Origin of the sequence: Aurantimonas endophytica (assembly GCF_014196845.1) — a bacterium.
Lineage (GTDB): Bacteria > Pseudomonadota > Alphaproteobacteria > Rhizobiales > Rhizobiaceae > Aurantimonas > Aurantimonas endophytica.
The window spans coordinates 54,008-110,914 of record NZ_JACIEM010000001.1 but is presented as its reverse complement, the minus strand read 5'-3'; the positions used below and the strand labels follow the sequence as shown (position 1 = coordinate 110,914).

Sequence of the window (56,907 nt, the reverse complement as noted above, 5' to 3'; positions counted from 1 at the left end):
GTTCAGCGCGTTCTGGGCAAAGGCCGCGAGAGGAAGCAGCGCGGCACCGGCCGCTGCCGTCGCCAAGACGAAGTTCCGGCGCGTAAGCCGCTTCGCATTCGAGCCATCGTTCGCATTCGTCATGGTAACCCCTCGTCTCGCCGCCGCCCTGCATGGGATACGCCCGCAAGCGGCCCTCCAGGCTCACTCGCGGGCGCATGAGGCCGCACCTCGTTCCCCGCCTGTGTGACTAAAGGGTAAGGCACCGCAATATGGCCAAAGCGTGAAGCGATCCCCCTGATCTACAACGGTTACCGGCAGCAGGCATGTCGCGAACGCGCGAAGGCTCCGCCGGCCCTTGGAGGAGCCGCGGAGCCTTCACGCAGTCGTGACGGCCGGGAGATCAGAGCCGGTAGAGGATCTGATCGTTCCAGAAGCGGTCCAGCCGCTGCAGCGACCGGTTCATCTTCTGGAATTCCTGCTCGTCGAGGCCGCCGACCTTGTCGATCGAGCCGATGTGGCGGTCATAGAGCTCGGCGACGACGGCCGCGACTTCCATGCCGGCGTCGGTCAGCGAGACGCGCACCGCGCGGCGATCGACCCGCGACTTCTGGTGGTTGATGAAGCCGAGCTCGACCAGCTTCTTCAGATTGTAGGAGACGTTCGAGCCGAGATAGAAGCCGCGGGTGCGCAGCTCCCCGGCGGTCAGCACCGAGTCGCCGATATTGAAGAGCAGCAGCGCCTGGACGGCGTTGATGTCGGTGCGGCCACCGCGTTCGAACTCGTCCTTGATGACGTCGAGGAGGCGACGATGCAGACGCTCCACCAGCTGCAGCGTCTCGAGATAAAGCGACTTCAGCTCTGCCTTGGCCTCGGGCTGCGCTTCGTGGTCGTTCTTCGTCTGCGCGTTCATAGTATACTCCGCTGTTGATCTGATGGATGTTCTCTTTCGACCCCATCTTGAAAATCAACCTACGCGGCGCGTCTAAAATTCGACTTAAACCGCAGGCTTAATGCGACCTTACGAGCGACAGTTCAATTGTTTTGCTTAACGAAATCCAGCCGGCGGGTTTCAGCGGCGGCGAGCCCGGCGTTCCTCGCGCCAGCCGAAGAGGCGCAACGCCGCCAGCATGCCCAATCCCCATACGTGAAAGCCGAGCCAGACGAGGTCGCCGCCGAACAGCTCCGGGAATCCCAGGTGCATCACCGCCTCGATCAGCGCGATCAGGATCCAGATCACCGCACCCCAGCCCGCCGTCAGCCACAGACCGATTCCGGCCACCGGGTAGAGGACGGCGAGAGCCGGCGCCGCCATCTTCCACCAGAGCGGCATGAGGTCGAAGCGATCGAACGGGCCGTCCGATACGCCGACCAGGCGGATCCAGTAGCCGATCCCGAGAGTGAACAGGGCCAGCGCGGAGAGCCGGTAGAGCCACACGATCAGCCGCTGGTTGAGGCTTTCGGCCGGGGCGTCCCGCGGGGTGAGCTCGATAGTCAATGGCAACGGCCTTTCTCGCCAGCGTGGAATTTCATGCGGCGCAGGCTCGGCACCGCTTTCGACGCCGCCGGTCGCCCGGCTTCGACTGGCGTCCGAAGCTAGGGCCGCGCCGCGACCGCCGTCAATCTTGCGGTCGCCGCAGCGAAAGCCTACCCAAGGCGCCAACGGCGCTGCAGATCTCGCGCCTCGCGGCGGTCGGGCGAACCATTGCCCCAACCGGCCGCCGATAGCCATGCCGAGCGAAGGGACGGACATTCCCATGGACCACCGAAGCGATGCTCTTCCCCTGATCAGCGAACGGATCGACGCGGTCACCGGCGGGCTGCGCATGCGCCGCCTGCGCCAGGCGGACTGGACGCGCCGGCTGGTGCGCGAGACGACGCTCGGCGCCGACGATCTGATCTGGCCGATCTTCGTGCGGGAAGGCGATGGCGAAGCCGAACCGGTGCCGTCGATGCCAGGCGTCTTCCGGCTGTCGGTGGAGGGCTGCGTCGATGCAGCGCGCCAGGCGCGCGATCTCGGCATACCGGTGATCGCGCTGTTTCCCTACACGGACCCTACCAAGCGGGACGAGACCGGCTCGGAAGCGCTGAACGAGGGCAATCTCGTCTGCCGCGCCAGCCGGGCGATCAAGTCGGCCGTACGGGAAGTCGGAATCCTCTGCGACGTCGCGCTTGATCCCTATACCAGCCACGGCCATGACGGCGTGATGCAGGGCGATCGCATCCTCAACGACGAGAGCGTCGACATGCTGTGCCGCCAGGCTGTCGTCCAGGCGCAGTCGGGCTGCGACATCATCGGTCCTTCGGACATGATGGACGGTCGCGTCGCCTGCATCCGCGGCGCGCTCGACTCGGCTGGGCTGCGGGATACGCTGATCATGGCCTATTCGGCGAAATACGCCTCGGCCTTCTACGGCCCGTTCCGCGATGCGGTCGGCTCGGGGGCGATGCTGCGCGGCGACAAGCGCACCTACCAGATGGACTACGGCAATTCGGAAGAGGCGCTGCGCGAGGCGGCGCAGGACATAGCCGAAGGCGCCGACATGATCATGGTCAAGCCGGGAATGCCCTATCTCGACATCGTCAGCCGGCTGTCGCGCGAGCTTGGCGTGCCGACCTTCGCCTACCAGACCTCCGGCGAGTATTCGATGATCATGGCCGCTGCGCAGAACGGCTGGCTGGACGGCGAAAAGGCCATGCTGGAAAGCCTCGGCGGCTTCAAGCGGGCTGGCGCGGCCGGGATCCTCAGCTATTTCTCGCCGCGGGTCGCGGCGCACCTGAAGACACGCTGACACCGCCTTGCCGGCCTGTTGCGTCGCGGCATCGGGGTTCCCATTTCATGGGATGACCGCTTCCGACCGAGGATATTCGAGATGAGCTACCAGGCCGAGACCAGCTACGTGAACGCCGCCGCCGCGCGCGATCTGGACGAGCCGCGGCTGTATTCGGGGGTCCGCACGCGCCGGATCGTCGCCTTCCTGTTCGACTACGCGCTGGTCCTTATCCTCTCCATCCCGGCGGCGATCGTCGTGTTCGTCCTCGGCCTCGTCTCGCTCGGGCTCGCCTGGGGTCTTTACGCCGTACTCCTGCCGGTGATCGCCATCGTCTATGTCGGCTTCACCATGGGCAGCGCGGCGCAGGCGACGCCCGGCATGCGCCTGGCCGACCTTCGCGTCCGTCGGCTGGACGGTGCGCCGGTCGAGCCAGTGCTGGCGGTGCTGCACGGCGTCCTGTTCTGGGCCTCGGTCTCGGTGCTGACGCCGCTGGTGCTGCTCGTCGCGCTGTTCACCGGCCGCAAGCAGCTGCTCCACGATCTCCTCCTCGGCACGGTCATCGTCCGCGACAACTGACCAGGCCAGGACCGGCGCCAGCGTCGGCGAGCCGCCGCCGGCGTCGGCAGATGGCAGGCACGGCTTGCAACGCCCGCCACCGGAACCGATAAGCTGCCTCGTTCAACAAGACGCGGCGGTTCATGGATTCCTTTCACCTCTGGGCGACCTACCTGCTGATCCTCGGCAGCATCGTCGGTTACGCGCTCGATCGCTGGCCGATCGAGGCCGTGGCCGCCGCATCGCTTACCGCCTTCCTCATCCTGTTTGCCGCCCTGCCCTTCCGCGATCCCGCCGGCATCGAGGTCACGGCCGCCGACATGCTGTCGGGCTTCGCGAACCCCGCGCTGATCACGGTCATGGCGCTGCTGATGATCGGCCAGGGCCTCTTCGCCACCGACGCGATGGCGCTGCCGACGCGCTGGCTGGCGCGGCTCGGCGGCTCGGCGGGAACGGGTGCGGTCGCCATTGTGCTGCTGGCGGCGATGGCGCTCTCGGCCTTCCTCAACAACACCCCCGTCGTGGTGATCTTCATTCCGATACTGACCATGCTCGCCACCCAGCGAGGCGTTGCGCCATCGCGGGTGTTCATGCCGCTGTCCTTCCTGTCGATCCTCGGCGGCATGACGACCCTGCTCGGCTCCTCGACGAACCTCCTCGTCGCGGGCGTCGCCGAACGGTCGAACATCACGATCGGCTTCTTCGACATCACCGTGCCTGGCATCGCGATCGCGGCAGTCGGTGCATTCTACGTGATCAAGATCATGCCGAAGATCCTCAAGGTGCGCGATGGCTCGGGCGGGCGCCTGGTGGACCCGGGCGGCAAGCAGTTTCTCGGCGAGCTCGACATCATCGAGGGCCATGCCTTTGCCGGCATCACCGCGCGGGCCGGACTGTTCACCGGCCTCGGCGACCTGACGCCGCGGATGATCCTGCGCGGTGAGGAGACGATCCTGCCGCCCTTCGACGACATCACGCTGACGGAAGGCGACCGGCTGATCGTCACCGCGACGCGCCGCGCCTACGCCAAGGCGCTGTCGAGCGGCAACCTGACGATCAAGGCGCTCGATCCTTCCGGCCAGGGCGGCGACGAGCACACGAACAAGATCGGCCCGGACATGGTCATGGCCGAAGCGGTGGTGGCGCCGGGCTCGCGTTATGCCGGGCGCACGATGCAATATTCCGGCCTGCGGACGCAGTTCGGCATCACCCTGTTCGGCCTGCAGCGAAAGAGCCGGATGGCCCGCTCGGCCTTGTCGGAGATCCGGCTGGAGCCCGGCGACACGCTGCTCCTGTGCGGCCGCGAGGCCGCGATCGCCGCCTTGCGCGGCAATCACGATCTTTTGCTGCTGGAATATTCGGCCCGGCCGATCCCGCAGGGAGCGAAGGCCGCGCTCGCCAGCTCGATCTTCTTCGCCGTGGTGCTGATGTCGGCGGCCGGCGTGCTGCCGATCGTGGTGCTCGCCGTCCTCGGGGCGCTGCTGATGGTGGCGACCGGCTGCCTAACCATCGGCGAGGCGGCGCGCTCCTTCGACCGCTCGATCTTCATGCTGGTCGGCGCCTCGATCGCCGCCGCAACGGCACTGGAGCGCACCGGCGGCGCCGCGCTGATCGCCGACGGAACCGTATCGATGCTCACGGGAATGCCGCCCGCCATCATCCTCTCGGGCCTGTTCCTGGTCATCGCGGTCATGACGAACCTTCTGTCCAACAACGCCACGGCCGTGCTTTTCACCCCTCTTGCCCTCGACATGGCCCGGCGTCTCGGAGTCGCGCCGGAGCCATTCCTGGCTTGCGTCATCTTCGCCGCCAACGCATCTTTCGCCACACCGATCGGTTACCAGACCAATCTCCTGGTCATGGGGCCGGGGCGCTACCGCTTCGTGGACTTCCTCAAGGCGGGCATTCCACTGGTGATCCTCGTGTGGTTAACTTTTTCGCTCGTTGCACCGTGGTACTACGCGCTGTGAGGGAGGGTTTGCGTCCATGACCGTGCATCATCCGCAGACTCCGCAGTTCTTCCTCACTTCCCCGTCCGCCTGCCCCTATCTGCCCGGACAGGCCGAGCGGAAGGTGTTCACCCATCTCGTCGGTGATCGCGCGCCGGGGCTGCTGGACCTGCTCAGCCAGGGCGGCTTCCGCCGCAGCCAGAACATCGCCTATCGGCCGGCCTGCGAGCGCTGTCGCGCCTGCGTCTCGGTGCGGATCCTCGTCGACGAGTTCCGGCCAAGCCGATCGATGCGCCGGGTGCTCGCCCGCAACGCCGACCTCGTCGGACGGATGAGCGAGCCAAGCCCATCCAGCGAGCAATATTCGCTGTTCCGGCGCTATCTCGACGACCGCCACACGCATGGCGGCATGTCGGAGATGAGCGTTCTTGATTATGCGATGATGGTCGAGGACAGCCAGGTCGACACGCGGCTGATCCAGTATCGCGAGCGCGGCCCGGATTCGGCGTTCACTGCCGCCTCGGACGGCGATCTGGTCGCGGTGGCGCTCAGCGACGTCATGGGCGACGGCGTGTCGATGGTCTATTCGTTCTTCGAGCCGACGGAGACCGCACGCAGCCTAGGCACCTACATGATCCTCGATCATATCGAGCGGACGCGGCGTATGGGCCTGCCCTATCTCTATCTCGGCTACTGGGTGAACGGCTCGCGCAAGATGGACTACAAGATCCGCTTCCAGCCGCAGGAACACCTGATGGCCAAGGGCTGGGAACGCTACGAGGGCTGATCGCCGACGGGCCGGCGCCGCTTCACGGGGGCGGCCACCGGGACGGACCCGACGCGAAGGACCGGAACCCGGCTCAGCCGGCGAAGCGATTGCTCTTCGGGAAACCCTTGGGCACGAGCCGACCCGCCTGCGCCCGGTCGCCGCGCCACTCCAGCAGTTCGGCCTCGGAGCGCACGAAGGCGCGCCCGGCCGAATCCGACCAGGCGAGCCCGTCCGCCATGCGGAACACCCGGGTGTCGGCGACGCCGCCATCCTTGTAGCGCTGCAGCCGGACACCCTTGCCGCGGGCCATCTGCGGCACCTGAACCAGCGGGAAGACCAGCATTTTGCGGTTCTCGCCGACGATGGCGACGTGATCGCCCTCGCCCACCGGCACCGCCAGCGCCAGCCGCACGCCGGCCGTGACGTTCATCATCTGCTTGCCCTTGCGCGTTGCCGACAGCATGTCGGCCTCGGTCGCGACGAAGCCGTTACCGTCGGACGACACGAGCAGCCGCCGGCGCTCCGGATCGGCCACGAAGGCGACCGCGATGTCCTGCTCGTCGTCGAACTCGAAGGCGAGGCGGATCGGCTCGCCCTGGCCGCGGCCGCTCGGCAGCTTGTCGGCACCCAGCGTGAAGGCCCGGCCGCCGGTCGACAGGAACAGGAGCTTGTCGGTGGTCATCGCCGGGAAGGCGAGCTTCAGCCCGTCGCCTTCCTTGAAGGTGAGCCCGCTGTAGTCCGTCAGATGGCCGCGCATGCCGCGCAGGAAGCCCTTCTTCGACAGGACGACCGTCACCGCCTCCTTCTCGATCAGCGCGACCGTAATGTCGTCGAGCGCGTGGTTCGGCGCGTCGGCGAACAGGGTGCGGCGCCGCCCGAGCCTGGTCTTCTTGGAGAAAGTCTCGCGAACCTCGCGGACCTCGGCGGCGATCGCCGCCCATTGCTGCGTGTCGGAGGCCAGCAGCGCCTCCTTTCCGGCCTTCTCCTCGGTCAGCTGCTCGAACTCGCGGCGCAGCTCGAACTCCTCCAGCTTGCGCAGGGAGCGCAGCCGCATGTTGAGGATCGCCTCGGCCTGCACGTCGGTGAGCTCGAAGATGCGCATCAGCGTCGGCTTCGGCTCGTCCTCCTCGCGGATGATCCGGATCACCTCGTCGAGATTGAGGAAGGCGATCAGGTAGCCGCCCAGCACCTCCAGCCGCCGCTCGATCTGCGCCAACCGGAAGCGGGCACGCCGCACCAGCACCTCGCGCTGGTGCGCCAGCCATTCGGACAGGACGTCCTTGAGCGACATGACCCGCGGCACCTTGCCGCCGGAGAGGACGTTCATGTTGAGCGGGAAGCGGGTCTCGAAATCGGTCAGCCGGAACAGCGATTCCATCAGGATCTCGGCGTCCACCGTACGGCTCTTCGGCTCCAGCACGATCCGCACGTCCTCGGCCGATTCGTCGCGGATGTCGGCAAGCAGCGGCAGGCGCTTGGCCTGCAGCAGCTCGGCGATCTTCTCGATCAGCTTGGACTTCTGCACCTGGTAGGGGATCTCGGTGACGACGACGACGTAGCCGCCGCGCCCCAGCTCTTCCTTCTCCCAGCGCGCCCGCACCCGGAAGCCACCGCGCCCGGTATCATAGGCCTCGCGGATCACCGCCTGGCTGTCGATGACGACGCCGCCGGTCGGAAAATCCGGTCCCTGCACGAAGCGCAGCAGCATGTCGGTGGTGGCGTCGGGATTCTCGATCAGCTTCAGCGCCGCGTCGCAGAGCTCGGCGGCGTTGTGCGGCGGGATCGAGGTCGCCATGCCGACGGCGATGCCGGAGGACCCGTTGGCCAGGAGATTCGGGAAGGCGCCCGGCAGCACGACCGGCTCCTGGTCCTCCTCGTTGTAGGTGGCCCGGAAATCGACCGCGTCCTCGTCGATCCCGCGCAGCAGCAGCGTCGCGACCTCGGTCATCCGCGCTTCGGTGTAGCGCATCGCAGCGGCACTATCGCCGTCGATATTGCCGAAGTTGCCCTGCCCGTCGATCAGCGGATAGCGGATCGCGAAATCCTGGCTGAGCCGCACCAGCGCGTCGTAGATCGAGGCGTCGCCATGCGGATGGAACTTGCCCATCACGTCGCCGACGATGCGGGCGCATTTCTTGTAGCCCTGGCCGGGATCGAGCCGCAGCACGCGCATCGCATGGACGATGCGCCTGTGCACCGGCTTCATGCCGTCGCGCACGTCAGGCAGCGCTCGGCCCATGATCGTCGACAGCGCGTAGGCGAGGTAGCGCTCCTCGAGCGCCGCCTTCAGATCGATCGGTTCGATGTCCCCGGCGCCGGCCGGCGGATCGGTCAACTTGCCCATCCCGCCCCTCTAGGGCACCGCGCCAGCCGGAACAAGACCGGAACGCCGCTTATCCAGTGCTTTGTCTCGCACCGGACTGCGTGCCTCGGCGCCGCCGCCGCACGGCCATCACCGCGGCATCTTCGTCGCCGACACTCCCTTATCAGCCAGCCGCTTCCGTCCTAGATTGCGTCGGATGTAGCGATACCGCCCGACCGGCAGCATGCCGAGGCGCCGTTTCAAGAGGTTTTCATGATCATCAAGACAGGCATTCCGGCCGCCGCCACGGCGGCGCTGCTCCTGTGCACCAGTTCGGCCTTTGCCGTCGACGCCCAGGCCTTTGCCGACCGGCTCAAGGCCGTCGCATCGACCCAGAGTGTCGAGATGAGCTTCGACGCCGCGGAGGAGGACGGCGACGACGTGGTGCTGAGGGGCGTGCGCTTCTCGCCTGCCTCCGCCGAAAGTTCCGAGAAGATCGAGGAGATCACCTTCGAGAACGTCACCGGCTCGACCGCCGAGGGCTGGACGGTCGAGCGGGTGCCGATCGCCGACATCGACGAGACCGAGGAAGGCACCCACTCGACGGTAACCGGCATCGTCATCGAGGGGCTGCACCTCGTCGGCACGGAAGCGACCGATACGCCCGCGGCGATGAGCTTCTCCGAGCTCTTCTTCGACAGGGCCGCAGTGGAGTCGGTGAATGTCGAGAAGGACGGCAAGAAGGTCTTCAGCCTCAGCGATGCCTCGATGGAGAACGAGATCGCCGATGACGGGACGCTGACCTCGGAATTCGATCTCGGCACGTTCGACGCCGACTTCACCGCCGCCAACGACAACGCCGAGAGCGCCACGACGATGCGGGAGCTCGGCTATGCGACCCTCGGCGGCAACATCGCCGGCACGGCGACCTGGAACCCGACGACCGGCCTTCTGGAGCTCGACCCGTTCGACATCGATCTCACCGATGCCGGCAGCCTGTCGTTCACCTATGCGATCAGCGGCTACACGCCGGCCTTCATCGAATCGCTGAAGCAGCTGCAGCAGCAGATGGCATCCAATCCCGACAACCAGTCGGCCGCCGGCATGGCGATGATGGGCCTGGTGTCGCAGCTCTTTCTCGATTCGGCCGACCTGGTCTTCGTCGACGACAGCCTGACCGACAAGCTGCTCGACTATTACGCCGAGAAGAACGGCCAGACCCGCGAGCAGCTGATCGAAGGCCTCACCGGCATGCTGCCGGCGATGCTCTCCTACCTCCAGAACCCGACTTTTCAGGAGGAGGTGATATCGGCCGTGACGACCTTCCTCAACGATCCGCAGTCCCTGTCGATCGCCATCGAGCCGACCGCTCCGGTACCGGCGACGCAGGTGATCGGAGCAGCCATGGGCGCGCCGCAGACCCTGCCGAGCGTCCTGGCGCTGAGCGTTTCGGCCAACGACGCCACCGACGACTGACGCGAAAAAGCCGCGCCGCCCGATCTGGGTGGCGCGGCTCGATCTACAAGGGCCGCCGAGGATCAAGCCTCGTCATTGGGTCGCTTCTCAGATGTCGTCGAAGCCGCCCCCGAAATCGCCGCCATCATCGAAGCCGGTCTCCTCGTAGCCGGCATCCGCCTCTGGCTCCGCAGCCGCCGTCTCGTCGGCCCCACCGGCGTCAGCCGCCGCCGTGTCGTCACCGGCGAAAAGGCTGCCCAGCATCGAGCCGAGCATCACGCCGCCGGCAACGCCGAGCGCCGTCTGGGCCGCCCCGGCGAGAAAGCCGCCGCCGCCGCCACCCCGTCGCATGCCGGCCGACGGCACGCTGGCGCTGCCGCGCTGGCCCCAGGCGGAGCTTGCAGGGCGTTGCGATGCCGGGCTCGACCCACCCGTGAGATTACCGAACAGCCCGCCGCGCGACGCCGCCGATTGCTGCGATCCGGAAGCCGTGCCGGCTTCCAGCTCGTCGATCCGCGCCTTGGCCGCGGCCAAGGCCTGATCCTGGACGATGATCGTCTGGGCCATGAAATACGGCGCGCCGGGCTGGCTGCCGATCCGCTCGCGGATGAAGGATTCGGCCTCGCCGTCGCGCGGCGGCGCGGTGCGTTCGGCCTGGTCGAGCCGGTCGAAGAGACCGTGAATGAGCTGCTTTTCGGTCTGGTCCATGGTCGCGTGTCACTCCCTGAGCGGAGAAATTCCGTCACAGGGGATATGTCGACGCCCCGTCCGCGCTACCAACGCGAACGGGTCACAAGCCCGTGATGGCTCAGGCGTCCTTCTTGGCCACCGCCACCCGCAGGCTGAGTTCGCGCAGCTGCTGCGGCGACGCCTCGGCCGGCGCGTTCATCAGAAGGTCCTGCGCCTGCTGGTTCATCGGGAACATGGTGATCTCGCGCAGGTTCTTGGCGCCGACCAGCAGCATGACGATGCGATCGACGCCGGCGGCCATGCCACCATGCGGCGGCGCGCCGTACTGGAAGGCCCGGTAAAGGCCGCCGAAGCGCTCCTCCACCGTCTCGCGATCGAGCCCGACGATCCCGAAGGCCCTGACCATGGTCTCGACGAGATGGTTGCGGATGCCGCCCGAGGCGATCTCGAAGCCGTTGCAGACCATGTCGTACTGGTACGCCTTGATGGTCAGCGGATCCTGGTTCTCCAGCGCTTCCATGCCGCCCTGCGGCATCGAGAACGGGTTGTGGCCGAACTCGACCTTCTTGTTCTCCTCGTCCCACTCGTAGAACGGGAAATCGATGATCCAGCAGAGCGCGAAGCGGTCGCGGTCGACGAGGTTCAGTTCCTCGCCGGCGCGCGTCCTTGCCGCGCCCGCGAAGGGGTAGAACTTCTTAGGATCGCCGGCGACGAAGAAGCAGGCGTCGCCATCGTCGAGACCGAGCTGCTGGCGGACCGCCTCGGTGCGCTCCTCGCCGATGTTCTTGGCGAGCGGGCCGGCGCCCTGCACGGCGTCGCCTTCCTTGCGCCAGAAGATGTAGCCGAGGCCCGGCTGGCCCTCGCCCTGCGCCCAGCTATTCATCCGGTCGCAGAAGGCACGGCTACCGCCGGTCTTCGCCGGGATCGCCCAGACCTGGTTCTGCTCGCCGGAGGCGAGGATGTTGGCGAAGACCTTGAAGCCCGAGTCGCGGAAATGTTCGGAGACGTCCTGCATCTCGATCGGGTTGCGCAGGTCCGGCTTGTCGGAGCCGTATTTGCGGATCGCCTCGTCATAGGCGATGCGCGGAAATTCCTGCGTCACCGGCTTGCCGTCGGCGAAGGTCTCGAACACCTGGCGGATCACCGGCTCCATCGTGGCCAGCACGTCCTCCTGCTCGACGAAGCTCATCTCGAGGTCGAGCTGGTAGAATTCGCCCGGCAGGCGGTCCGCGCGCGGATCTTCATCCCGGAAGCAGGGCGCGATCTGGAAGTACCGATCGAAGCCCGAGACCATGATCAGCTGCTTGTAGATCTGCGGCGCCTGCGGCAGCGCGTAGAACTTGCCGCCATGGATGCGCGAGGGCACCAGGAAGTCGCGCGCGCCTTCCGGCGAGGACGCCGTCAGGATCGGCGTCGAGAACTCGGTGAAGCCTGCCCCGCTCATGCGATTGCGCATCTCCGCGATGATCTTCGTGCGCGACACGATGTTGCGGTGGAGCGTCTCGCGGCGCAGATCGAGGAAGCGGTATTTGAGGCGGATGTCCTCGGGATAGTCCGGCTCGCCGAAGACCGGCAGCGGCAGCTCCTTCGAGGCCGACAGCACCTCGATCTCCTGCGCGAACACTTCGATCTCGCCCGTCGGCAGCTTGGCGTTCACCGTTTCGTCGGAGCGCGCCTTGACCACGCCGTCGACGCGGATGACCCATTCGCCACGCACCGTTTCGGCCGCCTTGAAGGCCGGCGAATCGGGATCGACGACGATCTGCGTCAGGCCGTAGTGATCGCGCAGGTCGATGAACAGCAGGCCGCCGTGGTCGCGGATGCGATGCGCCCAGCCGGACAGGCGGACCGTCTCGCCGACATCCCCCTTGCGCAGGGCGGCGCAGCTGTGACTGCGATAGCGGTGCATGGCATTCTCTCTGTGGTGTCGGCGCCGCCGCGTCGAAACGCGCGGTCGACCGGGCTTGCGGTAAGGCTGAAATCGCGGGCGACAAGCGCATGGGCGTTTGGCCCTGTCAAGATTCCGCGGGATTCCTCTCCCGTCCGGCTATCAACGGCCGGGGTCTTGGGGCAGAAGGAAGGCATGCAAACCATCACCACTACCGCGGCACTGGCCGATGCCTGCGCCACCTTCGCCAACGCCGCCTTCGTCACCGTCGATACCGAGTTCATTCGCGAGACGACGTTCTGGCCGGAGCTCTGCCTGGTCCAGATGGCGTCGGACGACCTCGCCGTGCTCGTCGACCCCTTGGCCGATGGCATCGATCTCGCGCCGTTCTTCGAGCTGATGCGCGACCAGCGGGTCGTGAAGGTGTTCCATGCCGCGCGCCAGGACATCGAGATCATCTACAAGCTCGGCGGCCTCGTGCCGGCGCCGCTGTTTGACACCCAGGTCGCGGCGATGGTCTGCGGCTATGGCGATTCGATCGCCTACGACCAGCTGGTCGCACGCACCAGCGAGGGCCGTATCGACAAGACGTCGCGTTTCACCGACTGGCGCCACCGGCCGCTGAGCGAGGAGCAGCTCGTCTATGCGCTCGCCGACGTCACCTATCTGCGCGACGTCTACCGTGCGCTGAAGACACATATGGAAGTGGAAGGGCGCACCGACTGGCTGGCCGAGGAGATGGCGACGCTCGCCGACCCGGCGACCTACGATCTGCATCCGGACGACGCCTGGCGGCGGCTGAAGCTCAGGGTGCGCAAGCCGATCGAGCTGCAGGTCCTGAAGGAAGTCGCGGCCTGGCGCGAGCGCGAGGCGCGCGAGATCGACAAGCCGCGCGGCCGCATCATCAAGGACGACGCGATCTACGAGATCGCCCAGCAACAGCCGCGCGACGAACAGGCGCTGGCGCGGCTGCGGACCATCCCGCGCGGCTTCGAGCGCAGCAATGCCGGCCGGGATATCCTCGCCGCCGTCGCCCGTGCGCTGGCGGTGCCGAAATCCGACCTGCCGGCGATTCCGCGCCCGCCGCAGCTGCCCGAGGGGACCGCGGCGGCGGTGGAATTCCTCAAGGTGCTCCTGAAGATCGTCGTCGAGGAAAAGGGCGTCGCCGCCAAGATGATCGCCTCGGGCGACGATCTGGAAAAGCTCGCCTGGAAGGGCGAAGAGGCCGAAATCCCCGCGTTGGATGGCTGGCGCCGCGAGATATTCGGCGAGCGCGCTCTGGAGCTTCTGAAGGGCGAGACCGGCCTCGTCTACCGCAACCGGCGCGTCGAGGTGGTGGCGCTCTAGCTCAGCGCGCCTCCATCCGGAGCGACTTGCCGATCGTCTTGGCGAATTGCTGCAGCCGGCCTTCCGGCCGCTCGCCGATCAGCGCCGCCAGTGACCGTGGCACCACCAGCGTGAAGCCGCCGCGCAGATCCTGTGCCCAGCGCATCTGGTCGAGGACCCCGGGCATCGAGGCGGTCATCAGATAGGTGACGCGGAACAGCGAGGCGAGGATCCGCGCGCGGGCCAGCAGCCGCTCGTCGACGAGACTCTCCAACTCGGGCAACTGCACCTGCTCGAAGCTGCCCTCGTGGCGATAGTAGTTGGTCAGGCCGAGATAGGCGCGGCCGCGATGGTCGACCGCCGGAAAGGCGGCATGGGCGATGATCGACAGCGCCTGCTTGCCGCGATAGTCCGGATGCGCCCGCCAGCCGATGTCGGCGAGCAGGCACGCGGCCTCGCGGAGCCGCTCCTCCTCGGGCGATTCGTCGACCCCGAAAGCCTCGAAGGTCCGCCGGCTCCACTCGACGAGTTCCAGCGCATGGGCCGGAGAGCGCGAGCGCAGGATAGACAGTTCGCGCGCCGCCTCGATGAGCGGGTCCTTGGCCTTCTCCTCCTCCGGCAGCAGCGAATGCAGATAGCCTTCCCGCACGCCGAGCGCCGACAGGACGATCCGCGAAGGCTTGATGAACCGGATGACGCTCTTCAGCGTGATCGCGCCGTAGGCGAGCAGCGCGCGGCGCGACTTGGAGACCGCGGCGATGCCCGGGATCTTGTCCGGGTCGCTGCGCACCACGGCGTCGAGGAAGCCGTCCAGCTTGCCCGTATCGAGTTCGTAGCCGTGCATGACGTGCAGCGGGTAGCGGTTCTGCTCCATGTGCAGCTTGGCGAGGTTGCGCCACGTGCCGCCCACGGCGAAGAACGGCCGACCCTCTCCAGCGCCGGCCAGCGCACTGGCCGACAGGTGGCTGTCGGAGATGGTCTGGGCCTTCACCAGGTCGCCATCCGAGAGATCGCGCAGGCGCAACCCCCCCAGCGGCAGCGTCAGCCCGCCTTCGAAGAGCCCGTCATGGATGTCGACCAGCTCCAGGCTGCCACCGCCAAGGTCGCCCGCGATACCGTTCGGCAGGTAGAAACCGGACAGGACCCCCTCGGCGGCATACCGTGCCTCGTCCGGGCCGGACAGGATGACCACCTTCCGACCGATCGCCTCTTCCGCGGCGGCAAGGAACTCCGGTCCGTTCTGGGCTTCGCGGGCAGCCGCCGTGGCGATCGGGTAGAGGTCGACGACCTTCGCCTGCTCGGCCAGCTGGCGAAACCGGCGCAAGGCGCCGAGGGCGCTGTCCACCGCCTGCGGGTCGAGACGGTTGCTCTGGGCAAGCCCCTTGCCGAGGCCGCTCAGCACCTTCTCGTTGAAGAGCACGGTGAGCGCCCGGCTGTTGCCTTCGTAGATGACCAGTCGCACCGAGTTCGAGCCGATGTCGACGACCCCCACCGGGACGCGGCCTTGCAGCCGCCCCTGGACCGGGAGTTCAGTCAAAGCGGGCGTGGTCCGCTCGCTGTCTGGCGATGAGTCTGGGTGCATCCGACTTCAGTGCTTTACCGCGCCCGGAGAGGCTCGGATTGGTCATGAAATAGCGCTGGGCGTTGAACGGCTGTTCGCCTGGCGATGGAACGATGTGGCGCGACGTGCCGTCCGAGGCGACCGACCAGCTCTGCTGGTTGTCGAGAATGTTGCCCAGCATGATCTGCGACAGGATCTGGCTATGCACGGTTGGCGTGGTGATGGGAACGAGGGTCTCCACGCGCCGGTCGAGATTGCGCGGCATCAGGTCCGCCGAGCCGATATAGACGATCGCCCCGTCCGAGGGCAGCCCATTGCCGTCGCCGAAGCAGAAAACCCGGCTGTGCTCGAGGAAACGGCCGACGATCGACTTGACGCGGATATTGTCGGAGAGACCTGGAACGCGCGGCCGCAGGCAGCATATGCCGCGGACGATCAGATCGATCTCCACCCCTGCCCTGCTGGCCCGGTAGAGCTCGTCGATGATCGCCGGATCGACCAGCGAGTTCATCTTCATCCAGATCTGTCCGGGCCGCCCTGCCTTGGCATGCGCGGTCTCGTCGCGGATGTGGCCGATGATGCGCTGGCGCAGATTCAGCGGCGAGATGGCCAGCTTCCTGACCTCGGTGGGTTCGGCATAGCCGGTGATGTAGTTGAAGATCAGCGAGATGTCGTGGGCGATCTCGGGATCGGCCGTGAAGTAGGAGAGGTCCGTGTAGATACGCGCGGTGATCGGATGATAGTTCCCGGTGCCGATATGGCAGAAGCTGACCAGCCGCCCCTCCTCCCGGCGTACCACCAGCGACAGCTTGGCGTGGGTCTTCTTCTCGATGAAGCCGAACACCACCTGGACGCCCGCCCGCTCGAGATCGCGCGCCCAGCGTATGTTGGCCTCCTCGTCGAAGCGCGCCTTGAGCTCGACGAGCGCGGTCACCGATTTGCCGGCTTCCGCCGCATCGACCAGCGCCCGCACGATCGGCGAGTCGTTGGAGGTGCGGTAGAGCGTCTGCTTGATCGCGATGACGTTCGGGTCCTGCGCGGCCTGGCGCAGGAACTGCACGACGACGTCGAAGGATTCGTACGGGTGATGGACGATGATGTCCTTCTCCCGGATCGCCGCGAAGCAGTCGCCGTTGTGCTCGCGGATCCGCTCGGGAAAGCGCGGCAGATACGGCGTGAACTTCAGGTCGTCGCGCGGCGCCTTGCACAGCTGCGACACCGAATCCAACGCCAGCATCCCGTCCATGACGGAGATCCGGTTCTCCGGCACTTCCAGCTCGGCCGCGACGAAGTTGCGCAGAACCTCCGGCATCACCGAATCGAACTCGATGCGGATCACCTGCCCGCGCCGGCGGCGCTTCAGGGCGCTCTCGAACAGCCGGACCAGGTCTTCGGCTTCTTCCTCGATCTCGATGTCGGAGTCGCGGATGATCCGGAACGTCCCGGCCCCGCGCACCCTGTAGCCCGGGAACAGCTTGGCGATGAACAGCGCCACCACGCTTTCCAGCGGCACGAAGCGCATGACCCCGGCGTCGGTCAGCGGCATCTCGATGAAGCGCTGCAGCGCGACCGGCAGGCGCAGCAGCGCGTTCATGCGCTGGGAATCGCGCTCGCGCATCAGCGTCAGGGCGATCGAGAAGCCGAGATTGGGGATGAACGGAAACGGATGCGCCGGGTCGATCGACAGCGGCGTCAGCACCGGGAAGATCGTCTCGTCGAAATGCCGTTCCAGCCAGGCGCGGTCGGCGCCTTTCAGATCGCCCGCCCCGACGATGTGGATGCGTTCCTGCCGCAGTGCCTTGACCAGATCGGCGAGCGAGGCCTGCTGCTCTTCCTGCAGCTCGACGACATCCGTCAGGATCCGGTCGAGCTGCTCCTGCGGGGTCAGTCCGTCGATGCTGCGCACGGCGATCTTCTCGCGCACCTGGCCGGCGAGACCGGCGACGCGGACCATGAAGAACTCGTCGAGATTATCCGCCGAGATCGACAGGAACCGCACCCGCTCCAGCAGCGGGTGCGCGGTGTTCTGGGCTTCCTCGAGGACCCGTCGGTTGAACTGCAGCCAGGAAATCTCGCGATTGATGAAGCGGTCGGCGGGCAGCGGCTCGTCGATCTCTTCGGAGGCCGGCGCGGTGGTTTCTGCCTTGGCCGGCGGCGTCTCTAGGATGAGCGCTGCCTCCGTGGCTTCCGAGACATCGCCAGCGGCAGCCGGGCCTGCTTCGGGCGCCGCCTCGGCCTTTGCGTCCGGCGCGGTCGAAGGCTTGGCCGCAGGCCGGCGCCGGACCGTTGCGGGCTTTCGCGTGCGGGTGCCGGCCCTCGGCTTGGCCTTGGCCGGCGTTGCAGCCGTGCCTGATGTCTCGCCGTCGGTCGCCGGCCCGCTCGCCGCGCTCGTTTCGCTGGCCACCTGCTCGTCCGGCCCCGCCTGCGGCTTGGCGGCAGAGAGGCGGCGCGTACGGGTCGCCGGCTTGCGCGTCGATGTCGCGGTCCGCGGCTTCGGTGATGTCGTGTCCATGGTCATTCCTCCGTGGCGGCCGGATAGGGGCCGGACACGACCGTTTGATGACGCACGGCTTCCGCGTCGCGGTCAAGCACCCGCTTGAGCAGGCGACGAGTGACTCGCTCCTTGGAGGCGAGCGCCTCGCGATCGACAGCCGCGACGAGCTGCCGGGCCGCGTCGAGCGACCGCTCCATGCGCTCGCCGAGATAGCGCAGCGCTTTGGCATCGATGTCGATCTGCCGGTCGGCAAACAGCTTTACCAGGACGCCCGCCAGGAGTTCGTCGTCAGGGGCGCCGAGCTCGGCGACGGTCGCGGCGGCGAGCCGGGACCGCAGGTCTGCCAGGGCAAAGGTCAGGTCCCTCGGCATCCGGCGCGACGTCGCCAGCAGCGTTCCGCCGCCGAGGCGGGCCGCGTTGACGACCGCGAAGAGCTCGTCCTCCGCCAGGTCGCAGTGGTCGATGTCATCGAGCACCGCGCGGAAATCCGGCTGGTCGAGCAGACCCGACACGCCACCCCGACGGACCGGCACCGCGCCTGCCCGCTCGGCCCAGGCTGAGGCGAGATGGCTCTTGCCGGACCCGGGTGGACCGACGATCACCAGCACGGAATGGCGCCAGGCAGGCCAGGAGTCGATGGCCTCGACGGCAAGGCGGTTGGAGGCGGACAAGACGATGTCGTCGCGGGCGTGCGATGCCTGGTGCGGCAGGTCGAGCGGGATCTGGGAAGGCACTGCGTCTTACCTCAGCCGCGAGGTTCCGGGTCGCCACCCGACTGGATCACCTGCGGCGGCATGCGTGTCTCGATCCGCCCCGGCGTCTCGACAAGGCCGCTGCGCCCGAAGAACATCTCGCTGCGTAGATACTGGGAGAGCGCGAAGCGCACCAGCACGCCGACGGCGGCGGCGGCCGGCACGGCGATCAGCAGGCCGACGAAACCGAACAGCGTGCCAAAGGCGAACAGCGCGAACATCAGCCAGACCGGATGCAGGCCGACCGAAGCGCCGACGAGCTTGGGCTGCAAGATGTTGCCCTCGAAGAACTGGCCGACGAAGAAGATGGCGGCGACCGCGAGCACCCAGGGCCAGTCCGGCCAGAACTGCACGAGCGCCACGCCGACGGAGAGGATCAGCCCGATCGCCGAGCCGACATAGGGAATGAACGAGATCAGCCCGGTGAACAGGCCGATCAGCAGCCCGAAATTGAGACCCACCAGGGTCAGGCCGACGCCGTAGAACGTCCCGAGGATCAGGCAGACGCTGCCTTGCCCGCGCACGAAGCCGGCGACGGACGCATCGATGTCGCGTGCCAGGCGCCGCACCGTGGCCGCGTGCTGGCGCGGGATCCAGCTGTCCACCTTGTCGACCATGCGGTCCCAGTCGAGCAGCATGTAGAAGGCGACGACGGGCGTGACCACGAACAACGAAACGAAATTGACGACGGCCAGCGACGAGGACCAGAGCGAGCCGAGGAACGACGTGACGATTCCCGTTCCCTGGCTGGCAAACTGGGCGAGGTCCTGCTTGAGATCGAGTTCGTCGCCGGTGAAGAGGAAGGCGAGCGGGCCGGCCCGGGCGGAGACGGCCAGCGCCTGCAGGCTGTCCAGATATTCCGGCAGACGCTCCGAGAAGCTGACGATCTGGCCGCCCACCACGGGCACGACGATCAGCACGGCCGCGGCCAGGGCGATGATGAACAGCACGAGGATGACCACGGTCGCAGCGATCCGCGACAGGCCACGGCGCTGGAACCAGTCGGCGACCGGGTCGAGAAAATACGCCATCGCCATGCCGAGAACGAACGGCAGCAGGATGCCGGAAAACACCCACAGCATCAGCACCACGAGAAGGGCGGCTACGCTCCAGAACAGCACCTGGCGTCGGATCAGCGCGCTTTGATCGGTCATCGCGATTCGTCTTCCCGGTGCGTCGGCATTTCGCCGGAAGCCATATGCCGAAGCCACTCGAGGAGATAGGCAGTGGCCGAGATTGCGGTCAAGAGCGCCGTGAGGCCGATGAGGACGTCGATGAACGGCGCCAGCGGCAGATGGAAGACAGGCTCGGCCAGCGCGAAGCCGGCGAGCAGGAGCTGCGCCAGCGTCGTCAGCTTCGAGACCAGCAGGGGCCGGACGGTGATCGGCCGGCCCATCATGAAGGAGAGGACGACCGCCGCCATGATCAGGAGGTCGCGGCTGACGACGGCGATGGCCAGCCACGTCGGCAGTTCGCCGAGCATGCCGAGACCGACGAAGATGGTGATCAGCAGCGCCTTGTCGGCGATCGGATCGAGATACGCGCCGAGCGCCGATTGCTGGTTGAAGCGGCGGGCAATCGCGCCGTCGACCGCATCGGACAGGCCGGCAAGAATGAATATCAGGAACGCCAGGCCGGGACGGCTGTCGACCAGCGCCCATACCAGCACGGGAACGGCCAGAAGCCGGGCGATCGAGATGAAATTCGGGATGGTCATCGGGCGATCCCCTGTCGCCCCGCCGCCCTGTCCGCGGCCTGCCCGACGCCCGTGACGATCCCGCTTGCCATGTCTCGGGTCTTGCTCGCGGCCGGCGATCATGTCAACTCGGCGCGAACAGAGGCGGGACCATGGCCGACAACACCAATGCTCTGACCTATCGCGACGCCGGGGTCGACATCGACGCGGGCAACGAGCTCGTGCGACGCATCAAGCCGCATGTGCGCGCCACGGCGCGGCGCGGCGCCGACGGCGAGATCGGCGGCTTCGGCGGGCTCTTCGACCTGAAGGCGGCCGGCTTCACCGACCCGCTGCTGGTCGCCGCCAATGACGGCGTCGGGACCAAGCTGCGTGTGGCGATCGAGACCGGCATCCATGACACGATCGGCATCGACCTCGTGGCGATGTGCGTCAACGACCTCGTCGTGCAGGGCGCCGAGCCGCTGTTCTTCCTCGACTATTATGCCACCGGCAAGCTCGACCCGGCCGAGGGCGAGGCGATCGTCCGCGGCATCGCCGAGGGCTGCCGGCAGGCCGGCTGCGCGCTGATCGGCGGCGAGACAGCGGAGATGCCAGGCCTCTACGCCGACAAGGACTACGACCTCGCCGGCTTCGCGGTGGGTGCGGTGGAGCGCGATCGGCTGCTGCCGGCGGGCGGCATCGTGGCCGGCGACATGATCCTCGGCCTTGCCTCCTCCGGCGTTCATTCCAACGGTTATTCGCTGGTGCGGCGCATTGTCGAGCTGTCGGGCGCCAGCTACGACGAGCCTGCGCCGTTCGACGCAAGCCGCAGCCTCGGCGCGGCGCTGATCGAGCCGACGCGGATCTACGTCAAGCCGCTTCTGTCGGTCTTCGCCGAGACGTCCGGCATCAAGGCGCTGGCACACATCACCGGCGGCGGATTCGTCGAGAACATTCCGCGCGTCCTGCCGGATACGCTGCGCGCCGACATCGACCTCTTCGCCGTCCCGGTGCCGCCGGTCTTCGGCTGGCTGTCGCGCACCGGCGGCGTCGCGGAAGCCGAGATGCTGCGCACCTTCAACTGCGGCATCGGCATGATCGTCGTGGTCTCCGAGGCGGACGCCGCAACGGTCGGCGCCTTGCTGCAGGCGGCAGGCGAGACGGTGGTGCCGCTCGGCCGCGTCCTGGAGCGCAAGGGCGAAGCCGTCACCTTCAACGGCAGCCTGGCGCTCGCATGAGCAGCGTCCGCCGCAAGCGGGTCGTCGTCCTGATCTCGGGGCGCGGCTCGAACATGCAGGCGCTGATCGCGGCCACGATGGACCCGTCCTTTCCGGGCCAGATCGTCGGGGTGATCGCCAACAAGCCCGACGCGCCCGGCCTCGAGACGGCGCGGCGGCACGACATCGCGGCGATCCCCGTCGACCAGAAAGCTTATGACAGCCGCGAGGCGCACGAGGCGGCGGTGCTCGACGCGCTGGCCGAACTCGACCCGGACATCGTCTGCCTCGCCGGCTACATGCGGCTCCTGTCGGCGACCTTCGTACAGCGCTACGCCGGCCGGCTGATCAATATCCACCCCTCGCTGCTGCCGCTATTTCCCGGCCTCGAGACCCACGAACGGGCGCTCGCCGCCGGCATGCGGATCCATGGCTGCACCGTCCATTTCGTCACCGAGCGCATGGACGAAGGACCGATCATCGCTCAGGCGGCGATCGCCGTGGAAGCCGGCGACACCCCCGACACGCTGTCCGAACGGCTGCTGCGCGCCGAACACCGGCTCTACCCGCACGCCCTCAAACTGATCCTCGACGGCACGGTGCGCATGACCAACGGCCGCGCCGTCGTCGAAAGCCGTCGAAGGCTGTCCGAGGAGCCGGACGGGCTGCCCGAGAGCCCGCTGATGCTGGTCTCCCCGGATGCGCGTCGGGGATAGGCGCCAGGTAACGGCGCGAACGGATCGAGCCAGCCTGTGGACCGAATGATTTTCCCTTAGGTAAGGATGGCGGCGGATCCTGCCGTCTGCGATAGTTCGCGGGTCAGTCTGCCAGCCGCATGCAGCCTGGCCGATCGTCGCCTGTCCGAACATCGGTATCAAGACGGGAAGCGCTTCGCCGGCACCGCAGGGTGAGTGGGAAACGGCGGCAGGAGCGGCGATGGGTGGATTGCGCGTAGACTCTCGGGATCGACCACGCGGCTTGCGGCTTGCGACGCTGTGTGCCGCGACCTTGCTAGGCATGATGGAAACGCTCCAGGCGGCCTCCTGCCCGGCCGAACGGCCCGAGCCGCTGCTGCCGACCGATCCCGCCCTCTGCTCCAGTCTCGCCGAGGCGGTGCGCCAGCCGTCGGCCCTGCCGCTCGACCAGTACGAGGCGAAGCTCGACCAGTTCTTCGGCCAGTACTGCCACCGCGACACGGCGGCCGGCTGGCGGCGCGACCGCACCGTACGCGACACGGGCCCGTTTACGGCGCGGTTCGCCGACGGCAACTGGACCGGCACCGATCACGGCACGCATGCGCCGGTGGTGATCTGGTACTCGCCGGAAATGGCGGACTGGCTGGTCGCGAACCGCGCCGACGACGAGGTGCCGGGCGAGGCACCGCCGGTGTCCGACGGCGCCATGATGGTGAAGGAGATGTTTCCCGCACCCGCCGCCGATTGCGTCGCCGTGCCGCCGGAGCGGCTGTTCCCGACCAGCGGTGCGGCGATCATGATCCGCGATGCGGAAGCTTCCTATGATGGCTGGTTCTGGGGTTGGTACGGCTTCGGATCGGATAGCGGCTGGGCGCCGGACTGGCCGCCCGCCCCGAGCAATCCGCTGCCGAACATGGGCTTTGCGCAATACTGCCTGAACTGCCACGCCTCCGCCGAGAACAACCACACCTTCGCCTCGCCGAAGAACATTCAGGGCGAGCCGGGACGCTCGCTGGTGTTTCTCAGCCAGAACGTGCCGCCGCAGCCGCCCGCCGAATCACACCACGATGCGGTCACCACCCAGGAGGACCCGGTTCGCCGGCACGTGCAGCCGCTCGCGGCGCCGGACCGGGACGTGCTGGCGGCGCTGCGCGCCTACGCTTCGGGCGCCGATGAGGCGGCTGGCGTGCCGATGCCGTCGCAGACCTACGACCAGACATGGGTTGCCGCGGGCGGGCCGACGGCCGCCGACACGTTCCTCACCTCCAGCCAGTGCCTCGGCTGCCACGACGCCGGCAGCACCGGTCTGCAGTTCGACATGACGGCGCCGAACCCGCATGGCGACAATCTCGAGAACCTCTCGCCCTATGCGACCTGGCGCTCGTCGCCGATGGGGCTGGCCGGCCGCGACCCGTTCTTCTTCGCCCAACTGGCGAGCGAGACGCAGACTTTCCACCCGGGCGCCAGCGATGTCGTGCAGGACACCTGCCTCGGCTGCCACGGCATCAACGGCCAGCGGCAGTTCCACGTCGACGGGTCGGCCGACGGCGGCGCCTGCGCGCCGTTCACGCGGGAGATGGTCGACGCCGTCCCCTACCCGGATGGCAATCCCACCGCCGAGCACGCCAAGTTCGGCGCGCTGGCGCGCGACGGCATCTCCTGCACGGCCTGCCACCGCATGGCGCTGGGCGAGGCCGGCACGGCGGCGGCGGACCAGCCGCAGAACGCCTGCGTCGCCGAGCGGCAGGAGTTCCTCAATCCCGACAATACCGGCTTTGCCCGAACCTTTACCGGCAGCTTCCTGGTCGGCGCGCCGGACCGGCTGATCGGGCCGTTCGAGAACCCGAAGACCACGCCGATGAAGGCCGCCTTCGGCAACATCCCGGCACACGACACGGCGATCGCCAGTTCCGAGATCTGCGGCACCTGCCACACCGTGCACCTGCCGGTGATGCAGGACGCCGAGGTGATCGGCCACACCTACGAGCAGACCACCTATCCCGAGTGGGCGTTCAGCGCCTATCGCACCGGCGAGAGCCCGGACGGACCGCTGCCGCTCGGCGCCGGCAGTGCCGCCGAATCCTGCCAAGGCTGCCACATGCCGTCGCGCGATGCGGCGGGCGTGCCCTATCGCTCGAAGATTGCCAGCATCCAGGAATATTCGAACTTCCCGCAGGCCGAGAACGTGCTGCCGCCGGAGGAGATCGACCTTGTCGAGCGCGATGGCTTCGCCCGGCACACGCTGGTCGGGCTCAATGTCTTCCTCATCAAGATCGCGCAGCAGTTTCCAGACATATTGGGGATCGGCCTGCCGGATCCGATGCTCGGCAAGAAGGGCCTCGACCCGCTGCTGCGGACGGAGCGGGCGATGCTGGACCTTGCAGCCGAAAGTACAGCGGCGATCACGGCTACGGAAATCGTCAACGACGGCAAGACCTTGAGCGCTACGGTGAATGTGGAGAACAAGGCCGGCCACAAGTTCCCGTCCGGTGTCGGCTTCCGCCGGGCCTTCGTGGACTTCCGGGTGCTGGACGCAAGCGGCGAGACGCTCTGGGCCTCGGGCCGCACCGACGGCGCCGGCGTCCTGGTCGATGCCGGCGGCGTGCCGGTGACGGGCGAGAACTGGTGGGCGGAAGACTGCTCGGCCCGTGTCGAGCCGGAGAAGCGGCTGCACCAGCCGCATTACCAGACGATTACCCGACAGGACCAGGTGCAGATCTACCAGGAGCTCGTGTCGACGCCGCCGGATGGGCCGGAGCCACCGATCTGCGGCCCCGGCACGACGCCGCAGGGTATGCTGACGACGAGCTTCCTGTCGATCTGCTCGTCGGTGAAGGACAATCGGCTGCTGCCGCACGGCTATCTCGGGGTCGAGGACCGCAAGGTGATCGCCGCGGCGCTGGGCGCCGGCGAGGAGCTGGCGCTGGAAACCGGCTCCTACGGCGTCGGCGACGATCCGGACTACCAGACCGGCGGCGGCGACAGTTTCGTCTATGCCGTGCCGCTGGCCGATCTGCCCGCGGGCCAGCAGCCGGCTTCGGTCGAGGCGACGCTCTACTACCAGGCGACGCCGCCCTTCTATCTGCAGGACCGTTTCTGCACCGCCAAGGGCGCCGACACCGACCGGCTGAAATACCTCGTCGGCCGCCTCGATCTCAGCGGCACGGAAGCGGAAGACTGGAAGCTGCGGGTGGTGACGACCGGGCCGGTGGCGATCCACGGCCAATGAGCAGATCGACGCTGGAGGTGAAACAGATACCGGGTCACATCGTGCTCCGACCCGCCCGCGACGTCGATTACGACGCCGTCGCCGAAGTATGGCACAAGAGCGCCAGCCTTCCCGACGTTGGACCCGCTGTCATGCCGTCCGAGAAGGAGCTTCGCTGCCGGATCGACGCGGAACTCGTCGCAGGATGGCGCGTGACCGTGGCGACCGATGACGACGCTGTTGTCGGTTTCGTCGCGACGCGACCCAGTGATGCGATTCTCTGTGAGTTGTTCGTGCACCCCGAAAATACCGGAGCCGGGGTCGGGCGAGCGCTTCTGAAGCACGCCATGACCACGATGCCCAGGGGATTTTCCCTCTACACGCGCTCGGTAAACACCAAGGCCCGACTGTTCTACGAGCGAGCCGGGCTGGTGCGGTCGCACGAGGATGTTCATCCTCGAACCGGCGACCCCGTAACCTTCTACGCATGGAAAAGGTGAGGCTGATCACGGCGCCGCGGTGACCGGCGAAAGATATCCGTTGGCTGGCCTCACCGGCCAAGCCTACCCTGCCCGCAGCCACACCTTGTTGTCGTGGAACGCCGCGCCGCCGAAGGGTGCGACAGGGTCGGCGCCGGTGAGAACGTTGATCCCCTCCCCGTCGAGGAAATCCGAATTCGCCCACAAGCCCTCGTGGACCAGCACGCCGGGCTTGACCGTGTCGCTGACCTTGACCGGCAGGCGGACTTCGCCGCGGCTGTTGCCGATGGTCACGAGCTGGCCGTCGCCGAGGCTCTCGCGCAGCGCATCCTCGGGATGAACGAGCAGTTCCGGCCGGCCTTCCCGCGAGCGCGAGCCGCGCGTCTCGGCGAAGGTGGAGTTGAGGAACTGCCGCGCCGGCGATGTCGCCAGGCGGTAGGGGTGCGCGTCGTCGGCGATCTCGATCAGCTCGACATGGTCGGGATAGACCGGCAGGCCGGCGACCGGCCCCTGCGCCCCGAGGCTCTCCGGCGGCCGGTTCGGCGCCGGCGAGCCGGTCCAGTCGGGGCGGAAGCGGAATCTGCCGTCCGGCCAGGCGAAGCCCGACAGGAAATGCGCCGTCTCGAAGGGCGGCTGGCGGTCGATCCAGCGCTCGCGCTGCAGCCCGTCGAAGCCTTCGGTGTCGCCGGCGGCCTTCAACATCGTGTCGATCAGCGTCCGCTCGGTCAGGCCGAAGCCGGGCCGGTCGGCGACGCCGAGGCGCTTGGCCAGTTCCTCGACCACGAAATGGTTGGTGCGCACCGTCTCCGGCGGGTCGACCAGCTTCGGCCCCAGCACGATGTGGTTCTGGCCGCCGCCGCGGTAGATGTCGTCATGTTCGAGGAACATCGTCGCCGGCAGCACCAGGTCGGCCAGCTTCGCCGTGTCGGTCATGAACTGCTCGTGGACGCAGGTGAACAAATCCTCGCGGGCAAGGCCCTGCCGGACCAGCCGCTGCTCCGGGCAGACATTGGCGGGATTGGTGTTCTGGATCAGCATCGCCGTCACCGGCGGGCCGTTCGACAACGCCGCGGCGTCGCCGGTCAGCACCGCGCCGATGCGCGACTGGTCGAGATAGCGGATCGATGGGTCGCGGTCGGCGCTGCCCATGATCTCCGACTTGTCGAGGCCGAAGATGTCGGAGTTGGAGTGGAAGGCGCCGCCCCCCTCGTGCCGCCAGTTGCCGAGCACCGCCGGCACCGACATCGCCGCATGCATCGCGACGGCGCCGTTGCGCTGGCGGGTGAAGCCGTAGCCGAGGCGGAAGAAGGTCCGCGGCGTCCGCCCGACCAGGGTAGCGAAGGCCTCGATCTCCTCGACCGCCAGCCCGGTGATGGCAGAAGCCCACTCCGGCGTGCGGGTCGCCAGATGCGCCTCCAGCCCGGCGGGATCGTCCGTGTAGCGGGCGAGATAGTCGCGGTCGGCGGTGCCGTCCCGGAACGCCACGTGCATCAGCGCACAGGCGAGTGCCGCGTCGGTGCCGGGCCGAAGCTTCAAAGCGAGATCGGCCTGCTTCATCGTGGCATTGTCGTAGATGTCGATGACGACGATCTTCGCGCCGCGCTCCTTGCGGGCCCTGGCGGCGTGGGTCATCACATTGACCTGCGTCGACACCGCATTGGTTCCCCAGATGACCAGGCAATCCGCCTGCGCCATCTCGTGCGGATCGGCGCCACGCATGGCGCCCGCCCCGACGAACCAGCCGGTCCAGGCCATGTTGGTACAGATCGAATCGAACTGGCCGGAATAGCGCTTGGCGTGGCGCAGGCGATGGATGCCGTCGCGCTGCACGAGGCCCATCGTGCCGGCATACTGGTAGGGCCAGACGGCTTCCGAGCCGTGCCGCGCCTCGGCCGCGACGAACTTCTCGGCGACGAGGTCGAGCGCGTCGTCCCAGCCGATCTCGCGCCAGCCGCCCTCGCCCTTGCCGCCGATCCGCTGCATCGGCTTCAGCAGCCGGTCCGGCGAATGGATGCGCTCGGCGTAGCGGGCGACCTTGGCGCAGATGACCCCGGCCGTGTAGTCGTTGGCGGCCGCCCCGCGCACCCGGCCGATCGTGTGACCGTCGAGGATCTCGACGTCCAGCGCGCAGGTGGAGGGACAATCATGCGGACAGGCGGAGTGCCCGATGGTGACGGCGAGCGGCTTGTTCATCCTCGATTGATAGCGCAACCGAAGGGGCGACCCCAATTCAAAATGTCGATCGCTGGCATTCGAATGGCTGCAGGGTCGCAGCGCAATCGGCGCAAAAAAGGGCCGGACCTCGCGGTCCGACCCCTTCAGACGCAGCTGTGCCAATGCTCAGGCGGCGTAACGCGCGCGCTCTTCCTGGCTGAGCGACGGATAGTCCGTGTAGCCTTCCTCGCCACCGCCGTAGAACGTCTTCTCGTCCCATTCGGCGAGCGGGGCGTTGAGCACGAAGCGCGTCACCAGATCGGGGTTGGAGATGAACAGCCGGCCGACGCAGGCGAGATCGGTCTCGCCGTTCTCCACCCGCTCGATCGCCAGGTCGCGGTCGTAGCGGTTGTTGCCCATGTAGACGCCGTCGAAATGATCTTTCAGCGTCCAGGCCTTGAACTTGTCCGGGTCGCGATTGCCGCGGGTCTCGCCTTCGATGACGTGGAGATAGACCAGCTTGCGCTTCGAAAGCTCCTCGACATAGCGGGTGAACAGCGGCTCGGGATTGCTGTCGCGCAGGTCGTTGGCCGGGCTCACCGGCGAGATGCGAATGCCGACGCGCTCGGGTCCCCAGACGGCGACCACCGCATCCACCACCTGGAGCGGGAAGCGCATGCGGTTCTCGATCGAGCCGCCGTATTCGTCGGTACGCTGGTTGGCGCCGTCGCGCAGGAACTGGTCGAGAAGGTAGCCATTGGCCGAGTGGATCTCGACGCCGTCGAAGCCCGCGGCCTTGGCGTTCTCCGCCGCCTTGACGTAGTCGGCGACGACGCGCGGCAGCTCGTCCTTGTCGAGCGCCCGCGGCACCGGAATGTCCTTCATGCCGTCATTGGTGAAGGCGGTCATTTCCGGCTTCACCGCCGAGGGTGCGACCGGCAGCGCGCCGCCCGGCTGCAGGTCCGGATGCGAGACGCGGCCGACATGCCAGAGCTGCATGACGATCTTGCCGCCCTCTTCGTGGACGGCGTCGGTGACGCGCTTCCAGTCGGCGACCTGGCGATCGGTGAAGATGCCCGGCGTCCAGGCATAGCCGCGGCCTTCCGGCGAGATGTTCGTCGCCTCGGTGATGATCAGCCCGGCGCCGGCGCGCTGGCGATAGTACTCGACGTGCATGTCCTTGAGGTCGCCCTCGTCGGTGGCGCGGCTGCGGGTCAGCGGCGCCATGACGACGCGATTGGCGAGGCGGACGGGTCCGAGGTCGATTGGTTCGAACAGCTTGGCATTGGTCATTGCGGGGCTCTCTCCTGAATGCGATGAGGGCACAAAGCCCCGTTCCCCACATCATCTGGGCATTTGCCGCAGTGCGGTAAGACCCTGAACACAGCGTTCGCCATAGACGAACGCCAAATCGGCCGGCGGCGGGACGCCGGCGAGAGGTGACCCGTGAACTATCGTCATGCCTATCATGCGGGAAACTTCGCCGATGTGGTCAAGCATGTCCTGCTGACCCGGCTGATCGAATACCTGAAGCGCAAGGACAAGCCGTTCCGCGTCTTCGATACGCATGCGGGACGCGGCCTCTACGATCTCGCCGCCCCCGAGGCGCAACGCACCGGGGAATATCGCGACGGTATCGAGCGGGTCGTCGCGGATGCACCGGAGCTGTCGGCCGATCCACTTTTCTCGGCCTATTTCGCGGCGATCGGGCCTGACATCGCCGCTCACCGCTATCCCGGCTCGCCGCTGATCGCGCGCCGCCTGCTGCGCCACCAGGACCGGCTGTCGGCCTATGAGCTGCATCCCGCGGACGCCGCGGCGCTGCGGGCGCTGTTTGCCGGCGACGTGCAGGTGAAGGCGATCGAGCTGGACGCATGGCTGGCGCTCGGCTCGCACCTGCCGCCGAAGGAAAAACGCGGCCTCGTGCTGATCGACCCGCCTTTCGAGAAGACCAGCGAGATCGACGACATCGCCGCCGGCCTTGCCCGCGCCTACCGCCGCTGGCCGGGCGGAACCTATGCCGTCTGGTATCCTCTGAAGCGGCCGGCCGCCGTCGCGGCGCTGCACCGGGCCCTTGCCGGCCTCGGCGCCGACGAGGTCGTCGTCGCGGAATTCCTGCGCGAGGCCTACGGTCCGGACGAGCGCTTCGTCGGCACCGGCCTTGCGGTCGTCAATCCGCCGTTCGTCTTTGCCGAAGAGGCAAAGGCCGTGCTGAAGCGGTTGGTGCCGCTGCTCGGGCATGGCTCGACGGCAACAGCGCGGGTTTTTGCGCCGACCGCCGACACACCCTAGCCGCGGCGCCCTGCTTTCGTGATAACGCTCGGGGAACGAACAGCCGCTCCTGCCGCGAAAGGCTCCGCCATGCGCCCTTCTTTCGTCTTCGCCGCCGTGATCATGTCCGCCGTCTTCATGGCTGCCCCGTCGAAGGCGGCAGACACCATGCGCGGCCACGCGCCCTCGTCGGCCACCAGCACGCTACCCGCCTGCGATGATGCCAAGGTCCTCGCCGAGGTCGAAGACCAGTTCGAATACGGCGCTCCGCGCGTCCTGGCCGCCCCGCTGGCGATCCTCGAGTTCAGCGGCATGTTCGAAAAGGCTTATTTCCCACAGAATAACGTCGGAGCGCCGCCAGAGAACCCCATCGAGCGGCGCTACTGTCAGGCGAAGGCGCTGATCTCCGACCACCAGTACCGGACGGTCTATTACGTGGTCGAGTACCCGATGGGATTCGCCGGCTCGAACGGCTATCTCGGTATCTTCTCGCCGCTGCGCGGCTGGCGCGCCGAAGGCTGCGTGCTCGGCCTCGACGCCTGGCACGTCTACGGGGCCAATTGCGAATCGCTTCGCCGCTTCCAGCCGGAAGGCCGCACCTACGCCTATCCCGACTACGTCACCAAATAGGTTCTGCGTCTCTCATGCGTCTGTATTATTCCCCTGCCTCGCCCTTCGCCGCCAAGGTCCGCATGGCGGCCAGCCACTGCGGATTCGAGCTGGACGAGGTCACCGTCGACACGTCCGCCGAGCCGACCGACCTTCTGGCCGCCAACCCGCTCGGCAAGATCCCGAGCCTGGTGACGGACGATGGTTGCCCGGTCTTCGACAGCAGCGTGATCTGCGACCTGTTCGACCGGATGAGCGGCAACCAGCTTGTGCCGCAGACGCTCGATGCCTGGCGGGCGGTGAAGACGTTCGAGGCGACGGTCGACGGCGTCATCGATGCACTGCTGCTGACCGTGTACGAGGTCCGCTACCGGCCCGAGGAAAAGCGCTATGACGGCTGGGTCGACAAGCAGACCCGCAAGGGCGAACGCGGCCTCATGGTGCTCGACCAGCGGCTCGACGAGCTCACCCCCGAACTCACCACGGCGCATTTCGCCCTGGCGGGTCTGCTCGGCTGGATGAACATACGGTTCCCCGGCAAGGCCGCCGGCGAATTTCCGCGGCTCGCCGCATGGCTCGACGGGTTCATCGCGTCGAACCCGACGCTGGCAGCTTACGTGCCCCGCCCCTAGCCATCTGCCTCCGTCGCGGGTCAGAACTTGAGCGCGACGCCGGCCCGGATCGAGTGCTCGTCGAATCCCGACGACACCGACGTGTTGCCGAGATCGTAGGTTTCGCTCCCGTAGTCGGAATAGCGATATTCGAGCCGCGACGTGATGCTGTCGGTGATCTGCGCCTCGACGCCGCCGCCCACCGTGTAGCCGACGCTGGTCTGCTCGTCGGAGAAACCGTTCAGCGACAGCTCGTTGCGCGATGCCGCGACGCCCGCCGTGGCGAATACCAGGAACGGGTCGACGGCGACGCCGGCGCGCGCGCGAAGCGAGCCGAAGATGTTGCCGTCCGCGGAAATGGCCGAACCGGTCGCGACATTGAAGCCGTCGGCGTCGACGCCGGAGCCGCCGATATCGGCCTCAAGACCATAGACAAAACGGTCGGTCTGCAGATTGTAACCCGCGTAGACACCACCGACGAAGCCGTCGCCATCGAAGCTCGCGCCGCCGCTCTGGTCGAAATTGGCGCTGTTATAGCCGACGAAGCCGCCGGCATAGGGGCCTGACCAGACATACACCGGTGTGGCGGCCGTACCCACGGCGACAGGCGACGGCGCCGGCTCGCCATAGACGGCGTCTGCCGCCGACGACGGCGTGGTCAGCAGCGCCAGCGCAGCACCCAGTGCAAGATGTCGAAGCTTCACCATACTCAGGCCTTTCAGATGCCCGTTCCGGTTCATGACCGGAGAGGTGGGGACGATATCTCCCGGGAAAAGTGCGAATGTCGGGCGAAGGCTCCCTCCGGCCGGAAATAATCTGAAACAAGTCGCGAGCGTTGCAGGTCGGCCACAGCGCCCGCAAGGTGGCGGGGGGAGTTCGAGCGGGCCGCTCGCGGCCCCGTGCATTCGGCCGCCTGGCGAATCATATAAAGGGAGACACGCAGCGCCCGATGCCGCGAATGACGAAGCCCATTGCGGGCAACCCAAGCCAGAGCCTTCAGGACGACATGAACGATCCGGCCGATATCGACGATCTGGAAGACGAAGACGCCCCAGAGGCTGACGCGATCGCCGTCACCGCGAGCAGCGCCGAGCTCCTGGCGTCGATCGAATGGGACGATGCCGGCGGCGCGGCAGCGAGCGGGCTGACCGGCGTCGACCTGATCGTTGCCCTGGCCAAGCGCCTGCCCAACCGGCCGGGCGTCTACCGCATGTTCGGCAAGGACGGCGAGGTCCTCTATGTCGGCAAGGCGCGGTCGCTGAAGAAGCGCGTCGTCAGCTACACCCGCCTCGGCGGGCACACGCAACGCATCGCGCGGATGATCCGCGATACGCGGCAGATGGAATTCGTGACGACGCGCACCGAGACGGAGGCGCTTCTGCTCGAAGCGAATCTGATCAAGCGGTTGCGCCCGCGCTTTAACGTTCTGATGCGGGACGACAAGTCGTTCCCCTACATCTTGGTCAGCGAGGACCACGAAGCGCCGGCGATCATGAAGCACCGTGGCGCCCGGTCGCGGAAGGGCAGCTATTTCGGGCCGTTCGCCTCGGCCGGCGCGGTCGGCCGCACCATCAACTCGCTGCAGCGGGCCTTCCTGCTGCGGACCTGCACCGACTCCGTCTACGAGACGCGCACCCGCCCCTGCCTGCTGCACCAGATCAAGCGCTGCTCGGCGCCCTGCACCGGCGAGATCTCGATCGACGACTATCGAGAGCTGGTCGGCGAGGCGAAGGCGTTCCTGTCGGGCCGGTCGAGCCAGATCAAGAGCGGCATGGCGACCGCCATGCAGGCGGCCTCGCAGGACCTCGATTTCGAGCGCGCCGCGATCTATCGCGACCGGCTGGCGGCGCTCTCCCATGTCCAGGCGCACCAGGGCATCAACCCTGCCGGCATCGAGGAGGCCGACGTCTTCGCCATCCATCAGGAGGGTGGGCTCACCTGCATCCAGGTGTTCTTCTTCCGCACCGGACAGAACTGGGGCAACCGCGCCTATTTTCCCAAGGCGGACCCCTCGCTGGAGCCGGAAGCCGTGCTCGGGGCATTCCTCGCGCAGTTCTACGACGACAAGCCGGCGCCGCGGCTGGTGCTGCTGCCGATCGCGGTGGAGGACGAGCCGCTACTCGCCGACGCGCTCAGCGTCCGGGCGGAGCGCCGGGTCAAGATCGAGGTGCCGGCGCGCGGGCTGAAGAAGGAGCTGGTCGACCACGCATCGAGCAATGCCCGCGAGGCGCTCGGCCGGCGGCTTGCGGAGACATCGTCGCAGGCGCGCCTCCTCAAGGGCGTGCAGGAGACGTTCGGGCTGGCGCGCACGCCCCGGCGGATCGAGGTCTACGACAACTCCCACATCATGGGCACCGCCGCGGTGGGAGCGATGATCGTCGCCGGACCCGAGGGGTTCGTGAAGAACCAGTATCGCAAGTTCAACATCAAGGGCGTCGACATCACGCCCGGCGACGACTTTGCGATGATGCAGGAAATGCTGACGCGGCGCTTCGCGCGCCTCTTGAAGGAGGAGGCCGAGGCACCGATGCCGGAGGGTGCCGCGGAGGATGGCGACGACATAGAGGACGACATCGTATCGGAAGCCGGGCTGCCTGCCTGGCCCGACCTCATCCTCATCGACGGCGGCAAGGGCCAGGTCTCGGCGGTGCGCACCATCCTGGAAGAACTCGGCATCGCCGACCGGGTGACGATGATCGGCGTCGCCAAGGGTGTCGACCGCGATGCCGGCCGCGAGCGTTTCGTGACAGCGGACCGCGAGCCGTTCTCGCTGCCGCCCCGCGATCCGGTGCTGTACTTCCTGCAGCGGCTGCGCGACGAAGCGCACCGATTCGCCATCGGCACGCACCGCGCCCGGCGGAAGAAGGAACTGGTGAAGAATCCGCTCGACGAGGTCGAGGGAATCGGTCCGTCACGCAAGCGCGCGCTCCTTCATCATTTCGGCACCGCCAAGGCGGTGTCGCGCGCCGGTCTCAGCGATCTTCTCGCCGTCGACGGCATTTCGGCCGCGATGGCGAAGTCGATCTACGACCACTTCCACGAGCAGGGATGAACGCATCTTCGCCGCATAAGACCATCACCGCGGTTGACGCGACCCACCTGCCCGCGCTTCTAGGGGGCGCGCAAACCGCGACATGGACGCTTTCATGGCCTCTCGGGCTCTCAGCCTTCCCAACCTCCTGACCTACGCGCGGATCGTCTGCGTTCCGCTGGTGGTTCTGTGCTTCTTCATGGAAGGCCAGCTGCGCAGTCCGGACTACGCCCGCTGGTCGGCGCTGGCGATCTTCATCGGCGCGAGCGTCACCGACTTCTTCGACGGCTATCTGGCACGCGCCTGGCAGCAGACCTCGACGATCGGACGGATGCTCGATCCCATCGCGGACAAGCTGCTGGTTGCCGCGGCGCTCCTGCTGCTGGCGGCGGACGGCACCATCGCCGGCTGGAGCATCTGGGCGGCGATCGTCATCCTGTGCCGCGAGATCCTGGTCTCCGGCCTGCGCGAGTATCTTGCCGAACTGAAAGTCTCGGTGCCGGTGACGCGGCTCGCCAAATGGAAGACGACGATCCAGATGGTGGCGGTCGGCTTCCTGCTGGCGGGCCCTGCCGGCGACAAGATCCTCCCCTACATCACCGATCTCGGGATCGTCCTGCTCTGGGTCTCAGCACTCGTGACGCTCTATACCGGCTACGATTATTTCCGTGCCGGACTGCGCCATATCGACGACTGAGAGTTCCGGAAGGCGGCCATGCCGCCCGCCCGACGAAAGCGAAGGTGGAACGTCATGAAGCTCGCCTATTTCGCCTGGGTCCGCGAACGCATCGGCCTGTCGGAAGAAGAGGTCGAACTGCCGGCCGGCGTCGAGACGGTCAGCGATCTCCTGCACTGGCTGAGGGGACGCGGCGCCGGCTACGACGCGGCACTCCAGGCGCCGGAGATCATCCGGGTCGCCATCGACCAGGAACATGTCGACCATTCGCAGCCGCTGGCGGGCGCGCGCGAGATCGCGCTGTTCCCGCCCATGACAGGCGGCTGACCGTGAGCGAACAGATCATCTCGCCGGTCGTGCGGATCCAGGCGGATCGCATCGACATCGGCGCCGAAATCGCCGCCCTGTCGGGATCCGGACAGGTCGGCGCCGTGGTGACCTTTTCCGGCTATTGCCGCGACGAAGGCGGCCGGCTGCAGGCCCTCGAGCTCGAGCATTACCCTGGCATGGCCGAGCGGGAGATCGAGCGGATCGCGCGCGAGGCGCTGGAGCGCTGGCCGCTGCTCGGATGCACGGCGATCCACCGCTTCGGCCTGATCAAGCCCGGGGAAGACATCGTCTTCGTCGGCTGCACCTCGACGCACCGGCAGGCCGCCTTCGACGGGGCGTCCTTCCTGATGGACTTCCTCAAGACCCGCGCCCCGTTCTGGAAGCGCGAGCATCTCATCGACGGCTCTACCGGCGGCTGGGTGGAATCGCGCGACACCGACAACCACGCCGCCGATCGCTGGCACAAGCTCTGACGCTATCCTGCACTGCACTGTCAGTCGCTTAGGACCTTCCAGCTTCCGCATCTGTCATGTTTGGTTTACACTTCTCCCGATCTTGGGAGGAGGCACCATCATGAAGATCAGGGATCGGCCGGAGTTTCGCGACAAGCCCAAACCGCTGAGCTTCGGCCCGGACGTGCTGGTCATCGACGCCGCGATGCAGATGGCCAAGCGCAATATCGGATCGGTCATGGTGATCGACGCCAACCAGAAGCTGCTCGGCGTCGTCACCGAGCGCGACATCCTCAACCGCCTCGTCGCCCGCGAACGCGATCCGACGACCACACGGCTCGCCGAGATCATGACCGCGGGCGTGCGCGTTGCGAAGGCCGACGATGACCTGATCGAATGGATGCGGATCATGTCGAACGAGCGCTTCCGCCGCCTGCCGATCGTCGACGACAGCGGCAAGGTGGTCTCGGTCATGACCCAGGGCGACTTCGTCTCGTATACGTGGCCGAACCTCCTGCATCAGGCCCGCGAGATCACCCGCACGACCGTCGGCCGCAACTATCAGATCCTTCTCGTGGTCGGCAGCGTGCTGCTCTACTCGATCATCCTGATCGTCATCCTGACCTCGTTCTTCGGCAGCAGCAGCTGAACGGGCCCTGAAACGACAAAGGGAGGCACGACGGCCTCCCTTTGCATCAGTATCGAGTAGCAGAAGCGGTCAGCCGACGATTTCCGTCTCGGAGAACCAGTAGGCGATCTCCTGGCTGGCGGTTTCCGGTGCGTCCGAGCCGTGGACCGAGTTCTCGCCGATCGACAGGGCGAACGCCTTGCGGATCGTGCCTTCGGCCGCGTCCGACGGGTTGGTCGCACCCATGATCTCGCGGTTGCGCGCGATGGCGTTCTCGCCCTGCAGCACCTGGACGATGGTCGGGCCCGAGCACATCGACTCGACGAGCTCGCCGAAGAACGGACGCTCCTTGTGGACGGCGTAGAAGCCCTCGGCTTCGCGGCGGCTCATCCACACGCGCTTGGAGGCGATGACCGAAAAGCCGGCGTCCTCGAACATCTTGGTGATGGCGCCCGTGAGATTGCGACGCGTGGCATCCGGCTTGATCATGGAGAACGTGCGTTCGACCGCCATGGAATATCCTTTGAAAGAGGTTTGGAAGGTGGCGGACCTATAGCCGTCGTCCCCCCGCCCGGCAAGCCGGCCGCTCAGGCCGCTGCCGGGACCTGCCGCCCTTCGCCACCATGCAGGTCGAGACAGCGCTCGAACCAGTCGGCAATCGGATCGTCCGAGGCCAGCACCTGCCAGGGCGTGACGACGCGCAGCCACTGGAAGGCGCCAAAGACGATATAGTCGGCAAACAGCGGGACGTCGCCGCCAAGAAACGCCTGTCTCTCCAGAAGCGAGCGCAGCGGATTCAGCTTCTTGCCGAATTCGGCAAGCCGCTCCTCGTCGCCGACGATCACCGCTTCCAGGGGCTTGCCGAACACCTTTTCGCGGCTCTGGCGGAAATAGACACGGTCCGGCGCCGCGAGGCTGTCGTGGATGGAGACGAGGGCGCGCGAGGTCGAGACGAAGGGATGGATCGTGCGCTGCGACCAGCTTTCGACGAAGCGCGAGAGATGCCGACCGCCCTCCCCGCCGAACAGGCTCGGCGCGTCCGGATAGGCCGTCTCCAGATATTCGGCGATGGCGAAGGAATCCGACACGACGGTCTCGCCGTCGCGAAGCACCGGCACGATCCCCGATCCGCCCTCGATCGAAGCAACGCCGGTGAACGGCACCGGCACCGTCCGGAAGTCGAGGCCCTTGTGGCGAAGGGCCAGCCGGACCTTCCAGCAATGCGGCGAGAACGGCCGCTGCGGATCGCTGCCGACGAGTTCATGGAGTAGGATCGCCACGGGTGTTTCCTTCGCAATGATCGGGACGACGCGATGTATCACGACACGATGGCGATGTTCGCCGGTTATAATTGCTGGTGCAACGAGCGCCTCTACGCGGCGGCGGACGTGCTGTCCGACGACGAGTTCCGGGCCGATCGCGGCGTCTTCTTCCGGTCGATGCTCGGCACGCTCAACCACATATTGGCGGCCGACCGGATCTGGATGCGGCGCTTCACCGGCGCGGGCGATGCGCCCGCCCGGCTCGACGCGATCCTCTACGAGAACCGGTACGCGCTCGGCGCGGCGCGCGTCGCGGAGGACGCCCGGATCGCCGACTGGATCGCGAGCCTCGGCGAAACCGATCTCGCGGCGAGCCTCAGCTACGAGACGATTTCCAGTCCGCAGGCCATCACCCATAAGCTGGCTCCGGCACTGCTGCACATGTTCAACCACCAGACCCACCATCGCGGCCAGGCGCATGCGGTCCTGACCGGCTTCGGCCGGGATGCGCCGAGCCTCGACCTTATCCAGTTCCAGCGCGAGACCGGACGGGGCTGATCGACGTTCGGACCGATCGCCGCCCGAAGGCCGATCACTTCTGCGCCTGTTCGGCGGTCGCCGCCGACTTCTCGCGCAAGCCCCCTTCCGCACTGCGGCATGGCGTGGCAGAAGGGCGCCATGCTTCAGATTACCGACCTCTCCGCGCGCGTTGCCGGCCGCCTGCTCATCGACCATGCCAGCCTGACGCTGCCGACCGGCACCAAGGCGGGCCTCGTCGGACGCAACGGCGCCGGCAAGTCGACGCTCTTCCGCGTCATCACCGGCGACCTTGCGGCCGAGACCGGATCGGTGTCGTTCCCGAAGAACACACGGCTTGGCCAGGTCGCCCAGGAGGCCCCCGGCACCGAGGAGTCGCTGATCGAAATCGTGCTGAAAGCCGATCTCGAGCGCGTCGCGCTGCTGGCCGAAGCGGAGACCGCCACCGATCCGAACCGTATCGCCGACATCCACATCCGGCTCGCCGACATCGAGGCGCATTCCGCCGAGTCCCGCGCGTCCTCCATCCTGTCCGGCCTCGGCTTCGACATGGCGGCGCAGGCCCGCCCGGCCTCGTCCTTCTCCGGCGGCTGGCGGATGCGCGTTGCCCTCGCGGCGGTGCTGTTCTCGCAGCCCGACCTGCTGCTGCTCGACGAGCCGACCAACTATCTCGATCTCGAGGGCACGCTCTGGCTGGAGAACTTCGTCGCGCGCTATCCGCACACGGTGCTGGTCATCAGCCATGACCGCGACGTCCTCAACAACGCGGTCAATTCGATCGTCCATCTCGACCAGCAGAAGCTGAACTTCTACCGCGGCGACTACGACCAGTTCGAACGCCAGCGCGCCGAGAAACTCGAGCTCTTGCAGAAGGCGATCGGCAAGCAGGAAGCGCATCGCAAGCACATGGAGGCGTTCGTCGAGCGCTTCCGTGCCAAGGCCTCCAAGGCGCGTCAGGCCCAGTCCCGCCTCAAGGCGCTGGAGAAGATGCAGCCGCTGCAGGCGATCGTCGAAGACCACGTGACGCCCTTCGTCTTCGAGGCGCCGGAAAAGGCCGCCGCCTCGCCGATCATCCGCATGGAGCATGCGACGGTCGGCTACACGCCCGGCCGGCCGATCCTGTCGCGCCTCGACCTGCGCATCGATACCGACGACCGGATCGCGCTGCTCGGCCAGAACGGCAACGGCAAGTCGACCTTCGCCAAGCTGCTGGCCGGCCGGCTGGCCGAACAATCGGGCACCATCACCCGCGCACCGGGGCTGAAGATCGCCTTCTTCGCACAGCACCAGATCGACGATCTGCGGCCGGCCGAGAGCGCCGTGCAGCACGTGCGGCGGCTGATGCCCGATGCGCCGGAAGCCAAGGTCCGCGCCAAGGTCGCCCGGATGGGCCTGCCGACCCAGAAGATGGACACCGCGGCCGAGAAGCTGTCGGGCGGCGAGAAGGCCCGACTGCTTATGGGCCTTGCGACGCTCGACGCGCCGAACCTTCTGATCCTCGACGAGCCCACCAACCATCTCGACATCGAGGCGCGCGAAAGCCTGGTGCGGGCGCTCAACGACTTTCCCGGCGCCGTCATCCTGATCAGCCATGACCGTCACATGGTCGAGGCGACGATGGACCGGCTGTGGATCGTCGCCGAGGGCACGGTCTCGCGCTACGACGGCGACCTCGAGGACTACAAGAAGCTGGTGCTCTCGGGCGCCACCAAGGGCAACAGCGTCGGGGCCGATCCCGGCGACCTCGCCTCGGCCCCCGCTCCGCAGGTTTCGAAGATCGACCAGCGCCGTATCGCCGCCGAACGCCGCGAGCAGTTGAAGCCGCTGAAGGCGAAGATCAGCCAGCTGGATATCCAGATCTCGCGCCTGCAGAAGACCATCGAGGGGCTCGACGAGACGCTCGGCGACGCGGCGCTCTACACGCGCGATCCGGCACGGGCCGCTGCGCTCAACAAGCAGCGTTCGGATGCCGCCAAGACGCTCGCGTCCTGCGAGGAGAACTGGCTGGCCCTCACCGAGGAACACGACGCGGCAATGGCCGCAGAATAGGCTCCGGCGCCCGTCGCGCGGGGCGACGATGCATCGCTGCTTCGCGCGGGCCGGAGACAAGCCGTTGCACCCCAATGGGGATCCGGCTTGATCCGGCGTCGCAAAACTGTCATTTCCCCTTCCTATTGAGCCGAAGAAGCCGACGCGCGACACGCGTCGTGGCAGTGCCTGCGGTCCATCCGGCATTGACCGGAATTGGTGCCGTCGCATCCGGTGCTCGCGAGCGCAGGTCGATCTCAGCCCATGCCGACATTCCTTTATCGAGCGGCGAGATTGGCCGTCGCGATCCCGCGGGAGGCCCTTGCCCGCCGGACCCTGCGCGAGCTGTTCTGGTTCAGCGCCCTCGCCCTCTGCTCCCTGGCGATCGCCTGGGTCTTTTCGCTGATCGTCGAACCAACCACGGGACCGACCGAGTTTCCGACCGAGAATGGCCCCAGCGAACTCCTGCAGGCGGCCATGGTCATCGTCGCGGGAATGCTGTTCTTCCTGGCGGCCCTGCGCTTCAGCTTCGAGATCTTCTACGCCAGCCTTGCGATCGCAGTGGCCTGCTGGCTCGCCGCGGTGAGGGAGTTTCCGCGCTGCGGCAGCGAGTATTACGACTACGGTCCATGCCTCAGCAACAACACCAAGGGCCTGATCGTGCTGGGCGCGATCGGGCTGGCCGTGGCGCTGATGGCGATCCGCCGGGAGCCCTTGTCGCGGCACCTGCGCGAACTGAACTTCTTCTGGATCGTGCCGTGCGCCCTCAGCGGCGCGATGCTGGTGATCGCGGAGATCATCGGCGAGAGCTATTATCGCGTATGGATCGAGGAGACGATCGAGCTTGCGAGCTACCTCAACCTGCTGGTCTTCGCTGGGGTGCTCAACCTCAGCCCGCACTGGTTCCAGACGCTTCGAGCCCCCCACTGGAAACCGGCCGCCGTGCTGAAGAAGCGGCGTGCGACGATGACCCGGGTCAGGCCTTCTTCACCCAGCGACGGTCGTCGGTCTGCTGCCAGTAGGTGACAGCGTGCCCGGCGGCCTTTTCGACCGCCCACCGCTCTCTTGCCCGGGCGATCTGCTCGCCGTCATGGCCGTCGAAAAGATAGACCGCCCGTACATAGCGGTCGAGCGATCGCGGGGTCGCGCCCTCGACGAGAAAGCGCACGTGCGGATCGTTGGATTCCTGCGCCGCATCCACCGTCAGGAGGATCGGCTGCAACGCGGCCGATCCTTCCGCGTCGCTGCCATGCGGCAAGAAACCGTCGTCCTTGTAGACCCAGAGATGGTGGTCCAGCGCGTCGCGGCGTTCCTCGGTGAGGAACTGCACGACGACGCGCCAGCCTTTGGCGAGGCTTCGCTCGAGGAGCTCCGGCAGTGCTTCTTCGAGCCGGCTCTCGGTCAAATGGTAGAACAGGACTTCCGCCATCGTGCCCCCCGATCGCCCCATGCTTTCCAGGGTCGGCGGGACGGCGCTCGTGGGCGCGCGTCCGACCGGCCCTCGCGACTCGTCGCTGTCAGTCGGCCTGGTAGTTGTCCTTGACCAGCCGGTCGAGCAGCCGCACCCCGAAGCCCGAGGCCCAGGACTGATTGTATTCGTTGGCGGGCGAGCCCATCGCCGTGCCGGCAATGTCGAGATGCGCCCAGGGCACGTCATTGACGAAGCGCTGCAGGAACTGCGCGGCGGTGATGGAGCCGGCCGCACGGCCGCCGCCGATATTGCGGATGTCGGCGAACTTGCCCTCGATCAGCTTGTCGTATTCCGGCGCCAGCGGCATCCGCCAGACCTTTTCGCCGCTCGCCTTGCCGGCGTCGGCAAGCCGCTCGGCGAGTTCGTCGTTGTTGGAGAACAGGCCGGCATGATGGTTGCCGAGTGCAACGATGATGGCGCCGGTCAGGGTCGCCAGATTGACCATGAATTGCGGCTTGAAGCGCTGCTGGCAGTACCAGAGGACGTCGGCAAGGACGAGCCGGCCTTCTGCGTCGGTGTTGAGCACTTCGATCGTGGTGCCCGACATCGCCGTGACGATGTCGCCCGGCCGCTGGGCGTTGCCGTCGACGCTGTTCTCGACCAGGCCGACGATGCCGATGGCATTGACCTTCGCCGAACGGCCGGCCAAAGCGCGCATCAGCCCGGTCACGGCGGCTGCGCCGCCCATGTCGCCCTTCATCTCGTCCATCGAAGCGGCGGGCTTGATCGACAGGCCACCTGTGTCGAACACCACACCCTTGCCGACGAAGGCTACCGGCGCCTGGTCGTCCGGGCCACCATTCCAGCGCATGATCACCACGAGCGGCGGGCGGGGCGAGCCCTGCGCGACGCCGAGAAGCGCATCCATCTTCAGGTCGCGCAGCTGGCATTCGCCCAGCACCTCGACGTCGACGCCTTCGGCCGCGAGGGCCTTGATTCGTTCGGCGAACTCCACCGGTCCGAGCGTGTTGGCAGGTTCGTTGACCAGGTCGCGGGCGAGCATCGTCCCGGCGGCAACGGCCTCCTCCACCGCATAGGCCGCCTTCGCAGCTTCGGGATCCGCTACCGCGAAACGAAGCCGGACCGGCTCCTGAGCCTCGTCCGCTTCGTCATCCTTCTTCTTCGACGCCTTGGTTTTGTAGAGGTCGAAATCATACGAGCGCAGCACCGCGCCGGCAGCGATACGCGCGACATCTGTAACCGCGACGGCTCGGCCATCCGGCAATTCGCAGCGGACGGTGACTGTCCTGGCGCCCTTGACCTTGGAGGCGATGACGCCGCCGAGCTTCAGCCAGTCTTCTTCCGTCGGTCCCTTGTCTGTATGCGTGCCGACGACGAGCAGACGGTCGACAGCCACGCCCTGCGGCGCCAGCAGATCAAGCGTCGCCAAGGCCTTGCCCTTGAACTTCGCCGGTTTGGCGGCCTTCGCGACCAATCCCGTGACCGCTTCACCCAGTTCCGAAGCCACCGCCCCGCCCGCTCCGGCCAGTGCGACGAGAACGCCCTCCGGCTCGGCATTGGCAGTGACGAATTCGATCTGTGCTAGGGCGGCCATGCAAACTCCTGTCGCGGTGCTGTCGATGCCAGACGCCGCCGGATGAATCGGGGCCGGCCTCAGGCGGGTGGTATGATGGATGCACGAGCGGGCTTTGCAAGGTCCGGCGCGGTGGTTACACGGCGTTAACCATCTCGCTTCGCCCTTCTTTAGCCAAGCTGTTGCAGTGTACGAGGGGAAGTCCGGCCTGCGGACATTCCCGGCGAAGAAGACGGCGGGGCGTGCAATCGGAAGACGGTAACGAATGACGCTCCTCGAACGCTACGTCTTCAAGGCCGCCTTCGGGTACGCCGCGGGATCGCTCGCGTCGCTGGTTCTGATCGTCTGGATCGTCCAGGCCCTGTCACGCATCGACATCATCAAGACCACCGCTTCGGCTGCCGGCAACATCTTCTGGATCGCGCTGATGCTGCTGCCAGGGCTGATAGCTGGCGTGCTGCCCTTTGCGGTCCTCATCGGCGCCATCCAGGCGCTGAATGCGCTCAATGCCGGGTCCGAGCGCGCCGTCATCGCCGCCGCCGGCGCCTCGCCGAAGACCGTTGCCAGGCCGATCGTACTGCTCGGCGCGATCGGCGGGCTGCTCATTCTCTTTCTCAGCCACGTCGTCGGCCCCTACTCCGCGAGTTCCTTCCAGAACGGCCTCCGCTCGATCAATGCCGACACGCTGACCCTCTTCCTGCAGCCCGGACGCTTCGAGCGGGTGCAGTCCGACCTCGTGGTCAGCGTCGGCGACGCCAACGGGTCGGTGATCGAGAGCCTGTTCATCGCAGACACGCGCGATCCCGCCTTCGACCTGACCTATTTCGCCCGGGAAGCCCGCGTGATGGACGACGGCGATCGCTCCGCCCTGCTGCTTTACGACGGCCAGTTGCATCGCCGGAACACGACGGACGGCGGCGTGTCGGTGATCGAGTTTCAGACCTACGCCTTCGATCTTGCCGAACTTCGGCCCTCCTCGAGCGGCGACTGGATCCGCACCTCCGAGCGCAGCACCGCCGACCTGCTGTTCCCCGACCCCAACGACTCGCTCTATCAGTCGAAGCCGCTGAACCTCGTCGAAGAGGTCACCGATCGGATGTCGAGCTGGCTCTACGCGATAGCGTTCGCCTTCTGGGCCGTCGTCGTCGCCGGTGATCCGCGGACCAACCGTCAGGGGACCGGCCCGGCGATGTTCCTCGGCCTTTCCGGCGGCCTCGTCCTCAAGGCGCTGGGCTTCGTGGCGCTGTCGCTGATCGAGGAAGGCTATACCTGGGTGTTCGTCAGCTATCTGCTGCCGCTCGGCGCCATCGCGTTCAATCTCTTCCTGATCTGGCGCGGCCTCGGCCCGGCGAGCTGGCCGATCACCGAATGGACCGCGGTGCAGTTCGACCGCGTCACCGCGCTGCTGGCGCGGCTTCGCCCGGCCGCCTTCCAGAACGGGGTCGGCCGATGAGAAACTGGACGCTCAACCGCTATTTCTTCCGGCTCTATGTCGTCAGCTTCCTGTCCACGCTGCTGGCCGTCTTCGCGCTGGTCTACCTGATCGACATGATCGAAGTGAGCCGGCGCGGGCGGATGACGGAGTTCGGCTTCGGCGCGATCGCCCTCTTCTCCGCGCTGCGCGTGCCGTCCTTCATGGAACAGGCCTTTCCCTTCATCATCCTGTTCTCCTCGATCTTCACGCTGCTGACGCTCAACCGGCGTCTCGAGCTCGTCGTGGCGCGTGCCGCCGGCGTGTCGATCTGGCAGATCCTGCTGCCTTTCATCGCCGGCTCGCTGTTTCTCGGCCTTCTGGCGACATTCGCCTACAATCCCCTTTCGGCCTACGCCAAGGGCCAGGCGGCCGCTTTCGAAGCCGAAACCACCAATGCCGGCGTGGCAACGACATCGGACCAGGTACCCTGGCTGCGGCAGAATGCCGAAGGGGTCTCGTCCATCATCGGGGCCAAGACGGTGGCACAGAACGGCGTGCTGCTTGGCCAGGTGACCGCCTTCATCTTCAGCGATGACGGCCTCGTGCAACAGCGGGTCGACGCGTCTCAGGCGGTGCTCGGCGATGGTGCCTGGACGATGGACAAGCCGCGGGTGACGCGGATCGGCAGCCCGCCGGAGCACCCGGCGACCTTCCGGCTGCCGACGAGCCTCAGACCGGAATTCGTCGAACAGCGTCTGGCCGACCCGGAGGCGATCTCGATCTGGGAACTGGGCGACAAGATCGGCGTCGCGGCGAGCCTGGGTTTCAACTCCATGGCATTCCTGATGCAGTACAACTCGCTGATCGCGCAGCCGGCGCTGTTCATCGCCATGACCCTGCTGGCGGCAACGGTCGCCACGAGGTTTTCGCGCACCCGGCAGTCTGCTAGGACTCTCGGCAGTGGCGTGTTGGCTGGTTTCGTGTTGTACGTCGTGACGTTTCTGGCGAAGGCACTCGGCAGCAATGCGGTGGTTCCACCGGTTGCAGCCGCATGGTTTCCAGTGTTGGCAGCAGGATTGTTTGGGGTAACGATCCTGCTCCATCAAGAGGATGGTTAGTATGATTCCGAGGGGGACCGACGGCCGGCGAAGGGGTATCGCCGGGCCGCGCGTAAAGGGGTTTCTCCTTGCTGGCACGGCGTTTTGCGCGCTCGGGCTGGCGAGTGGCATTGCCCATGCACAGCCGGCTCTGCCCACCGATATCCAGGCCCCCGAGAACGCCCAGCTGTTCCTCGAGGCCGACACCGTCACCTATGACAGCGAATCCTCGGTCGTGACCGCCGGCGGCGGCGTGCAGATCGACTATGGTTCGTACAAGCTCGTTGCCCAGAAGGTCGTCTACGACCAGAATACCCGCCGTCTGATCGCCACGGGCGATGTGGAACTGCAACAGCCGGACGGGAATCGCATCTACGCCGACTCGATCGACATCACCGACGATTTCCGCGACGGATTCGTCCAGGCGTTGCGCATCGAGACCCCGGAGAACACGCGCTTTGCGGCCGCCGACGCGGTCCGGCGCGAAGGCAGCGTGACGACGTTCCAGCAGGGCGTCTACACGGCCTGCGAGGCGTGCGAGGAGAACCCCGAGCGGGCACCGCTCTGGCAGGTGAAGGCGCGCAAGATCGTCTGGGACCAGACCCAGAAGGAAATCCGCTATTACGGCGCGCAGTTCGAGTTCTTCGGCGCGCCGATCGCGTACCTTCCCTACTTCCAGTCGCCGGACCCGACGGTGAAGCGCAAGTCCGGCTTCCTGCCGCCGGCCTTCCGGTCGTCGGACGAACTCGGGTACGGTCTGCGTGTGCCGTATTTCTTCGCGATCGCCGACGACAAGGACGTCACCGTCGCCGGGACCTACTACACGAAGCAGGGCTTCCTCGGCGAGGTCGAGTACCGCCAGGCGGTGGAGAACGGCTATTTCACCCTGCAGGCCGCCGGCATCGTCCAGCAGGATCCGGACGCGTTCAGCGGCGACAACATCTACGCATCCAACGGCGATCTGCTGCGCGCCTCGCCGGACTTCGCCAATACCGAACGCGGTATGATCGGCACGACCGGCAAGTTCGCGCTCAGCGACCGCTGGACGTTCGGCTGGGACGTGCTGGCCCAATCCGACGACAACTTCTCCAGAACGTACGAGATCCCGGGCTTCAGCGAGACGCTGCGCACGTCGGAAATCTACCTGACCGGTCTCGGCGACCAGAGCGTCTTCGACCTGCGGGCGCAGAAGTTCGACTATCAGTCGACCGACCCGACCTTCGAGGACCAGCAGCCTTACGTGCTGCCGACTTTCGACTACCAGCGAATCGAGCAGGAGAGCGTGCTCGGCGGCGAGATCCAGGTCGATCTCAACGTCACGTCGCTGCATCGTGACCAGGATCAGCTCACCGGCCTCTGTGCGACGTCGCTCTCGGACGGGAGCTGCATGTTCCCGACGACCGGCTACTGGTTCCGCCCCGACCTGACCCGCTACCTCGGCCTCGAGGGCGACTACACGCGCGGAACGGCGGCGGTCCAGTGGGAAGACAGCTACGCGCTCAACTCGGGCCTGGTTCTCAAGCCGATCGCTGCCGTGCGCGGTGACCTCTACACCGCCGACATGAGTTCGAACGGGTTCACCAACTATTATGCAGGGTTCGACCCGGCCCAGCCGACCGGGTTCTTTGAACAGGGCGCCATCGACGTCGACGATTCCGGCGCGCGCGGCATGGCGACCGGCGCGCTCGAGGCGCGCTACCCTTATCTGATCGAGACGGCCCATTCGACTCACGTGATCGAGCCGATCGCCCAGATGATCGTCCGTCCGGACGAAACCCGCATCGGCTTCCTGCCGAACGAGGACGCCCAGACACTGGTGTTCAACACCGCCAACCTCTTCGCGCTGGACAAGTTCTCCGGCTACGACCGCATCGAGGGCGGCACCCGCACCAATTACGGTCTGCGCTATGCGGCGACGCTCGACAGCGGCTATTCTCTGGATGCGGTGATCGGCCAGTCCTACCATCTCGCCGGCCTCAACTCCTACGCCCAGACCGACCTGTCGCTGGTCGGCTACGATTCGGGCCTGGAGACCGACCGCTCCGACTACGTCACCTCGCTCGCATTCGGAACGCCGATCGGCCTGGAGATCGGCACCCAGATGCGGCTCGACGAGGAGGATTACGAACTCCGCCGGACCGACATCTACGGCTCCTACGCGTTCGCCAGGGGCAATGCCCAGCTGACCTACACGGAGATCGCGGCGCAGCCGATCTACGGATCCATCGAGGACCGCAGCCAGGTCACCGCCTCGGGCGCCCTGACCTTCGCCCCCAACTGGACGGCGTTCGGCGCGCTCGGCTACGACATCGAGAACGACACGCTGGTCGAGAAGACGTTCGGCGTCGGCTACGCCGACGAGTGCTTCAGCCTCCTCGTCTCCTATTCCGACACGGTGAACCGCTACTCGCAGGATTCCAACTCGACGAAGCTGATGTTCACGCTCGGACTGCGAACCATCTCGGACTTCTCGCAGTCCTATGATATCGGGAGCAATGGCAGCTAGGCGGCGACGGCCCGCGACACAAAAGCTTCGGCGCCCGTTCTCGGCGGAAATCGGTCGAACGACCATCATTTCGCCAGAGCGGGCGTCTAGAGGCGTCGCAACCCGCCGCAGCTATTGCCCCGGAGGAGGAGTTTCAGGAACCATGACCATTCACAACGTCGTCAAGCGTGCGGCCCTTGCATTCGCTCTACTCGGTTCGACGGCGGTGTTTGCTCCCCTGCTCCCGACGCCGGCACAGGCCGCCTCGGAGGTCAGCGTCGTCGTCAACCGCCAGCCCATCACCACCTTCCAGATCCGCCAGCGCGCGGCTTTCCTGCAGTTGCGCCGGGTCGGCGGCAACGCCACGCAGAAGGCCACGGAGGAACTGATCGACGAGGAACTGAAGAAGCAGGAGATCCGTCGGCGCGGCATCAACGTGCCCGATAGCGCGATCGACGAGGCCTACGCCCGGTTCGCCGCAGAGAACAACATGAACGAGCAGCAGCTCGCCGAGGTGCTGTCACGCGCCGGCTTCTCTGCCGACGCGTTCAAGGATTACATCCGGGTGCAGATGGGCTGGGGACAGGCCGTGCAGGCGCACATGCGCAGCAGCGAACGGATGAGTGAGCAGGACGTCGTACAGCGCATGCTGGCGCAAGGCGGGCAGAAGCCGTCCACGACCGAATACACGCTGCAGCAGGTGATCTTCGTCATCCCCGAAGGCCAGCGCGGTGCAATGCTCGGGCAGCGCAAGCGCGAGGCGGACGGCATGCGCTCGCGCTTCCAGTCCTGTGACGCGACCTACACCTTCGCCAAGGGACTTCGCGACGTCACCGTTCGCGACCTCGGACGTGTTGCGCAGCCGGAGCTACCCCCACGCTGGAAGGACGACATCATTCGCGCCGGCAACGGCAAGACCACTCCCGTCCAGGAGACCGAGCGCGGCGTCGAGTACATCGCCGTCTGCAGCAGCCGCAGCATTTCGGACGACAAGGTGGCCGCGATGGTGTTCCAGTCCAGCGACCTGGCAAAGCTCGGCGAGGAAAGCGGCGGTCCCGACGGCGCCTTCCTGAAGGAATTGCGCGACAAGGCGCAGATCAGCCGCCGATGAGTGATGCCGGCCGCCGCGACGGGCCGCCGCTGGTCGCGGTCACGCTCGGCGAGCCGTCGGGGGTCGGGCCGGATATCGTTCTTGCCATCCATGCCGCCGGGCACCGCGACCTGCCCGGCTTCTTCGTGCTGGCAGATCCCCGCATGCTCGCCGACCGGGCCGCGCGCCTCGCCATGCCGCTGTCGATCCACCCCATTTCCGCGCCGCACGAGGCAGCTGCCACGCCCGTGGGGGCGCTGGCCGTTCTGCCGTTGGTGAACCGCCAGGCCGAGGCGCCGGGCCGTATCGATCCCGACAACGCCGCCGGGACGATCGAGGCGATCGATCGCGCCACGGCGCTGGTGCTCGCCGGCGAGGCTTCGGCCCTCGTCACCGGCCCGATCGACAAGAAGGCGCTCTACGATTTCGGCTTTCGCCATCCCGGCCACACCGAATACCTTGCCGACCTCTGCGCCAGGCGGCTGGGCCGCCCCTTCACGCCGGTGATGCTGCTGACCGGTCCGGACTTGTCCTGCGTGCCCGTGACCATCCACATCCCGCTGGCCGAGGTGCCGCGACAGCTGACCGCCGAGCTGATCGAGACGACCTGCCGCATCGTGGCCGCGGATTACCGGACGCGGCTCGGCATCCCTTTGCCGCGCCTGGCGGTCTCCGGGCTCAATCCGCACGCCGGCGAAAAGGGTGCGATCGGTACCGAGGAAGAGACGGTGATCCGGCCGGCGATCGAGCGCCTGAGGGCTTCCGGCATCGACGCCTTCGGGCCTCTGCCGGGCGACACGATGTTTCACGCCGAAGCGCGCCGCGGCTACGACGTGGCGGTGTGCATGTATCACGACCAGGCGCTGATCCCGGCCAAGACGCTCGCCTTCGACCAGACGGTCAACGCGACGCTCGGATTGCCGATCATTCGCACGTCGCCGGATCACGGGACCGCCGCTGACATCGCCGGAACCGGCAGGGCGCGGCCCGACAGCTTCCTCGCCGCGCTTCGCCTGGCGGGGCGCATGGCGGCCGCATCGCCCCTTCCCGCGGCCATCGCGTGAGCCCGATCGATCCGCTGCCGCCCTTGCGCACCGTCCTTGCCGAATACGGGCTGGAGCCGCGCCGGAGCCTCGGCCAGAATTTCCTGCTGGACCTCAACCTGACCGCTCGGATCGCCCGGCAGGCGCAGCCGCTCGAGGACGCGACGGTCGTCGAAGTCGGCCCCGGTCCCGGCGGGCTGACGCGGGCGCTGCTCGCCGAGGGCGCCGGCCGGGTGATCGCCATCGAGAAGGATTCGCGCTGCCTGCCCGCGCTGCATGCCATTGCCGACCATTATCCCGGGCGGCTGGAGATCATCGAGGCCGATGCGCTGACGCTGGATGTCGCCGCGATCGCCCACGAAGGGCCGCTCAAGGTCGTCGCCAACCTGCCTTACAATGTCGGAACGCAGCTGCTGCTCAACTGGATCGCGACGCCCACATGGCCGCCGGCCTGGGAGAGCTTGACGCTGATGTTCCAGCGCGAGGTGGCCGAGCGGATCGTCGCCGCGCCCGGCTCCGATCATTACGGCCGGCTAGGGGTCCTTGCCGGCTGGCGGACCGTGTCGCGCATCGCCTTCGACGTATCGCGCGAAGCGTTTACCCCGCCGCCGAAGGTCACCTCCTCGGTGGTGCGGATCGTTCCCCGACCGGAGCCGGAGCCGGTCGCCCTCGCTGCGCTGGAAACGGTGACGGCGGCGGCCTTCGGCCAGCGGCGCAAGATGCTGCGCCAGAGCCTCAAGGCGCTCGGCGGCGAGGCCCTGCTCGGCCGCGCCGGGATCGACCCGCAGCGGCGGGCCGAGACCTTGTCGGTCGCCGAATTCGTTAGTATCGCCCGCCTGTTAGGCTGACACGCCGACAAACTGATTCCGGCTCTTCACTCGATTTCTTCGGCCAGCAGCTGGGCGGTGAAGTCGTAGAGCCCGGGCCGGCGGTCGCGGCGCAGCCGCTCGGCGTTGATGATCGAGCGGACCGCCGAGAAGGCGCGGTCGAGATCGTCGTTGATCACCACGTAATCGTAATCGCGCCAGCGGGCGATCTCCACGCGGGCGTTCTTCAGCCGGACGGCGATGGTCTCGCCGGAGTCCTCTGCGCGGCGCAGCAGCCGCGTCTTCAGCTCCGCCATCGACGGCGGCAGGATGAAGATCGAGACGATGTCGGCCTTGGCCTGGCGCTGCAGCTGCAGCGCGCCCTGGTAGTCGATGTCGAACAGCATGTCGCGCCCGTCCTGCATCGCCTTCTCGGCGGCCGAACGCGGCGTGCCGTAGAGATTGCCGTGGACCTCGGCCCATTCGAGCAGCGCCCCGCCCTCGCGCATCTGGTGGAACTCGTCGCGCCCGATGAAGTGGTAGTGCACGCCGTCGATCTCGCTCGCCCGGCGCTTGCGGGTCGTCACGCTGACCGAAAGCATGAACAGCGGGTCGGAATCGAGCAGGGTCCGGGCGATCGTCGACTTGCCGGCGCCGGACGGCGAGGACAACACGAGCATGAGGCCGCGACGCGCGATCTTGATGGGCGATTCGGTGTCGAAGATCGACGTCATTCTAGATTCTGCACCTGTTCACGAAACTGATCGATGACGACCTTCAACTCCAACCCGATGGCGGTGAGCGAGTTCGCGTTCGACTTGGAGCAGACCGTATTCGATTCGCGGTTGAATTCCTGCGATAAAAAGTCGAGGCGCCGCCCGATCGGACCGCCGCCGTCGAGCAGCGACCGTGCTGCGTCGACATGCGCGCGCAACCGGTCGAGCTCCTCGCGAATGTCGGCCTTCGTCGCCAGGAGCGCCACCTCCTGGTGCAGGCGTGCCTCGTCGAGCCGGGCGTCCGCCCCGAGGAGGTCAGCGATCTGCGACGCCAGTCTCTGTCGGATGGCGTCCGCCGAGCGCGCTGGATCCGTCTCGGCCCGCTCCACGAGGGACGCGATCTCGTCGACGCGCGTCAGCAGGATGCCGCGCAGCACGTCCCCTTCCGACCGCCGGGCGAGCGCCAGCGCGTCGAGTGCTGCGGCGAAGCCTTCGGTTACCGCGGCGTGCCGGCGGGCTTCGATTTCCGGATCCGGCCGGGTTTCTGCGACATCGACGATGCCCTTGATCGCCAGGATACCGTCCGCCGTCGGCGCGGCGGCATGGCCGTCTGCGACGAGCCTGGACGACAGTGCCAGCACGCGCTGCAGCATGGCGTCATTGACGATGAGTTCGGGCAGGCTGGCGTCGCGCTTGAGTTGCAGCCCGGCCTGGATGTTGCCGCGCGACAGGCGCGAAGCGGCAAGGCGGCGAAGCGTGGCCTCGATCGGCTCGAAACCCGGCGGCAGCCGCAGCCGCATGTCGAGGCTCTTGCCGTTGACGGAGCGCAGCTCCCAGACGAAATCGATGCCTTCGGCGACGGCTTCGTGGCGGGCAAAGCCCGTCATGCTCTGGACGGGCATGCCTGATCCCCCTCGCGTTCAGCCGCCGACCGGGCGCCGTCCCGTCACTCTGCCGCTTCGGCCGCGGCCCGCTGCTGGCGCTCGTATTCGCGGTATCGCTGGACGTTGCGGTTGTGCTCGTCCAGCGTCTCGGCGAAGACGTGCCCGCCGGTCCCGTCGGCGACGAAATAGACGTCGTCGGTCTCGAGCGGATTGGCCACGGCTTCCAGCGCCGCGCGCCCCGGATTGGCGATCGGGCCCGGCGGCAGGCCGTTGATCCGGTAGGTGTTGTAGGGCGTGTCGCTGTCGATGTCGGACTGCGTCACCGGCCGGTCGCTTGGCTTGCCGGCTCCGCCGTAGACGCCATAGAGGAAGGTCGGGTCGGACTGCAGCCGCATGCCCTTGCGCAGCCGGTTGACGAAGACGGACGCGACGTGCGGCCGCTCGCTGTCGACGCCGGTTTCGCGCTCGACGATCGAGGCAAGCGTGAGGAACTGGCCGATATCGTCCACCGGCACTTCCGGGTTGCGGGTCTCCCAGATCTCCGCGACGAGCCGGTCCTGGGCATCCTTCATGCGCTGCACGAGGCCCTTCCGGCTGTCGCCGCGCTGGACGAGGTAGGTGTCGGGACGCAGCGTGCCTTCTGGCAGCAGCTCCGGCATTTCCCCGGACAGCACCTCCGAAGCGGCGATCCGGTCGTAGATGCGCTGGACGGTCCAGCCTTCCGGGATCGTGACGGAGTGGACGATCGACTTGCCGCTGCGCAGCTTCTCCATCACGCCGCGCATCGAGATGCCGGGCGTGAAGGCGTATTCGCCGGGCTTCAGCTCGCCACCGGCACCGGCAAAACGCACGCCGTATTCGAACACCTGTGCGTCGCTGATGATCCCCTCGCGCTCCAGCCCGGCTGCGATGGTCTGTGCGCCCGAGCCGCTCGGCACGACGTAGGTCGCTTCCTGGCGAAGCGGACCGGGCCCCTCGAACTGCCCCGCTCCCCAGTAGATCACGGCGCCGGCGGCCAGCATCAGAAACAGCGCCATCGACAGGCAGAAGTTCAGGAAGATGACGATCTGGCTTCGTGCGTGGCGCGAGCGGCGCGGCGGCAGGGGAGCCGGCGACGGCCGTAAATCGCGGGCCGCCTTGCGGCGCTCGCGTCTCGAATCGGCTCCCGAGTCCTGGCTCACCGGATCATCCCCCGAACGTGTTGCCGTGACCGCCGAAGCATCACTGGAATGTGGCGAAAGCCCGGACGAATGCGATCCCCGGGCCTGTCGATGCGAAGGACTATTCGTCCAGCTGCCGCAGGATCAGCGACGCGTTGGTTCCCCCGAACCCGAAGGAGTTCGACAGCGCGATCTTGATCTCTTTCTCGCGCTTCACGTGCGGCACGAGATCGATCTTCGTCTCGACGGAAGGATTGTCGAGATTGAGCGTCGGCGGCGCGACATTGTCGCGGATCGCCAGAGCCGAGAAGATCGCTTCGACGGCACCCGCGGCGCCCAGCAGATGGCCGATGGCCGACTTGGTGGAGGACATCGAGATTCCCGCCGCCGCATCGCCGAGCAGCCGCTCGATCGCCCTGAGCTCGATCTCGTCGCCGAGCGGCGTCGAAGTGCCATGCGCGTTGACGTAGTCGATGTCGGCAGGGGTGATGCCGGCGCGCTTCATCGCCGCCGACATGCAGCGATAGGCACCGTCGCCGTCTTCCGACGGAGCGGTGATGTGGTAGGCGTCGCCCGACATGCCGTAGCCGATGACTTCGGCATAGATGCGCGCGCCGCGCGCCTTGGCATGCTCGAGTTCCTCGAGCACGACGATGCCCGCGCCCTCGCCCATGACGAAGCCGTCGCGGTCACGGTCATACGGGCGGGAGCCGCGGGTCGGATCGTCGTTGAAATGCGTCGACAGCGCCCGGCAGGCGGCAAAGCCTGCAACGGCGAGCCGCGACACCGGCGACTCGGCGCCGCCAGCGACCATCACGTCGGCATCGCCGAGCGCGATGATCCGCGACGCGTCACCGATCGCGTGGGCGCCGGTCGAACAGGCGGTCACGACGGAATGGTTCGGGCCCTTCAGGCCGTTGCGGATCGACACATGGCCGGACGCAAGGTTGATCAGGCTGCCCGGAATGAAGAAGGGGCTGACCCGTCTGGGGCCCTTTTCGGCAAGGATCAGCGCGCTGCGCTCGATGCCCTGCAGGCCGCCGATACCCGATCCGATCAGAACGCCGCTGGCGATCTGGTCCTCGTAGGATTCGGGATGCCAGTCGGCATCGTCCAGCGCCTCGGAGGCGGCAGCCATGGCATAGACGATGAAATCGTCGACCTTGCGCTGCTCCTTCGGCTCCATCCACTGGTCTGGATTGAAGGTGCCGTCCTCCCCGGCGCCGCGCGGGATCTGTCCGGCGATCTGGCAAGCGAGGTCACCGACCTCGAAATGCTCGATCCGCTTCAGACCGCTCTCGCCGTTCAGGAGGCGTTTCCATGTGACGCCGGCACCGGCCCCAAGGGGGCTGACCATGCCGACGCCAGTGATAACAACTCGTCTCATCAATTGCTCAATCGCCCAGGCGGACGCTCCGCCCGAAGCGTCAGGCCTGATTCTTCTCGATGAACTTCACCGCGTCGCCGACGGTGAGGATCGTCTCGGCGGCATCGTCCGGAATCTCGACGCCGAACTCTTCCTCGAAGGCCATGACGAGCTCGACCGTGTCGAGGCTGTCGGCACCGAGATCGTCGATGAAGCTGGCGTTCTCGGTGACCTTCTCCTGCTCGACGCCCAGATGTTCGACGACGATCTTCTTCACTCGCTCGGCGGTATCGCTCATTGTCAGTCCTCTATTGCGATGGTGCTGCCGCATTCGTTAGACGCGGGGCGGCGCTTTATCAAGCGGCACCGGCATTTCGGTCGTGCGCCAGCTTTGGGTCGAATGGTTCGGTGGCGCGGCGCTTACCACGCCGCGACGCGGGGGCCAAGGGAGAGGCCCGCCTCAGATCATGACCATGCCGCCGTTGACGTGCAGCGTCTGGCCGGTGACGTAGCCGGCCTGGTCGGACGCCAGATAGACCGCAGCGGCGGCGATATCGGCGCCCTCGCCCATCCGTTTCATGGGAATGGCTCCCATGATGCCGTCCTTCTGCTTGTCGTTGAGCTTCTCGGTCATGGCGCTGGCGATGAAGCCCGGCGCGATGCAGTTGACCGTGACGTTGCGCGAGGCGATCTCCTGCGCCAGCGATTTCGAAAAGCCGATCATGCCGGCCTTGGCGGCGCAATAATTCGCCTGTCCCGGATTGCCGGTGACGCCGACGATCGACGTGATGTTGATGATTCGCCCGTGCCGGCGGCGCATCATCGGATGGGTGATGCCGCGCGTCAGCCGGAAGGCGGCGGTGAGATCGACCTCGATGACGCTGTCCCAATCGTCGTCCGACATCCGCACGAACAGCCCGTCACGGGTGATGCCGGCATTGTTGACGAGGATGTCGACGCCCTGCATCTCGGCCTCGGCAGTTTCCGCCAGGACCTTCTGCGCGTCGCGGTCGGCGAGATTGGCGGGGAACACCATCGTGCGGTCGCCGAGCTCGGCGACGAGCGCCTCGAGCTTCTCGCGGCGCGTGCCGTGCAGGCCCACCGTGGCGCCGGCCGCGTGGAACGCGCGGGCGATCGCCTCGCCGATGCCGCCGCTGGCGCCGGTGACAAGCGCCTTGCGCCCGGTCAGATCAAACATCTGGTTTCCTTCCGTGATCGTTGACGTAGCCGTGGCGCGACGCCTTCAGCCCCGTTCTCCGGAAAAAGTCCGGACCTCGTCAACCGTCCCGACTGCATACGTAACTAGGCTCTTGTCGATACGGCGGGCGAGCCCGCTCAAAACCCGGCCGCTGCCGATCTCGACCAGCTTCGTCACGCCGTCGCTCGCCAGGAACTCGACGCTCTCGCGCCAGCGAACCTGCCCGGTCACCTGCCGAACCAGGCGCTCGCGAATTTCGTCGGGCGCAGAGGTCGGGGTGGCC

At 67.0% G+C, this 56,907-nt stretch carries 52 protein-coding genes (2 of these 52 only partly in view); 27 read left to right on the top strand and 25 right to left on the bottom strand.

The window, feature by feature from the left end:
* The 3 genes from GGR03_RS00575 to GGR03_RS00565 all read right to left on the bottom strand — a co-directional run.
* A protein-coding gene (locus GGR03_RS00575; protein WP_183205362.1) for a L,D-transpeptidase family protein crosses the window boundary here: on the bottom strand, positions 1–123 show its start. Its footprint begins 1,221 nt before the window's first position; the window shows 123 of its 1,344 coding nt (coding positions 1–123); the start codon lies at positions 121–123; its stop codon lies beyond the left edge, outside the window.
* 259 nt (positions 124–382) lie between these two features.
* Positions 383–892 carry a transcriptional regulator LdtR gene (gene ldtR, locus GGR03_RS00570; protein ID WP_183205360.1) on the bottom strand — a complete coding sequence of 170 codons (510 nt, stop codon included), beginning with the start codon at positions 890–892 and terminating at the stop codon, positions 383–385.
* Between the two features lie 159 nt (positions 893–1,051).
* Complete coding sequence (locus GGR03_RS00565) at positions 1,052–1,483, bottom strand: DUF6163 family protein (protein WP_246367549.1); 432 nt, start codon at positions 1,481–1,483, stop codon at positions 1,052–1,054.
* A gap of 253 nt (positions 1,484–1,736) precedes the next feature.
* On the opposite strand from GGR03_RS00565, the gene hemB reads away from it, so the two are divergent.
* The 4 genes from hemB (at position 1,737) to GGR03_RS00545 (ending at position 6,044) form a co-directional block, all read left to right on the top strand.
* Positions 1,737–2,771 (top strand): porphobilinogen synthase, encoded by a 1,035-nt coding sequence (hemB, locus tag GGR03_RS00560; RefSeq protein WP_183205357.1) that lies wholly within the window; start codon positions 1,737–1,739, stop codon positions 2,769–2,771.
* A gap of 81 nt (positions 2,772–2,852) precedes the next feature.
* Entirely contained in the window at positions 2,853–3,329 is a 477-nt protein-coding gene (locus tag GGR03_RS00555) for an RDD family protein (protein ID WP_183205355.1), read from the top strand.
* Positions 3,330–3,451: 122 nt separating this feature from the next.
* Positions 3,452–5,278, top strand: coding sequence for an SLC13 family permease (locus tag GGR03_RS00550; protein WP_183205353.1), 1,827 nt, complete (start codon positions 3,452–3,454; stop codon positions 5,276–5,278).
* 16 nt (positions 5,279–5,294) lie between these two features.
* Positions 5,295–6,044 carry an arginyltransferase gene (locus tag GGR03_RS00545; protein WP_183205351.1) on the top strand — a complete coding sequence of 250 codons (750 nt, stop codon included), beginning with the start codon at positions 5,295–5,297 and terminating at the stop codon, positions 6,042–6,044.
* 73 nt (positions 6,045–6,117) lie between these two features.
* On the opposite strand, the gene parC is transcribed toward GGR03_RS00545, so the two are convergent.
* Positions 6,118–8,370, bottom strand: a complete 2,253-nt coding sequence (parC, locus tag GGR03_RS00540) for a DNA topoisomerase IV subunit A (RefSeq protein ID WP_183205350.1) — start codon at positions 8,368–8,370, stop codon at positions 6,118–6,120.
* Between the two features lie 231 nt (positions 8,371–8,601).
* Here parC and GGR03_RS00535 point away from each other — a divergent pair, with 231 nt between their 5' ends.
* On the top strand, positions 8,602–9,804 hold the full coding sequence (locus GGR03_RS00535; RefSeq protein ID WP_183205348.1) for a hypothetical protein: 1,203 nt from the start codon (positions 8,602–8,604) through the stop codon (positions 9,802–9,804).
* Positions 9,805–9,891: 87 nt separating this feature from the next.
* On the opposite strand, the gene GGR03_RS00530 is transcribed toward GGR03_RS00535, so the two are convergent.
* The gene (locus GGR03_RS00530) at positions 9,892–10,491 is read right to left on the bottom strand and encodes a DUF2076 domain-containing protein (RefSeq protein WP_183205346.1); all 600 of its coding nucleotides are present in this window, start codon (positions 10,489–10,491) and stop codon (positions 9,892–9,894) included.
* Between the two features lie 100 nt (positions 10,492–10,591).
* On the bottom strand, positions 10,592–12,382 hold the full coding sequence (aspS, locus tag GGR03_RS00525) for an aspartate--tRNA ligase (RefSeq protein WP_183205343.1): 1,791 nt from the start codon (positions 12,380–12,382) through the stop codon (positions 10,592–10,594).
* Positions 12,383–12,556: 174 nt separating this feature from the next.
* On the opposite strand from aspS, the gene rnd reads away from it, so the two are divergent.
* Positions 12,557–13,708 (top strand): ribonuclease D, encoded by a 1,152-nt coding sequence (gene rnd / locus GGR03_RS00520; RefSeq protein ID WP_183205341.1) that lies wholly within the window; start codon positions 12,557–12,559, stop codon positions 13,706–13,708.
* A 1-nt stretch (position 13,709) separates the two neighbouring features.
* On the opposite strand, the gene GGR03_RS00515 is transcribed toward rnd, so the two are convergent.
* Genes GGR03_RS00515 through GGR03_RS00495 form a run of 5 tightly spaced genes read right to left on the bottom strand, consistent with a single transcriptional unit; the run spans position 13,710 to position 20,211 of the window.
* Complete coding sequence (locus tag GGR03_RS00515) at positions 13,710–15,224, bottom strand: Ppx/GppA family phosphatase (RefSeq protein ID WP_252920136.1); 1,515 nt, start codon at positions 15,222–15,224, stop codon at positions 13,710–13,712.
* Complete coding sequence (locus tag GGR03_RS00510; protein ID WP_246367547.1) at positions 15,217–17,760, bottom strand: RNA degradosome polyphosphate kinase; 2,544 nt, start codon at positions 17,758–17,760, stop codon at positions 15,217–15,219. The genes GGR03_RS00515 and GGR03_RS00510 overlap by 8 nt, the downstream gene beginning before the upstream one ends.
* Positions 17,761–17,762: 2 nt before the next feature.
* Positions 17,763–18,476, bottom strand: coding sequence for a P-loop NTPase family protein (locus GGR03_RS00505; RefSeq protein ID WP_183205337.1), 714 nt, complete (start codon positions 18,474–18,476; stop codon positions 17,763–17,765).
* An 11-nt stretch (positions 18,477–18,487) separates the two neighbouring features.
* Entirely contained in the window at positions 18,488–19,648 is a 1,161-nt protein-coding gene (locus GGR03_RS00500) for an AI-2E family transporter (RefSeq protein WP_183205336.1), read from the bottom strand.
* On the bottom strand, positions 19,645–20,211 hold the full coding sequence (locus GGR03_RS00495) for a CDP-alcohol phosphatidyltransferase family protein (protein ID WP_183205335.1): 567 nt from the start codon (positions 20,209–20,211) through the stop codon (positions 19,645–19,647). Before GGR03_RS00495 ends, GGR03_RS00500 begins: the two co-directional genes overlap by 4 nt.
* A gap of 131 nt (positions 20,212–20,342) precedes the next feature.
* Here GGR03_RS00495 and purM point away from each other — a divergent pair, with 131 nt between their 5' ends.
* The 4 genes from purM (at position 20,343) to GGR03_RS00475 (ending at position 25,792) form a co-directional block, all read left to right on the top strand.
* On the top strand, positions 20,343–21,410 hold the full coding sequence (purM, locus tag GGR03_RS00490) for a phosphoribosylformylglycinamidine cyclo-ligase (RefSeq protein WP_183205334.1): 1,068 nt from the start codon (positions 20,343–20,345) through the stop codon (positions 21,408–21,410).
* A complete protein-coding gene (gene purN / locus GGR03_RS00485; RefSeq protein WP_183205333.1) occupies positions 21,407–22,105 on the top strand; it encodes a phosphoribosylglycinamide formyltransferase in 699 nt (232 codons plus the stop codon). The genes purM and purN overlap by 4 nt, the downstream gene beginning before the upstream one ends.
* Before the next feature lie 301 nt (positions 22,106–22,406).
* Positions 22,407–25,313 (top strand): hypothetical protein, encoded by a 2,907-nt coding sequence (locus GGR03_RS00480; RefSeq protein WP_210291969.1) that lies wholly within the window; start codon positions 22,407–22,409, stop codon positions 25,311–25,313.
* Positions 25,310–25,792 (top strand): GNAT family N-acetyltransferase, encoded by a 483-nt coding sequence (locus GGR03_RS00475; protein WP_183205332.1) that lies wholly within the window; start codon positions 25,310–25,312, stop codon positions 25,790–25,792. The genes GGR03_RS00480 and GGR03_RS00475 overlap by 4 nt, the downstream gene beginning before the upstream one ends.
* 63 nt (positions 25,793–25,855) lie before the next feature.
* On the opposite strand, the gene GGR03_RS00470 is transcribed toward GGR03_RS00475, so the two are convergent.
* Both GGR03_RS00470 and GGR03_RS00465 read right to left on the bottom strand, forming a co-directional pair.
* Entirely contained in the window at positions 25,856–27,964 is a 2,109-nt protein-coding gene (locus GGR03_RS00470; protein ID WP_183205331.1) for a molybdopterin oxidoreductase family protein, read from the bottom strand.
* Between the two features lie 147 nt (positions 27,965–28,111).
* Positions 28,112–29,218 carry an alkene reductase gene (locus tag GGR03_RS00465; protein WP_183205329.1) on the bottom strand — a complete coding sequence of 369 codons (1,107 nt, stop codon included), beginning with the start codon at positions 29,216–29,218 and terminating at the stop codon, positions 28,112–28,114.
* Positions 29,219–29,371: 153 nt separating this feature from the next.
* Between GGR03_RS00465 and GGR03_RS00460 the strand changes: the two genes are divergently transcribed.
* The 3 genes from GGR03_RS00460 (at position 29,372) to GGR03_RS00450 (ending at position 31,437) form a co-directional block, all read left to right on the top strand.
* Positions 29,372–30,217 (top strand): 23S rRNA (adenine(2030)-N(6))-methyltransferase RlmJ, encoded by an 846-nt coding sequence (locus GGR03_RS00460; protein WP_183205327.1) that lies wholly within the window; start codon positions 29,372–29,374, stop codon positions 30,215–30,217.
* Between the two features lie 69 nt (positions 30,218–30,286).
* Positions 30,287–30,826 (top strand): hypothetical protein, encoded by a 540-nt coding sequence (locus GGR03_RS00455; protein WP_183205325.1) that lies wholly within the window; start codon positions 30,287–30,289, stop codon positions 30,824–30,826.
* A gap of 14 nt (positions 30,827–30,840) precedes the next feature.
* Entirely contained in the window at positions 30,841–31,437 is a 597-nt protein-coding gene (locus GGR03_RS00450; protein ID WP_183205323.1) for a glutathione S-transferase family protein, read from the top strand.
* Between the two features lie 20 nt (positions 31,438–31,457).
* Here the strand turns inward: GGR03_RS00450 and GGR03_RS00445 are convergent, their stop codons facing one another.
* A complete protein-coding gene (locus GGR03_RS00445) occupies positions 31,458–32,123 on the bottom strand; it encodes an outer membrane protein (protein ID WP_183205321.1) in 666 nt (221 codons plus the stop codon).
* 251 nt (positions 32,124–32,374) lie between these two features.
* Here GGR03_RS00445 and uvrC point away from each other — a divergent pair, with 251 nt between their 5' ends.
* The 5 genes from uvrC (at position 32,375) to GGR03_RS00420 (ending at position 36,554) form a co-directional block, all read left to right on the top strand.
* Positions 32,375–34,468, top strand: a complete 2,094-nt coding sequence (gene uvrC / locus GGR03_RS00440; RefSeq protein WP_418885025.1) for an excinuclease ABC subunit UvrC — start codon at positions 32,375–32,377, stop codon at positions 34,466–34,468.
* Positions 34,469–34,562: 94 nt separating this feature from the next.
* Complete coding sequence (pgsA, locus tag GGR03_RS00435) at positions 34,563–35,144, top strand: CDP-diacylglycerol--glycerol-3-phosphate 3-phosphatidyltransferase (RefSeq protein WP_183205319.1); 582 nt, start codon at positions 34,563–34,565, stop codon at positions 35,142–35,144.
* Between the two features lie 54 nt (positions 35,145–35,198).
* A complete protein-coding gene (gene moaD, locus GGR03_RS00430) occupies positions 35,199–35,450 on the top strand; it encodes a molybdopterin converting factor subunit 1 (protein WP_183205317.1) in 252 nt (83 codons plus the stop codon).
* Positions 35,451–35,452: 2 nt separating this feature from the next.
* Positions 35,453–35,926 carry a molybdenum cofactor biosynthesis protein MoaE gene (locus GGR03_RS00425; RefSeq protein ID WP_252920137.1) on the top strand — a complete coding sequence of 158 codons (474 nt, stop codon included), beginning with the start codon at positions 35,453–35,455 and terminating at the stop codon, positions 35,924–35,926.
* 100 nt (positions 35,927–36,026) lie between these two features.
* The gene (locus GGR03_RS00420) at positions 36,027–36,554 is read left to right on the top strand and encodes a CBS domain-containing protein (protein ID WP_183205316.1); all 528 of its coding nucleotides are present in this window, start codon (positions 36,027–36,029) and stop codon (positions 36,552–36,554) included.
* A gap of 69 nt (positions 36,555–36,623) precedes the next feature.
* On the opposite strand, the gene ndk is transcribed toward GGR03_RS00420, so the two are convergent.
* Together ndk and GGR03_RS00410 are read right to left on the bottom strand one after the other, a co-directional pair.
* Positions 36,624–37,046, bottom strand: coding sequence for a nucleoside-diphosphate kinase (gene ndk, locus GGR03_RS00415; protein ID WP_183205307.1), 423 nt, complete (start codon positions 37,044–37,046; stop codon positions 36,624–36,626).
* Between the two features lie 74 nt (positions 37,047–37,120).
* Entirely contained in the window at positions 37,121–37,813 is a 693-nt protein-coding gene (locus tag GGR03_RS00410) for a glutathione S-transferase family protein (RefSeq protein ID WP_183205306.1), read from the bottom strand.
* 33 nt (positions 37,814–37,846) lie between these two features.
* Here GGR03_RS00410 and GGR03_RS00405 point away from each other — a divergent pair, with 33 nt between their 5' ends.
* From GGR03_RS00405 to GGR03_RS00395, 3 genes are all read left to right on the top strand, one after another.
* Positions 37,847–38,353 carry a DinB family protein gene (locus GGR03_RS00405; protein WP_183205304.1) on the top strand — a complete coding sequence of 169 codons (507 nt, stop codon included), beginning with the start codon at positions 37,847–37,849 and terminating at the stop codon, positions 38,351–38,353.
* Positions 38,354–38,473: 120 nt separating this feature from the next.
* The gene (locus tag GGR03_RS00400; protein WP_183205301.1) at positions 38,474–40,381 is read left to right on the top strand and encodes an ABC-F family ATP-binding cassette domain-containing protein; all 1,908 of its coding nucleotides are present in this window, start codon (positions 38,474–38,476) and stop codon (positions 40,379–40,381) included.
* 243 nt (positions 40,382–40,624) lie between these two features.
* Positions 40,625–41,386, top strand: coding sequence for a hypothetical protein (locus GGR03_RS00395; protein ID WP_183205299.1), 762 nt, complete (start codon positions 40,625–40,627; stop codon positions 41,384–41,386).
* Here GGR03_RS00395 and GGR03_RS00390 read toward each other — a convergent pair.
* Both GGR03_RS00390 and GGR03_RS00385 read right to left on the bottom strand, forming a co-directional pair.
* Positions 41,337–41,789, bottom strand: a complete 453-nt coding sequence (locus tag GGR03_RS00390; protein WP_183205297.1) for a DNA polymerase III subunit chi — start codon at positions 41,787–41,789, stop codon at positions 41,337–41,339. The genes GGR03_RS00395 and GGR03_RS00390 overlap by 50 nt on opposite strands.
* Before the next feature lie 88 nt (positions 41,790–41,877).
* Positions 41,878–43,386: a leucyl aminopeptidase gene (locus GGR03_RS00385; protein WP_183205296.1), complete on the bottom strand. Its 1,509-nt coding sequence runs from the start codon at positions 43,384–43,386 to the stop codon at positions 41,878–41,880.
* A gap of 244 nt (positions 43,387–43,630) precedes the next feature.
* On the opposite strand from GGR03_RS00385, the gene GGR03_RS00380 reads away from it, so the two are divergent.
* Genes GGR03_RS00380 through rsmA form a run of 6 tightly spaced genes read left to right on the top strand, consistent with a single transcriptional unit; the run spans position 43,631 to position 51,342 of the window.
* A complete protein-coding gene (locus GGR03_RS00380; RefSeq protein ID WP_183205295.1) occupies positions 43,631–44,818 on the top strand; it encodes an LptF/LptG family permease in 1,188 nt (395 codons plus the stop codon).
* The gene (gene lptG / locus GGR03_RS00375; RefSeq protein ID WP_183205294.1) at positions 44,815–45,897 is read left to right on the top strand and encodes an LPS export ABC transporter permease LptG; all 1,083 of its coding nucleotides are present in this window, start codon (positions 44,815–44,817) and stop codon (positions 45,895–45,897) included. The genes GGR03_RS00380 and lptG overlap by 4 nt, the downstream gene beginning before the upstream one ends.
* 1 nt (position 45,898) lies before the next feature.
* Entirely contained in the window at positions 45,899–48,382 is a 2,484-nt protein-coding gene (locus tag GGR03_RS00370; protein ID WP_183205293.1) for an LPS-assembly protein LptD, read from the top strand.
* Complete coding sequence (locus GGR03_RS00365; protein WP_246367546.1) at positions 48,372–49,472, top strand: SurA N-terminal domain-containing protein; 1,101 nt, start codon at positions 48,372–48,374, stop codon at positions 49,470–49,472. The genes GGR03_RS00370 and GGR03_RS00365 overlap by 11 nt, the downstream gene beginning before the upstream one ends.
* Positions 49,469–50,515, top strand: coding sequence for a 4-hydroxythreonine-4-phosphate dehydrogenase PdxA (pdxA, locus tag GGR03_RS00360; protein WP_183205291.1), 1,047 nt, complete (start codon positions 49,469–49,471; stop codon positions 50,513–50,515). Before GGR03_RS00365 ends, pdxA begins: the two co-directional genes overlap by 4 nt.
* Positions 50,512–51,342, top strand: a complete 831-nt coding sequence (gene rsmA, locus GGR03_RS00355; RefSeq protein ID WP_183205290.1) for a 16S rRNA (adenine(1518)-N(6)/adenine(1519)-N(6))-dimethyltransferase RsmA — start codon at positions 50,512–50,514, stop codon at positions 51,340–51,342. Before pdxA ends, rsmA begins: the two co-directional genes overlap by 4 nt.
* Positions 51,343–51,368: 26 nt before the next feature.
* Here rsmA and gmk read toward each other — a convergent pair whose 3' ends face one another.
* The 7 genes from gmk to fabD all read right to left on the bottom strand — a co-directional run.
* The gene (gene gmk / locus GGR03_RS00350; RefSeq protein ID WP_183205288.1) at positions 51,369–52,034 is read right to left on the bottom strand and encodes a guanylate kinase; all 666 of its coding nucleotides are present in this window, start codon (positions 52,032–52,034) and stop codon (positions 51,369–51,371) included.
* Entirely contained in the window at positions 52,031–52,918 is an 888-nt protein-coding gene (locus GGR03_RS00345) for a YicC/YloC family endoribonuclease (protein ID WP_183205286.1), read from the bottom strand. Before GGR03_RS00345 ends, gmk begins: the two co-directional genes overlap by 4 nt.
* Before the next feature lie 44 nt (positions 52,919–52,962).
* The gene (mltG, locus tag GGR03_RS00340; protein ID WP_183205282.1) at positions 52,963–54,081 is read right to left on the bottom strand and encodes an endolytic transglycosylase MltG; all 1,119 of its coding nucleotides are present in this window, start codon (positions 54,079–54,081) and stop codon (positions 52,963–52,965) included.
* A 100-nt stretch (positions 54,082–54,181) separates the two neighbouring features.
* A complete protein-coding gene (gene fabF, locus GGR03_RS00335; protein WP_183205280.1) occupies positions 54,182–55,447 on the bottom strand; it encodes a beta-ketoacyl-ACP synthase II in 1,266 nt (421 codons plus the stop codon).
* Positions 55,448–55,487: 40 nt separating this feature from the next.
* Positions 55,488–55,724, bottom strand: a complete 237-nt coding sequence (locus GGR03_RS00330) for an acyl carrier protein (RefSeq protein ID WP_026358398.1) — start codon at positions 55,722–55,724, stop codon at positions 55,488–55,490.
* Positions 55,725–55,886: 162 nt separating this feature from the next.
* Positions 55,887–56,624, bottom strand: coding sequence for a 3-oxoacyl-[acyl-carrier-protein] reductase (gene fabG, locus GGR03_RS00325; RefSeq protein WP_183205278.1), 738 nt, complete (start codon positions 56,622–56,624; stop codon positions 55,887–55,889).
* Positions 56,625–56,669: 45 nt separating this feature from the next.
* Positions 56,670–56,907 carry the 3' end of an ACP S-malonyltransferase gene (gene fabD, locus GGR03_RS00320; RefSeq protein ID WP_183205276.1) on the bottom strand. The gene runs 701 nt beyond the window's last position, so only the last 238 of its 939 coding nucleotides appear in the window; its start codon lies beyond the right edge, outside the window; the stop codon is at positions 56,670–56,672.

Excerpts from the sequence above, each read along its gene's own strand:
- ldtR (WP_183205360.1), bottom strand. The coding sequence starts at position 892 with ATGAACGCGCAGACGAAGAACGACCACGAAGCGCAGCCCGAGGCCAAG.
- hemB (WP_183205357.1), top strand. The coding sequence starts at position 1,737 with ATGGACCACCGAAGCGATGCTCTTCCCCTGATCAGCGAACGGATCGAC.
- GGR03_RS00555 (WP_183205355.1), top strand. The coding sequence starts at position 2,853 with ATGAGCTACCAGGCCGAGACCAGCTACGTGAACGCCGCCGCCGCGCGC.
- GGR03_RS00550 (WP_183205353.1), top strand. The coding sequence starts at position 3,452 with ATGGATTCCTTTCACCTCTGGGCGACCTACCTGCTGATCCTCGGCAGC.
- GGR03_RS00545 (WP_183205351.1), top strand. The coding sequence starts at position 5,295 with ATGACCGTGCATCATCCGCAGACTCCGCAGTTCTTCCTCACTTCCCCG.
- parC (WP_183205350.1), bottom strand. The coding sequence starts at position 8,370 with ATGGGCAAGTTGACCGATCCGCCGGCCGGCGCCGGGGACATCGAACCG.
- GGR03_RS00535 (WP_183205348.1), top strand. The coding sequence starts at position 8,602 with ATGATCATCAAGACAGGCATTCCGGCCGCCGCCACGGCGGCGCTGCTC.
- GGR03_RS00530 (WP_183205346.1), bottom strand. The coding sequence starts at position 10,491 with ATGGACCAGACCGAAAAGCAGCTCATTCACGGTCTCTTCGACCGGCTC.
- aspS (WP_183205343.1), bottom strand. The coding sequence starts at position 12,382 with ATGCACCGCTATCGCAGTCACAGCTGCGCCGCCCTGCGCAAGGGGGAT.
- rnd (WP_183205341.1), top strand. The coding sequence starts at position 12,557 with ATGCAAACCATCACCACTACCGCGGCACTGGCCGATGCCTGCGCCACC.
- GGR03_RS00510 (WP_246367547.1), bottom strand. The coding sequence starts at position 17,760 with ATGGACACGACATCACCGAAGCCGCGGACCGCGACATCGACGCGCAAG.
- GGR03_RS00500 (WP_183205336.1), bottom strand. The coding sequence starts at position 19,648 with ATGACCGATCAAAGCGCGCTGATCCGACGCCAGGTGCTGTTCTGGAGC.
- GGR03_RS00495 (WP_183205335.1), bottom strand. The coding sequence starts at position 20,211 with ATGACCATCCCGAATTTCATCTCGATCGCCCGGCTTCTGGCCGTTCCC.
- purM (WP_183205334.1), top strand. The coding sequence starts at position 20,343 with ATGGCCGACAACACCAATGCTCTGACCTATCGCGACGCCGGGGTCGAC.
- purN (WP_183205333.1), top strand. The coding sequence starts at position 21,407 with ATGAGCAGCGTCCGCCGCAAGCGGGTCGTCGTCCTGATCTCGGGGCGC.
- GGR03_RS00480 (WP_210291969.1), top strand. The coding sequence starts at position 22,407 with ATGATGGAAACGCTCCAGGCGGCCTCCTGCCCGGCCGAACGGCCCGAG.
- GGR03_RS00475 (WP_183205332.1), top strand. The coding sequence starts at position 25,310 with ATGAGCAGATCGACGCTGGAGGTGAAACAGATACCGGGTCACATCGTG.
- GGR03_RS00470 (WP_183205331.1), bottom strand. The coding sequence starts at position 27,964 with ATGAACAAGCCGCTCGCCGTCACCATCGGGCACTCCGCCTGTCCGCAT.
- GGR03_RS00465 (WP_183205329.1), bottom strand. The coding sequence starts at position 29,218 with ATGACCAATGCCAAGCTGTTCGAACCAATCGACCTCGGACCCGTCCGC.
- GGR03_RS00455 (WP_183205325.1), top strand. The coding sequence starts at position 30,287 with ATGCGCCCTTCTTTCGTCTTCGCCGCCGTGATCATGTCCGCCGTCTTC.
- GGR03_RS00450 (WP_183205323.1), top strand. The coding sequence starts at position 30,841 with ATGCGTCTGTATTATTCCCCTGCCTCGCCCTTCGCCGCCAAGGTCCGC.
- GGR03_RS00445 (WP_183205321.1), bottom strand. The coding sequence starts at position 32,123 with ATGGTGAAGCTTCGACATCTTGCACTGGGTGCTGCGCTGGCGCTGCTG.
- uvrC (WP_418885025.1), top strand. The coding sequence starts at position 32,375 with ATGACGAAGCCCATTGCGGGCAACCCAAGCCAGAGCCTTCAGGACGAC.
- pgsA (WP_183205319.1), top strand. The coding sequence starts at position 34,563 with ATGGCCTCTCGGGCTCTCAGCCTTCCCAACCTCCTGACCTACGCGCGG.
- moaD (WP_183205317.1), top strand. The coding sequence starts at position 35,199 with ATGAAGCTCGCCTATTTCGCCTGGGTCCGCGAACGCATCGGCCTGTCG.
- GGR03_RS00420 (WP_183205316.1), top strand. The coding sequence starts at position 36,027 with ATGAAGATCAGGGATCGGCCGGAGTTTCGCGACAAGCCCAAACCGCTG.
- ndk (WP_183205307.1), bottom strand. The coding sequence starts at position 37,046 with ATGGCGGTCGAACGCACGTTCTCCATGATCAAGCCGGATGCCACGCGT.
- GGR03_RS00405 (WP_183205304.1), top strand. The coding sequence starts at position 37,847 with ATGTATCACGACACGATGGCGATGTTCGCCGGTTATAATTGCTGGTGC.
- GGR03_RS00400 (WP_183205301.1), top strand. The coding sequence starts at position 38,474 with ATGCTTCAGATTACCGACCTCTCCGCGCGCGTTGCCGGCCGCCTGCTC.
- GGR03_RS00395 (WP_183205299.1), top strand. The coding sequence starts at position 40,625 with ATGCCGACATTCCTTTATCGAGCGGCGAGATTGGCCGTCGCGATCCCG.
- GGR03_RS00390 (WP_183205297.1), bottom strand. The coding sequence starts at position 41,789 with ATGGCGGAAGTCCTGTTCTACCATTTGACCGAGAGCCGGCTCGAAGAA.
- GGR03_RS00385 (WP_183205296.1), bottom strand. The coding sequence starts at position 43,386 with ATGGCCGCCCTAGCACAGATCGAATTCGTCACTGCCAATGCCGAGCCG.
- GGR03_RS00380 (WP_183205295.1), top strand. The coding sequence starts at position 43,631 with ATGACGCTCCTCGAACGCTACGTCTTCAAGGCCGCCTTCGGGTACGCC.
- lptG (WP_183205294.1), top strand. The coding sequence starts at position 44,815 with ATGAGAAACTGGACGCTCAACCGCTATTTCTTCCGGCTCTATGTCGTC.
- GGR03_RS00370 (WP_183205293.1), top strand. The coding sequence starts at position 45,899 with ATGATTCCGAGGGGGACCGACGGCCGGCGAAGGGGTATCGCCGGGCCG.
- GGR03_RS00365 (WP_246367546.1), top strand. The coding sequence starts at position 48,372 with ATGGCAGCTAGGCGGCGACGGCCCGCGACACAAAAGCTTCGGCGCCCG.
- pdxA (WP_183205291.1), top strand. The coding sequence starts at position 49,469 with ATGAGTGATGCCGGCCGCCGCGACGGGCCGCCGCTGGTCGCGGTCACG.
- gmk (WP_183205288.1), bottom strand. The coding sequence starts at position 52,034 with ATGACGTCGATCTTCGACACCGAATCGCCCATCAAGATCGCGCGTCGC.
- GGR03_RS00345 (WP_183205286.1), bottom strand. The coding sequence starts at position 52,918 with ATGCCCGTCCAGAGCATGACGGGCTTTGCCCGCCACGAAGCCGTCGCC.
- fabF (WP_183205280.1), bottom strand. The coding sequence starts at position 55,447 with ATGAGACGAGTTGTTATCACTGGCGTCGGCATGGTCAGCCCCCTTGGG.
- GGR03_RS00330 (WP_026358398.1), bottom strand. The coding sequence starts at position 55,724 with ATGAGCGATACCGCCGAGCGAGTGAAGAAGATCGTCGTCGAACATCTG.
- fabG (WP_183205278.1), bottom strand. The coding sequence starts at position 56,624 with ATGTTTGATCTGACCGGGCGCAAGGCGCTTGTCACCGGCGCCAGCGGC.